Origin of the sequence: Polyangium sorediatum, from assembly GCF_029946465.1 — a bacterium.
Taxonomy (GTDB): Bacteria; Myxococcota_A; Polyangia; order Polyangiales; family Polyangiaceae; genus Polyangium; species Polyangium fumosum.
Genome location: NZ_JARZHI010000078.1, coordinates 1 through 48,726, shown reverse-complemented (window position 1 = coordinate 48,726; position 48,726 = coordinate 1). Strand labels below are relative to the sequence as shown.

General features: G+C 69.8%; 47 protein-coding genes and 2 pseudogenes. 25 read left to right on the top strand and 24 right to left on the bottom strand.

What is annotated here, in order from left to right:
• Window positions 1-268: pseudogene (locus tag QHF89_RS42965) on the bottom strand (hypothetical protein); the annotation flags it as partial.
• A gap of 88 nt (window positions 269-356) precedes the next feature.
• Window positions 357-1,367, bottom strand: a complete 1,011-nt coding sequence (locus QHF89_RS42960) for an AraC family transcriptional regulator (protein ID WP_284721679.1) — start codon at window positions 1,365-1,367, stop codon at window positions 357-359.
• 662 nt (window positions 1,368-2,029) lie between these two features.
• On the opposite strand from QHF89_RS42960, the gene QHF89_RS42955 reads away from it, so the two are divergent.
• From QHF89_RS42955 to QHF89_RS42925, 7 genes are all read left to right on the top strand, one after another.
• Window positions 2,030-3,121, top strand: coding sequence for a hypothetical protein (locus QHF89_RS42955; RefSeq protein WP_284721678.1), 1,092 nt, complete (start codon window positions 2,030-2,032; stop codon window positions 3,119-3,121).
• 12 nt (window positions 3,122-3,133) lie between these two features.
• Window positions 3,134-3,682, top strand: coding sequence for an RNA polymerase sigma factor (locus QHF89_RS42950; RefSeq protein ID WP_136929097.1), 549 nt, complete (start codon window positions 3,134-3,136; stop codon window positions 3,680-3,682).
• Window positions 3,669-4,055 carry a hypothetical protein gene (locus tag QHF89_RS42945; protein WP_136972282.1) on the top strand — a complete coding sequence of 129 codons (387 nt, stop codon included), beginning with the start codon at window positions 3,669-3,671 and terminating at the stop codon, window positions 4,053-4,055. The genes QHF89_RS42950 and QHF89_RS42945 overlap by 14 nt, the downstream gene beginning before the upstream one ends.
• On the top strand, window positions 4,052-4,477 hold the full coding sequence (locus QHF89_RS42940) for a hypothetical protein (RefSeq protein ID WP_136929095.1): 426 nt from the start codon (window positions 4,052-4,054) through the stop codon (window positions 4,475-4,477). Before QHF89_RS42945 ends, QHF89_RS42940 begins: the two co-directional genes overlap by 4 nt.
• A gap of 59 nt (window positions 4,478-4,536) precedes the next feature.
• Window positions 4,537-8,301: a serine/threonine-protein kinase gene (locus tag QHF89_RS42935; RefSeq protein WP_136972283.1), complete on the top strand. Its 3,765-nt coding sequence runs from the start codon at window positions 4,537-4,539 to the stop codon at window positions 8,299-8,301.
• A 109-nt stretch (window positions 8,302-8,410) separates the two neighbouring features.
• A complete protein-coding gene (locus QHF89_RS42930; protein ID WP_136929093.1) occupies window positions 8,411-9,520 on the top strand; it encodes an S-(hydroxymethyl)glutathione dehydrogenase/class III alcohol dehydrogenase in 1,110 nt (369 codons plus the stop codon).
• A 39-nt stretch (window positions 9,521-9,559) separates the two neighbouring features.
• A complete protein-coding gene (locus QHF89_RS42925; protein WP_136929092.1) occupies window positions 9,560-10,012 on the top strand; it encodes a hypothetical protein in 453 nt (150 codons plus the stop codon).
• Between the two features lie 12 nt (window positions 10,013-10,024).
• Here the strand turns inward: QHF89_RS42925 and QHF89_RS42920 are convergent, their stop codons facing one another.
• A complete protein-coding gene (locus tag QHF89_RS42920) occupies window positions 10,025-10,468 on the bottom strand; it encodes a hypothetical protein (RefSeq protein ID WP_136972284.1) in 444 nt (147 codons plus the stop codon).
• A gap of 64 nt (window positions 10,469-10,532) precedes the next feature.
• Between QHF89_RS42920 and QHF89_RS42915 the strand changes: the two genes are divergently transcribed.
• Genes QHF89_RS42915 through QHF89_RS42905 form a run of 3 tightly spaced genes read left to right on the top strand, consistent with a single transcriptional unit; the run spans window position 10,533 to window position 13,734 of the window.
• Window positions 10,533-11,576 (top strand): hypothetical protein, encoded by a 1,044-nt coding sequence (locus QHF89_RS42915; protein ID WP_284721677.1) that lies wholly within the window; start codon window positions 10,533-10,535, stop codon window positions 11,574-11,576.
• Between the two features lie 60 nt (window positions 11,577-11,636).
• The gene (locus tag QHF89_RS42910; RefSeq protein ID WP_284721676.1) at window positions 11,637-12,839 is read left to right on the top strand and encodes a vWA domain-containing protein; all 1,203 of its coding nucleotides are present in this window, start codon (window positions 11,637-11,639) and stop codon (window positions 12,837-12,839) included.
• Window positions 12,840-12,861: 22 nt separating this feature from the next.
• The gene (locus tag QHF89_RS42905) at window positions 12,862-13,734 is read left to right on the top strand and encodes a TrmH family RNA methyltransferase (protein WP_136972288.1); all 873 of its coding nucleotides are present in this window, start codon (window positions 12,862-12,864) and stop codon (window positions 13,732-13,734) included.
• A gap of 19 nt (window positions 13,735-13,753) precedes the next feature.
• Here QHF89_RS42905 and QHF89_RS42900 read toward each other — a convergent pair whose 3' ends face one another.
• The 3 genes from QHF89_RS42900 to QHF89_RS42890 form a co-directional block, all read right to left on the bottom strand.
• Window positions 13,754-14,956, bottom strand: coding sequence for a type II toxin-antitoxin system HipA family toxin (locus QHF89_RS42900; protein WP_136972289.1), 1,203 nt, complete (start codon window positions 14,954-14,956; stop codon window positions 13,754-13,756).
• 2 nt (window positions 14,957-14,958) lie between these two features.
• Window positions 14,959-16,593, bottom strand: coding sequence for a DUF262 domain-containing protein (locus tag QHF89_RS42895; protein ID WP_136972290.1), 1,635 nt, complete (start codon window positions 16,591-16,593; stop codon window positions 14,959-14,961).
• A gap of 93 nt (window positions 16,594-16,686) precedes the next feature.
• On the bottom strand, window positions 16,687-17,241 hold the full coding sequence (locus QHF89_RS42890) for a GNAT family N-acetyltransferase (protein ID WP_136972291.1): 555 nt from the start codon (window positions 17,239-17,241) through the stop codon (window positions 16,687-16,689).
• A 193-nt stretch (window positions 17,242-17,434) separates the two neighbouring features.
• Here QHF89_RS42890 and QHF89_RS42885 point away from each other — a divergent pair, with 193 nt between their 5' ends.
• Window positions 17,435-17,914, top strand: a complete 480-nt coding sequence (locus QHF89_RS42885; RefSeq protein WP_136972292.1) for a hypothetical protein — start codon at window positions 17,435-17,437, stop codon at window positions 17,912-17,914.
• Window position 17,915: 1 nt separating this feature from the next.
• Here QHF89_RS42885 and QHF89_RS42880 read toward each other — a convergent pair whose 3' ends face one another.
• The gene (locus tag QHF89_RS42880) at window positions 17,916-18,479 is read right to left on the bottom strand and encodes a hypothetical protein (RefSeq protein WP_211365342.1); all 564 of its coding nucleotides are present in this window, start codon (window positions 18,477-18,479) and stop codon (window positions 17,916-17,918) included.
• 45 nt (window positions 18,480-18,524) lie between these two features.
• Window positions 18,525-19,259 carry an alpha/beta hydrolase gene (locus tag QHF89_RS42875; protein WP_136972293.1) on the bottom strand — a complete coding sequence of 245 codons (735 nt, stop codon included), beginning with the start codon at window positions 19,257-19,259 and terminating at the stop codon, window positions 18,525-18,527.
• 405 nt (window positions 19,260-19,664) lie between these two features.
• Between QHF89_RS42875 and QHF89_RS42870 the strand changes: the two genes are divergently transcribed.
• From QHF89_RS42870 to QHF89_RS42860, 3 genes are all read left to right on the top strand, one after another.
• Window positions 19,665-20,000: a DUF5713 family protein gene (locus QHF89_RS42870; protein ID WP_136972294.1), complete on the top strand. Its 336-nt coding sequence runs from the start codon at window positions 19,665-19,667 to the stop codon at window positions 19,998-20,000.
• Window positions 20,001-20,151: 151 nt separating this feature from the next.
• Window positions 20,152-20,817, top strand: coding sequence for a DNA alkylation repair protein (locus QHF89_RS42865; RefSeq protein ID WP_136972328.1), 666 nt, complete (start codon window positions 20,152-20,154; stop codon window positions 20,815-20,817).
• A 113-nt stretch (window positions 20,818-20,930) separates the two neighbouring features.
• Window positions 20,931-23,309, top strand: a complete 2,379-nt coding sequence (locus QHF89_RS42860) for a hypothetical protein (protein WP_136972295.1) — start codon at window positions 20,931-20,933, stop codon at window positions 23,307-23,309.
• 3 nt (window positions 23,310-23,312) lie between these two features.
• Here QHF89_RS42860 and QHF89_RS42855 read toward each other — a convergent pair whose 3' ends face one another.
• On the bottom strand, window positions 23,313-25,277 hold the full coding sequence (locus QHF89_RS42855; protein ID WP_136972296.1) for a hypothetical protein: 1,965 nt from the start codon (window positions 25,275-25,277) through the stop codon (window positions 23,313-23,315).
• A 144-nt stretch (window positions 25,278-25,421) separates the two neighbouring features.
• Window positions 25,422-25,742, bottom strand: coding sequence for a hypothetical protein (locus tag QHF89_RS42850; RefSeq protein ID WP_232379514.1), 321 nt, complete (start codon window positions 25,740-25,742; stop codon window positions 25,422-25,424).
• Window positions 25,743-25,961: 219 nt separating this feature from the next.
• Between QHF89_RS42850 and QHF89_RS42845 the strand changes: the two genes are divergently transcribed.
• The 5 genes from QHF89_RS42845 (at window position 25,962) to QHF89_RS42825 (ending at window position 31,637) form a co-directional block, all read left to right on the top strand.
• Complete coding sequence (locus tag QHF89_RS42845) at window positions 25,962-26,390, top strand: hypothetical protein (RefSeq protein WP_136929080.1); 429 nt, start codon at window positions 25,962-25,964, stop codon at window positions 26,388-26,390.
• Window positions 26,391-26,500: 110 nt separating this feature from the next.
• Window positions 26,501-27,349: a hypothetical protein gene (locus tag QHF89_RS42840; protein ID WP_136972297.1), complete on the top strand. Its 849-nt coding sequence runs from the start codon at window positions 26,501-26,503 to the stop codon at window positions 27,347-27,349.
• Window positions 27,350-27,432: 83 nt separating this feature from the next.
• Window positions 27,433-27,957 (top strand): hypothetical protein, encoded by a 525-nt coding sequence (locus QHF89_RS42835; protein WP_284721674.1) that lies wholly within the window; start codon window positions 27,433-27,435, stop codon window positions 27,955-27,957.
• A 57-nt stretch (window positions 27,958-28,014) separates the two neighbouring features.
• Window positions 28,015-28,776: a hypothetical protein gene (locus tag QHF89_RS42830; RefSeq protein ID WP_136972299.1), complete on the top strand. Its 762-nt coding sequence runs from the start codon at window positions 28,015-28,017 to the stop codon at window positions 28,774-28,776.
• Window positions 28,777-28,850: 74 nt separating this feature from the next.
• On the top strand, window positions 28,851-31,637 hold the full coding sequence (locus QHF89_RS42825; RefSeq protein ID WP_136972300.1) for an outer membrane beta-barrel protein: 2,787 nt from the start codon (window positions 28,851-28,853) through the stop codon (window positions 31,635-31,637).
• Here the strand turns inward: QHF89_RS42825 and QHF89_RS42820 are convergent.
• The 3 genes from QHF89_RS42820 to QHF89_RS42810 are packed head-to-tail and all read right to left on the bottom strand — an operon-like array spanning window position 31,631 to window position 33,525.
• Complete coding sequence (locus QHF89_RS42820; RefSeq protein ID WP_136972301.1) at window positions 31,631-32,164, bottom strand: hypothetical protein; 534 nt, start codon at window positions 32,162-32,164, stop codon at window positions 31,631-31,633. The two genes, QHF89_RS42825 and QHF89_RS42820, sit on opposite strands and share 7 nt — an antisense overlap.
• Window positions 32,165-32,196: 32 nt before the next feature.
• Window positions 32,197-33,117 (bottom strand): RluA family pseudouridine synthase, encoded by a 921-nt coding sequence (locus QHF89_RS42815; RefSeq protein WP_136972302.1) that lies wholly within the window; start codon window positions 33,115-33,117, stop codon window positions 32,197-32,199.
• A gap of 15 nt (window positions 33,118-33,132) precedes the next feature.
• Window positions 33,133-33,525 (bottom strand): VOC family protein, encoded by a 393-nt coding sequence (locus QHF89_RS42810; RefSeq protein ID WP_136972303.1) that lies wholly within the window; start codon window positions 33,523-33,525, stop codon window positions 33,133-33,135.
• Window positions 33,526-33,632: 107 nt separating this feature from the next.
• On the opposite strand from QHF89_RS42810, the gene QHF89_RS42805 reads away from it, so the two are divergent.
• The 5 genes from QHF89_RS42805 to QHF89_RS42785 all read left to right on the top strand — a co-directional run bounded on the left by QHF89_RS42805 (window position 33,633) and on the right by QHF89_RS42785 (window position 37,391).
• Complete coding sequence (locus QHF89_RS42805) at window positions 33,633-34,016, top strand: tellurite resistance TerB family protein (protein WP_136929072.1); 384 nt, start codon at window positions 33,633-33,635, stop codon at window positions 34,014-34,016.
• 70 nt (window positions 34,017-34,086) lie between these two features.
• Complete coding sequence (locus QHF89_RS42800) at window positions 34,087-34,485, top strand: hypothetical protein (RefSeq protein WP_136972304.1); 399 nt, start codon at window positions 34,087-34,089, stop codon at window positions 34,483-34,485.
• A gap of 177 nt (window positions 34,486-34,662) precedes the next feature.
• A complete protein-coding gene (locus tag QHF89_RS42795; RefSeq protein WP_284721673.1) occupies window positions 34,663-35,481 on the top strand; it encodes a DUF4388 domain-containing protein in 819 nt (272 codons plus the stop codon).
• Window positions 35,478-36,494, top strand: a complete 1,017-nt coding sequence (locus tag QHF89_RS42790) for a PAS domain-containing protein (protein WP_136972306.1) — start codon at window positions 35,478-35,480, stop codon at window positions 36,492-36,494. The genes QHF89_RS42795 and QHF89_RS42790 overlap by 4 nt, the downstream gene beginning before the upstream one ends.
• Window positions 36,495-36,563: 69 nt before the next feature.
• On the top strand, window positions 36,564-37,391 hold the full coding sequence (locus tag QHF89_RS42785) for a hypothetical protein (protein WP_136972307.1): 828 nt from the start codon (window positions 36,564-36,566) through the stop codon (window positions 37,389-37,391).
• Window positions 37,392-37,397: 6 nt separating this feature from the next.
• Here the strand turns inward: QHF89_RS42785 and QHF89_RS42780 are convergent, their stop codons facing one another.
• The 10 genes from QHF89_RS42780 to QHF89_RS42735 all read right to left on the bottom strand — a co-directional run bounded on the left by QHF89_RS42780 (window position 37,398) and on the right by QHF89_RS42735 (window position 45,934).
• A complete protein-coding gene (locus QHF89_RS42780; protein ID WP_136972308.1) occupies window positions 37,398-37,592 on the bottom strand; it encodes a hypothetical protein in 195 nt (64 codons plus the stop codon).
• Window positions 37,593-37,662: 70 nt separating this feature from the next.
• On the bottom strand, window positions 37,663-38,586 hold the full coding sequence (locus tag QHF89_RS42775) for a hypothetical protein (protein ID WP_136972309.1): 924 nt from the start codon (window positions 38,584-38,586) through the stop codon (window positions 37,663-37,665).
• A gap of 61 nt (window positions 38,587-38,647) precedes the next feature.
• On the bottom strand, window positions 38,648-39,154 hold the full coding sequence (locus tag QHF89_RS42770; RefSeq protein WP_136972310.1) for a GNAT family N-acetyltransferase: 507 nt from the start codon (window positions 39,152-39,154) through the stop codon (window positions 38,648-38,650).
• Between the two features lie 36 nt (window positions 39,155-39,190).
• Window positions 39,191-40,087, bottom strand: a complete 897-nt coding sequence (locus tag QHF89_RS42765) for an FAD binding domain-containing protein (RefSeq protein ID WP_136972311.1) — start codon at window positions 40,085-40,087, stop codon at window positions 39,191-39,193.
• A complete protein-coding gene (locus QHF89_RS42760; protein WP_136929062.1) occupies window positions 40,084-40,563 on the bottom strand; it encodes a (2Fe-2S)-binding protein in 480 nt (159 codons plus the stop codon). Before QHF89_RS42760 ends, QHF89_RS42765 begins: the two co-directional genes overlap by 4 nt.
• Window positions 40,564-40,565: 2 nt before the next feature.
• Window positions 40,566-40,958 (bottom strand): lactoylglutathione lyase, encoded by a 393-nt coding sequence (gloA, locus tag QHF89_RS42755; RefSeq protein WP_136929061.1) that lies wholly within the window; start codon window positions 40,956-40,958, stop codon window positions 40,566-40,568.
• A gap of 38 nt (window positions 40,959-40,996) precedes the next feature.
• Window positions 40,997-43,366 carry a xanthine dehydrogenase family protein molybdopterin-binding subunit gene (locus QHF89_RS42750; protein WP_284721672.1) on the bottom strand — a complete coding sequence of 790 codons (2,370 nt, stop codon included), beginning with the start codon at window positions 43,364-43,366 and terminating at the stop codon, window positions 40,997-40,999.
• Window positions 43,317-44,366: an ADP-ribosylglycohydrolase family protein gene (locus QHF89_RS42745; RefSeq protein WP_136972312.1), complete on the bottom strand. Its 1,050-nt coding sequence runs from the start codon at window positions 44,364-44,366 to the stop codon at window positions 43,317-43,319. Before QHF89_RS42745 ends, QHF89_RS42750 begins: the two co-directional genes overlap by 50 nt.
• An 18-nt stretch (window positions 44,367-44,384) precedes the next feature.
• Window positions 44,385-45,020, bottom strand: a complete 636-nt coding sequence (locus QHF89_RS42740) for a nucleotidyltransferase family protein (protein WP_136929054.1) — start codon at window positions 45,018-45,020, stop codon at window positions 44,385-44,387.
• On the bottom strand, window positions 45,017-45,934 hold the full coding sequence (locus tag QHF89_RS42735) for an XdhC family protein (RefSeq protein ID WP_136972330.1): 918 nt from the start codon (window positions 45,932-45,934) through the stop codon (window positions 45,017-45,019). Before QHF89_RS42735 ends, QHF89_RS42740 begins: the two co-directional genes overlap by 4 nt.
• Between QHF89_RS42735 and QHF89_RS42730 the strand changes: the two genes are divergently transcribed.
• The gene (locus QHF89_RS42730) at window positions 45,918-47,810 is read left to right on the top strand and encodes a TRM11 family SAM-dependent methyltransferase (protein ID WP_284721671.1); all 1,893 of its coding nucleotides are present in this window, start codon (window positions 45,918-45,920) and stop codon (window positions 47,808-47,810) included. The two genes, QHF89_RS42735 and QHF89_RS42730, sit on opposite strands and share 17 nt — an antisense overlap.
• Here QHF89_RS42730 and QHF89_RS42725 read toward each other — a convergent pair.
• Window positions 47,811-48,726 (bottom strand): annotated as a pseudogene (locus QHF89_RS42725) (hypothetical protein); the annotation flags it as partial.

Below are 48,726 nucleotides of genomic sequence, written 5' to 3'. Positions count from 1 at the left end.
CGGCGCCGCCCATGCCGCCCTCGCCGCCCTCGCCGCCGGCGCCGCCGGGTCCCATGCCGCCCTCGCCGCCGGCGCCACCGGGACCCATGCCGCCCTCGCCGCCGGCGCCACCGGGGCCCATGCCGCCGGGCCCCATGCCGCCTTGTCCGCCCTGTCCGCCCGTTCCACTGCCGGCGCTCCCGCTCGGCGTGGACGCGTCGCCGTCACATCCGGCGCCGCCCGCGAGGCTCGCGACGGTGAAAAGGAAGATTGCAACGCGGTTCTGCATGAGGCTCCTCGTGAAAAGGGGGGACGACGGGGGGATCCTCCCATTGCCCCTGCGATTCACGCGAGAGCCGCGGACGCCAGAAATGAGATCAGGGCGCGCCAGAGCGAGCGCGCGCGCCGCGCATCTGGCTCGCCGCGACGCCGTACCAGCGCTTGAAGGCGCGCAGGAACGCGCCCGTCTCCTGGTACCCCAGCGCTTCCGCGATCTCCGCGAGCGGCATCTCCGTATCGCGGACGTACGCGCCGCCGAGCTCCCGCCGCAGCCCGTCGACGAGCTCCTGGAACGTCGTGCCCTCCTCCGTCAACCGGCGCTGCAGCGTGCGCGGGCTCATGGAGAGCTCACGCGCCACCTCCTCGAGATCGGGCGCGCCGCCGCGCAGCTTCTCGAACACGCGTTGCCGCACCTCTCCGACAAAGTCGTGCGGCCGTTCGCGCGCCACGCGGGAGCGCTCGGCGTGGCGATCGAGGACCGAGAGCAGCCGCGGATCCGACGTCACGAGCGGGAGATCGAGCGCCGCGCCGGGCAGCGCGAGCCCCGTCGCGCCCGCGTTGAACTCCAGGCGTTGTGTCCCCAGCGCGTCGGCGAGCGCTGAGGCATCCCGCGGCGCAGGGTGGCCGAACCACGCGCGCTCCGGCACGACGGAGGCGCCCGAGAGCGCGCGGGTCCGGAGCAGGACGAGGACCACGAAGCACTCGTTCGCGTGGCGCCCGAGGCACAAGGGCGCGCCGGGGATGCGCTGCTGGAGGAGCCCCACGCCGCCTCGCTCCTCGAAGGTCACCACGACGAGATCGTTGAGCAGCGCCGTGTACCGAGCGATGCGGACGAGGGCCTCGCGCACGGTCGGCGCGCTCAGGCAACTGAACTCCAGGAGGTCGTAGGTGCCGCGCTCGAGCTGCGCGGCGACGTGCACGCCGAGGAACGGATCGCTCGAGAGGCGCCCGGCCTCGTCGAGGAACGCGTAGAGCTTCGCGAGCGGCAGGACGACGTCGGGCGCGGTCTCGGCGCCGGGCGGGAGGCCAAACGCCTCGACGAGCGGGGACGGATCGACGCCGAGGCTGCGGAGATGCGCCAAGATCGGGCCGACGATCTGGGACCGCATGGGTCGTACGAGGGCACGCGCAGGCATCGCTGCGCCGACTATAGCCGGAACGAAAGCCGCCTTGCCCTCGCGGCGAGGCAGGGTGCCCTTGGCGCGAGAGGTCGTGTCCTTGGCGCGAGCCATGGTGCCTTCGTTGCGAGCCATGGTGCCTTTGTTGCGAGCCACGTTGTCCTTGCGGCGAGGCATGGTGCCCTTGGCGCGAGAGGCTGTGCCCTTGGCGCGAGAGGCTGTGCCCTTGGCGCGAGAGGCTGTGCCCTTGGCGCGAGAGGCTGTGCCCTTGGCGCGAGAGGCTGTGCCCTTGGCGCGAGAGGCTGTGCCCTTGGCGCGAGAGGTTGTGCCCCTGGCGCGAGCGACCCCGCCCTTGGCGCGAGAGGTTGTGCCCTTGGTGCGAGCGACCCCGCCGTTGCGGAACACGGCTCCGCCCTTGCGGAACACGGCTCCGCCCTTGCGGAACATGACCCCGCCCTTGTGGAACACGGCTCCGCCCTTGTGGAACACGACCCCGCCCTTGTGGAACACGCTCCCGTCCTTGCGGAACACGACGCCGCCCTCGCCACCCCAAGCGAAAAAGATCGTCCCCGCGTAGGGATCGCCCGGCTCGCCCCGTCAGTTGGATCGAGACCTCGCTGATGCAACACGAGCGAGGCCGAGGAGAGACCATCATGTTCACCCGTACCCTGAAGAGCTTCGCGCCCCTTACCTTCGCCCTTGCCCTCGCCCTGGGCGGTTGCGCGTCGGCGAGCCCGGACGAAGAGGTCGCTTCGGCCTCGGAGGCCTCGCAGGAGGCCCAGGTCGGCCCGCAGGGGCACGGCGGGAAGTTCGGTCGGCACCACGGCGGCGGCGAGCTGCTCGTCACGGCGCTCCACGAGCTCGATGACCTGACGCCCGAGCAGCGCAAGACGATCGAGGGCGCGCTTTCCACCCTCGGCGACACGCACGATGCCGACCGGAAGGCGTTCCACAAGGCGCTCGCCGACGGCGTGCGCGCCGGCAAGATCGACGAGGCCGCCGTCAAGGCGAAGCTCGGCGACGTGGACAAGATCGCGAGCGAGCGCCGCGCGGCCGTCGTGAAGGCCCTCGGCACGCTGCACGCGACGCTCACGCCGGCCCAGCGCGCGGCGCTCGTGGCGAACATCGAGGAGCGGATGACGAAGCACGGGCCGGACGGCATGAAGCACGGGCCCGATGGCATGAAGCACGCGCGGCGCGAAGGCCCCGAGGACGGCGAGCGCGGGCCGCGTGGACCCGAGGGCGCGAGGCGCGGGCCGCGTGGACCGGAGGACGGCGAGCGCGGGCCGCGTGGACCCGAGGGCGCGATGCACGGGCCGCGCGGGGAGCACGGGCCGATGGGCTTCTTCCTGCACGGGCTCGAGCTCCGCGACGAGCAACGCGCGGCGATCAAGACGGCGCTCGAGGCCTCGCGGCCCGAGAAGGCCGACAAGCCCGAGGGGATGGATCGGGAGGCGTGGGCGAAGAAGCACGAGGAGATGCGCGCCCGCATGAAGGCAGGGTTCGATTCGTTCCGCGGCGAGAAGTTCGACGCCGAGGCGCTCCTGCCCTCGAAGGACATGCGGCCGCCGATGGGTGGTGATCACCTCGTGAAGGCGCTCGGGGCCATCGTGCCGGTGCTCGACGCCGAGCAGCGCAGCACGCTCGCGCAGCGCATCGAGGAAGGCCCGCAGATGCCCCCGCATTTCCGCGGCAAGCGGGGCGGGCGCGAACACGGCGAGACGCAGGCGCCGTCCTCGCGGTAGAGTCCGGCACGCATGTCCGTCGATCTGAGGCTCGTCGCAGCGCGTGTGGCGGGTGGGGACGTGGCCGCCTTCCGGCCCATCGTCGACCACACGCGCGTGCCGCTCTACCGGCTCGCGGCGCGCCTCGTCGGCAACCTCGCCGACGCCGAGGACGCGCTGCAGGACGCTTACTCCAGCGCCTTCCGTGCCCTCTCGGAAGGTCGTTACGACGGCCGCGCCAAGATCGAGACCTGGCTCTACCGGATCGTGACGAACGCGTGCGTCGACCTCCTCCGCAAGCGGCGCGAGCGCCCCGCCGAGGAGACGGGCGAGCCCCGCTTCGACGGGCTCGTGCGCGCCGAGGCGCGCGTCGCCTTGAACGAGCTCGACGTGATGCTCAAGGCCCTCCAGCCACAAGATCGAGCGGCCCTCGTGCTCGTGACCGTGGAGGGGCTCTCGGCGAAGGAGGCCGCCGAGGCGCTCGGATGCAGCGAGGGGGCGCTCGAACAGCGCCTCGTGCGAGCGAGGGCCGCGCTACGCACGAAGACCGAGGCGGGGGAGGTGTCCGATGGTCGAGCGTGAACAAGATCCGCTTTCGCATCTCGCAGCACTCGCCCGCGCCACGGACGATCTGCGTCCGACGGACGATCTCACCGACGCCCTGCTCCTCGCGATCGTCCCGCCGGACGATCGCCTCGCGCGAATCACACGGGACACCTCGGATCTCGCGCCGAGCGACGATTTCGTCTCGTCCGTGATGAGCGCGATCGGCGCGGCGAGCGGCGCGCGTCCGGCCGAACCGCCGTGGTCGTCCGGCGTCGTCCGCTTCGGCCGGTTCGCGCTGGTCGGCGCCGCGGCGGCTGCGGTCCTCGGTCTCTGGCTGTCGCGGACGGCCGAGACAGGCTACGACTCGGCCGTCCTCGAGTCCGTGGCCTCCGTCGAGGTATACGAATGAAGTCCCGCCTGCTCCCCGCCTTCGTGCTCGCGGGTGTGTTCGTGCTCGGCGGCGTCGCCGGCGCGGGCGCGATGCGCGCCTACATGCTCCAGGACCTCCGCTCGCGCTTCGGCGGCCCGCCGGGCGAGGTCCGCACGCACCTGCGTGTCGAGTCGATGCGCCGGCACCTCGACCTCACGGCCGATCAAGTGACCAAGGTCGAGGCCATCTTCCGCGAGACCGACGGCGAGCTCGAGCGCACGATGAAGCCTTGTCGCGACGGATTCGAATCGCTGCGCAAGAGCACCGACGATCGAATCATCGAGGTCCTCGACGCCTCCCAGCGCGTGCGCTTCCAGGAGTTCAACGACAAGCGCAAGCGAAGGCCCCACGGCCCGTTCCCGCCGCCGCCGGAGCCTCCGCCGGGCCCGCCGCCCGAGTGAGCCGCGCAAAACCGACCACGTTCTTTACGGTCCCCACACCCAGGCGTTAGGCTGCGCTCGTGACCCCGGCCGAGCTCTTCGGCGGCCGTTTTGCCATCGAGCGGCTCGCAAGCGCGGGCGGCATGGCGGAGGTGTATCGCGCGCTCGATCACGCGACGGGCGCGCGGGTCGCGCTCAAGGTCTTGCACGCCGCGGGGGCTCCGTTTGCCGGCCACTTCGCGCGGGAGAGCTACGTCCTCGCCGAGCTCGATCACCCGGGGATCGTCCGGTACGTCGCGCATGGCGCCGCGCCCTCCGGGGAGCTTTTCCTGGCGATGGAGTGGCTCGAAGGGGAGGACCTCGCGCAGCGCTTGAAGCGGGGTCCCCTCTCCATCGCCGAGACCCTCACCCTCGGCGTGCGTGTCGCCGAGGCCCTCGGCGCGGCCCATGCGCGTGGCGTCGTCCACCGCGACATCAAGCCGAGCAACCTCTTCCTCCCGGATCGCGACATCGGCCGGGTGAAGATCCTCGACTTCGGCATCGCGCGCCCCCAGGCCACGCGGCCCGCGACGCGTACGGGCATCCTGCTCGGAACCCCGGGCTACATGGCCCCCGAGCAGGCCCTTGGCGCGCGCACGGTCGATCCTCGCGCCGACGTGTTTGCGCTCGGGTGTGTGCTCTACGAGTGCCTCGCGGGGCGGCCGGTCTTCGAGGCCGAGCACCTCATGGTGCTGCTCTCCAAGATGCTCGCGCCCGAGCCGCCGCGCCCTGCGGACGTTCGTCCCGACACCCCCGCCGCGCTCGACGAGGTCATCGCGCGCATGCTCTCGCACGAGCCCTCGCACCGGCCCGCCGACGGCGCGGCCGTCGCCGTCGAGATCGCCATGCTCGACGACGCCGAGACGGCCTGGGTCCAAGGCGGCGTGCCCCTCCATCGCCTCGGCGCGGCGACGCCGATCGAGGATCTCTTCGAGGTCACGGGCGTCGGGCTCCCCGACGAGGTGCCCACCGTGGACGCGGCCCGGCGGCCCGGCGACGGCGCGTCGACGTTGCCCCTCGATGCCTGGTATCGCCAGAGCGCCTCGGCCGGGGCCCCGCACACGGTGGTCTTGCCCGGCGCTTCCCTCGCGCTCGCCGGCTCCGAGGACGACCCTGTGCTCGTCCCGCACACGCTCCTCGGCCGGCCCTCGCCGTGTGTCGGTCGCGAGCGCGAGATCGACGAGGTGTTGCGCGCGTTTGGCGCGGTTGTCGGGGGTTTCGGGGCGCAGCCACGCGCAGCGGGGCGGGGCCCCCAAGCGTCGACCGCGGGCAAGGCCGCGGCGCTCGTGGTCACGGGCGAGCCGGGCGTCGGCAAGTCCCGCCTCGTCGCCGAGGTCGTCCGCGCCCTTGATCTGCGCGGCGGCCTGCTCGACGCCGAGGGCATCGTCCGCCCTGTCTCCGTTTTCACCGCCGAGGCCGCGCCGCTCGCCGAGGGCGCCGCGTTCGCCCTCGCCGCCGAGCTCGTCCGCAACGCCGCCGGCCTCGGCCACGGGGATGCGCTCTCCGTCCGGCGCGACAAACTCCTCGATCGCCTCGCGCGGCACCTCCCGCCCGCGTCGGCGGGCCGCGTCGTCGAGTTCCTCGGCGAGCTCACGGACGTGCCTTTCCCCGACGACACGAGCGTGCCGCTCCGCGCGGCGCGGCAGGACGCGCGGCTCATGGGCGATCACGTCCGCCGCGCGTTCGAGGACTGGCTCGCCGCCGAGTGCGACGCGCGGCCCGTGCTCGTCGTGCTCGAAGACCTCGCCCGCGCCGATGCGGCGAGCATCGGCCTCTTCGAAGGCGCGATGGCGAGCCTCGCGTCGCGCCCGTTCTTCCTGCTCGTCACGGACGCGCCCCCGTCCTTCGCGGCCGGCCGCGCGCGCAGCTTGCCGCTCGCGCCCCTGCTCTCCGACGCGGCGCACGCCATCGTCCGGCATGGCCTCGGCGAGGCCGCCGAGCCCGCGCTCGTCACGCGGATCGTGCAGCGGGGCCTTGGCAGTCCGCTTCGCCTGGAGCTCCTGACGCGTAGGGTGGGCGCGGGCGCGGACATCCCTTCCGGTCCGACGCCCGAGCTCGTCGGCCGCGCCATCGCCTCCCTTTCGCCCGACGCGCAGCGCCTCCTCCGCGCTGCGAGTGTCTTCGGCATGCGCTTCTGGTCCGGCGCTTTGCTCTCGGTCTTGCCCGGCGCCTCCCCGCGCACGGCCGCCGAGCCGTGGCAAGCCGAGCGCAAGGCCCTCGCCGAGCTCACCGCGGCCGAGCTCGTCGTGCGCCGCGGGGGGCGCACACCGTGGGGCGACGAGCACGCCTTCCGGCACGTGATCGTCCGGGAGGTCGCGTATGTCTCGCTCGACGACGCGGAGCGCGCGCGGCTGCACCTCGCGGTCGGCGCGTGGCTCGAACGCGCGGGGGACGCCGAGCCGGCTGTCCTCGCCGAGCATTTCAGCCGCGCGGGCGCGCTCGATCGGGCCGTGCCGTGGGCAGGCCTCGCGGCCGAGGCAGCCTTCGAGGCGAGTGATTTCGACGCGGTGCTCGCGTGGGTGTCGCGGGGCCTCGCGGCGGCCCCGGCGGGCGAGGTTCGGGGCGCGCTCCGGCTCTTTGAATCGCAGGCCCGCAAATGGAAAGGCGAGCATCGGGCTGCGCTCGAAGCTGGGCACGACGTGCTCGGCCTGCTTCCGGTCGGCAGCCCGCTCTGGTACAGCGCCGCGGGCGAGGTCGTGCTCGCGGCGGGCAACCTCGGCGACGACGCCGCGCTCGTGGATGTCTTCGAGGCGCTCTCGGCGCTCGGGGCCGAGGGCGAGTCCGGCGCCCCGCACGTCATCGCCGTCGCGCGCGCGGCGCTCCAGCTCCTCATGGCCGGCCATCACGACCACGCCGAGGCCATGTTTCAGGCGCTCCCCGAGCTTGGGGGCTCCGCTCGGGCAAGCCGAGCTACGCCCCCAAACCCCCACACCCTCGACCGGCGCGTCGTCGCTGTCGACCCCGAGGTCGCCGCCTCCGTGCACCGCGCCCGCGCGTTTCGGGCGCTCTTCGCGGGCGACGCGGGCACGAGCGTGCGCGAGTTCGAGGCCGCCGCCGTGCGCTTCGAGGAGGTCGGCGACCTGCGCAACGCCTGCGTCCAGCGGGCGAACGTCGGCTCCGCGACGAACGAGCTCGGCGATTATGCGCGGGCCGAGGCGTCCTTGCGGGACGCGCTCGCGCAGGCCGAGCGCCTCGGCCTCGGCGCGCTCGTCGCGCACGCCAAGCTGAACCTCGCGCTCGCCTTGGCGCGGCAGGGCCAGCTCGCCGCGGCCCAGGTGTTTGCGCGCGAGGCGCTCACGACGTCCACGCGCCAGGGCGACCGCCGCGTCGAGGGGTATGCGCGCCTCTACCTCGGCATGATTCGCCTCGCCGGCCGGGACCTCGCGGCGGCCGAGGCGGAGGTCCGCGCCGCGATCGATCTCCTCGCCGCGCACCCGCCGGTCCGCGCGCATGCGCTCGCCGTGCTCGGGCAGATCGCGATTTTTAGCGGCGACGCGCGCGCGGCGCTCGGCCCTGCGGACGAGGCCATGCGCCTGCTCGAATCGCTCGGCGGCATCGAGGAGGGTGAGTCGCTCGTGCGCCTCGTGCGCGCCGAGGCGCTCGCTTCGCTCGGGCTCGAGGCCGAGGCGCGTGAGGCGATCGTCTCGGCGTACGAGCGCCTCGAAGGCCGGGCCGCGAAGATTCGGGATCCGCTCTGGCGTGCGTGGTTTCTCGAAGCGGTACCGGAGAACGCGCGCACCGTGGAGCTCGCGCGTGCGTGGGGCGTGGCCGAAAGTGCTTCGCTCGATGACGACACGAGCGCGTGAGCGGGGTTATCCGCGACAATTTTTCGTGTGACGGCGAAAGTCCCCGTCGCTACGATGCGCGCGCGGGCGCCGGGAAGGCCCGCGTTGTTCGAGGCCGGAGGACGAGACCATGAAGATCAAAGCCGCGGTTGCGCACCGACCCAACGCGCCGCTGAGCATCGAGGAAGTTGATCTGGAGGGCCCCAAGGAAGGGGAGGTCCTCGTCGAGATCAAGGCGACCGGTGTTTGCCATACCGACGATTACACGCTCTCGGGCAAGGACTCCGAGGGCATCTTCCCCTCGATTCTGGGGCATGAGGGCGCGGGCGTCGTCGTCGACGTCGGCCCGGGGGTGAAGAGCGTCAAGAAGGGCGATCACGTCATTCCGCTCTACACGCCGGAATGCCGCCAGTGCAAATTCTGCCTCTCGCGCAAGACGAACCTCTGCCAGGCCATCCGCGCGACGCAGGGCAAAGGCGTCATGCCGGACGGCACGAGCCGCTTCAAGATTGGCAAAGAGCCCGTGTACCATTACATGGGGACGTCCACGTTCGCGAACTACACCGTATTGCCCGAGATCTCCGTCGCGAAGATCCGCGAGGACGCGCCGTTCGACAAGGTCTGTTACATCGGCTGCGGCGTGACCACGGGCCTGGGCGCGGTCATTTACACGGCGAAGGTCCAGCCCGGCGACAACGTGGTGGTGTTCGGCCTCGGCGGCATCGGCCTGAACGTCATTCAGGGCGCGAAGATGGCCGGCGCGAACATGATCGTCGGCGTCGACCTGAACCCGGCGCGCAAGGAGATGGGCGAGAAGTTCGGGATGACCCATTTCGTCAATCCGAGCGAGGTGCAGGGCGACCTCGTGCCGTACCTCGTGAACCTCACGGACGGCGGCGCCGATTACTCCTTCGAATGCGTCGGCAGCGTGTCGGTGATGCGCCAGGCGCTCGAATGTTGCCACAAGGGCTGGGGCGTCAGCGTCATCATCGGCGTGGCCGCCGCGGGCCAGGAGATCGCGACGCGCCCGTTCCAGCTCGTCACGGGCCGCGTCTGGAAGGGCAGCGCGTTCGGCGGCGCCCGCGGGCGCACGGATGTCCCGAAGATCGTCGACTGGTACATGGACAAGAAGATCAACATCGACGACCTGATCACGTACGTGCTCCCGATCGACAAGATCAACGAGTCGTTCGATCTCATGCACTCGGGCAAGTCGATCCGGACTGTCGTCACATTCTGATCTTTGCGTCCGCGGCCGGGGCGGGGTAGACCCTCGCGCATGAGGGGATCCATCCTCGCCCTGGCCTCGCTCCTCGCCCTCGCCGGTTGCGAGAAGGCGGCGCCGCAGCAGCCGCCGTCCCAGCGCGTGACGCTCGTCCAGAAAGGCCCGGCCCTGATCGAGCTCCTGCCGGCCGCGGGGCAGCCCCCTTATTGCCTCGTCTTCACCATCGCCGAGGGCGGGCCCATCCGCCACCTCACGATGCTCGAAGACAAGCTCTCGCCCGATTGCCCGGCCGGCGAGCCCATCGCGGGCAACGTCTTTCGAATCCCGCCCCGCGAGGGCAAGGTGAAGATCTTCGTCGTCTTCTCGGATCGCGCCCTCGAATCCGACCCCATCGGGCGCCAGATCAGCGACCTCGTCTCGCAGAAACAACCCGTCACCGCGATGGACCTGCGCGCCCCCGGGCGCGTCGTCGTCGAGACGCTGGAATTCACGCCCGCCTCGGGTTGAGGCCGGGGTTCCTCACGCAGGCGAGGGGGCGCACTCCGCCGGGGCGCGTTTCGCCTCGATATGGGCGCGGGCGGCGGCCTCGGTCGGGAAGAACGAGAGGTCCCACTGGAAAAACGTAGGCGAGATGATGCGCCCCGCCCGGTGCGTGGTGTGCACGAGCGTGCGAATGCCGAAGCTCGCGCCATACGCAAAGCCATTCCGAAAAGGATAAGACCGGTTCACGCGCGCCCAGGCCCCGCGCGCGCCTGCGCCGAGCGATTCGAGCTCGCCGAGCCCGAGGAGCAAATCGACGGGGCCGAAGCGGTCGCCGACTGCGAACAGGATCTGCTGGATTTCCAGGACGTCCTGCAGCTCGTTCGGCCCACGGAAGACGACATGGATGAGGTCCGGCCGCTCCAGCCGGACCGAGTTCGCGCCCACGTCCCAGCTCGGTGTCGGCCGATCGAAGAGATCCACGGTACGCCACGCTACCACCTGTGCAAGGCCCATACAACGCTGATAAAAGGATGGGATGGGTGGTATGTGGAACCGTCTTGGCGCAATCTTCCTCGCTGGCGTGCTTTTCGTCGGTTGTGGGGAAGCGCCGGCGATCGAGGCGACTGCGACGGCCTGGCCCGAGGCCGACGCCCTGTTCCACGCCGAGCCCCGCTGGCTCGGCGCCGACGATGCCTATTCGGTCGACCTCGGCGGCGGCCGCGTGCTCTGGCTCTTCGGCGACAGCTTCATTGCCACGAGTGATGCGCACGTCCGCAGCGAATCACGCCTCGTGCGAAACAGCGTCGCCATCCAGAATGGCTATGACCCGAGCGAGGCCTCGATCGAGTTTTTCTGGAAGGGCCCCGAGGCCGAGCCGGCCTCCTTTTTTTTCGAAAAAGACGACACCTGGTACTGGCCCGGCGACGGGGAGCGGGTGGGCGACAAACTCTATCTGTTCATGATGGCCGTCCGCGCGGCGAGCGGCGGCCTCGGCTTCGAGGTGTTCGATGCCGACGTCTTCGTCGTCGAGAACCCCGACGACGCCCCGACCGCGTGGGTGATGAAGGAGCTCGAAATGCCCTCGAACGACGCGGGCGTCATCGTCGGCTCCGCGAGCGTGCTCGCGCATGACGGGCACCTCTACGCCTTCGGCGCGCAGGAGTCCGAGGGGCACGCCATCCACTTGACGCGGTTTCCCCTGCCCGCGTCGGGCGACGTTATCGATTTCACGAAGCCCGAATCGCTCGGCCTCGCGTTCGAGGACGGGCAAACCGAGCTGACGGTGCACCACGACCGCGCGCGCGACCTATGGATCGAGGTGCAGGCCGAGGGCTTCGGCGCTTCCGATCTTGCGCTCCGCACAGCGAACGACCTCCGTGGCCCCTTTTCCGACCTCGAAACGTTCTACCATCCCCCCGAATCCGACCGCGAGGACACCATCGTCTACGCCGGAAAGGGCCATCCCGAGCTCGAAGGCGCCGATCTCGTCGTCACGTATGCCTCGAACAGCCTCGATTTTCCCACGCTCCTCGCCGACACGTCGCTCTATTTCCCGCGATTCGTGCGCGTGGCCTTGCGCGCGCCTTGATCGCGGCTTCGCGCGTGCTGCCATCTATCGTCGGGGCGACGGATCGAGTAATCTCGATCCATGCTGCAACGTTCTTCCTCTTCGACTTGGGCGGCCCTCCTGGGCGTGATGGGCCTCGTGATCGCGTCGGCGTGTGGGGACGCCGGATCCAGCGCGTCATCCGGGGGCGGCGCGGCCGGCGCCACGTCGGGTGCGGGCGGGATGGGCGGCGCGGGGGGAGGCTCCGCGGGCGCGGGCGCAGGCTCGTTCGGCTGCAATCCGGTCTGCGTCGCGCCGCAGAGGTGCAGCGCGGCAGGCACGTGTATCGATCCCGGCACGTGCGCCGTCGCCAGCGACTGCTCGGCGGGCATGAAGTGTGACGACGCGACGAAGACGTGTGTCCCCGGCGGCGACTGCGGCGCGCAGGAGGCGAAGGTCGAGACCGTCCCGCCGAACATGCTGCTCGTGCTCGATCGATCGTGCTCGATGACGGCGCTCGTCGGCAACGTGACGAAGTGGGACATCGCCGTCGCCGCCATCAACAAGATGACGACCGATTACACCGGCAAGATTCGCTTCGGCCTCACGCTTTTCCCCGACCTCGTGACGCCGAACTGCCAGCAGGCCGCGATCCCCATTCCGGTCGGCCCCGACAACGAGACGGCCATTCAAGATCTGCTCACGGCGGCGCTCGCGAAGGCGGACAAATACTTCCCGGACGGGCCCTGCGTCACGAACATCCAGACGGCCGTCACGCAATCGACGACCGAGCCCGCGTTCGACGACACCAATCGCGACAGGTATGCCGTGCTGATCACGGACGGCAAGGAGACGTGTGGCTCGGACGCGACGACCGAAATGGAGATCAAGAACCTCTTCGAGATGCGCGGCATCCCGACGTTCGTGATCGGCTTCGGGGCGGGCATCGACCCGGCGCAGATGAACAAATTCGCGATCGCCGGCGGCGCCCCGGCCGCAGGGGCGAACCAGTATTACGACGCCTCCGATCAGGCGAGCCTCGACGTGGCGCTCGCGACCATCGCCAAGAAGACCCTCTCCTGCGCGTACACGCTCGACACGGTCCCGCCGAACCCGAACGAGATCTACGTCTTCTTCGACAACACGACCGAAGTGAGCCGCGACGACACGAAGACGGACGGGTGGACCTACGATGCGGGCAAGAACCAGGTCGTCTTCCACGGCCCGGCGTGCGATAGCTTGAAGAACGGCGTGGTCAAGGACCTCGATATCGTCCTCGGGTGCCAGGAGCCCACGCCGAACTGATCCGGAAGGTTCGACCCCGTTCATGAAGCAGAAGCCCGACCCGCGAGCCCCCGGCGCCCAGGCCCCCGAGATCGTCCACGGCCTGCGCGCCGGCCTCGCCGTCTTCGCCCGCCGCCCGGACGATGTCCTCGCCGTCTCCTACGGTCGCGAGGCGCGGCGCGACCTCGAGACCCTGATCCGCTGGGCCGCGGCGCGCCGTGTTCCTTGCCACGAGCTGCGCGACGACGAGCTCGAGCGGATCGCGCACACGAAAAACCACGAGGGCCTCTGTCTCCATACACGGCCGCGGGCGTGGCTCGGCACGAACGAGCTCGCGGACATGCTGGTCCGCACGCGCGGGGCGGCTATCGCGCTCGAGCGCGTGCGCAACCCCTACAACATCGGCGCGATCGTGCGGAGCGCGGCGTTTTTTGGCCTCGACGCCGCGCTCCTCGGCGCGCCCGCGCCGCACCCGGGCCTGCCGCCCGACGCCGTCCGCGTGGCCGAGGGCGGCGCCGAGCAGCTCGACTTCTCCCGGACCACGGACCTGCCCGACACCCTCGCGCGTCTGCGCGCCCGGGGCATCAAGATCGTGGGCGGCGAGAGCGACGCCGCGGCGAACGTGTTTGGCTTCGCCTTCAAGCGCCCGGTGGTCCTGGTGCTGGGCCACGAGCGCGAGGGGCTTTCCGAGCGCGCCAAGGCGCAATGCGACGCGCTCGTGGCGATCCCGGGGGCCGGGACGGTCGGGTCGCTCAACGTGTCGATCGCGGCGAGCGTGCTCCTGGCGGAGGTTGTCCGGGAGAACCTGCTCGGGAAAAACCCGTCCCCCGCGTCGCCCGGGCCCCCGGCACCTGCGGTGCAGCCTGCACGTCCGCCGGCGGGCCCGCCGCGGGGGCGTCTGCCGCGGCGACGGTAACGGGAGCGCCCCCACGAAGTCACAGCTTCATCTTGGATAGGTGCCGGTCGAGCGTATCGAGGGTCTCCTTCATAAGGCCCAGTTCGTCGCGAAGAGCACGAAATTGATCCCGAATCGTAGCAGCGAACGACTCCACGAGCACGCGTACGTTCTCGGGATCCATGCCGCTTTTGGCGGCAAGGCGCTGGAAGTCGTTCGTCGTTACATCCGTATAATACTTCGTGCGGTTCAGATTGAGCGCGAACTTTGGGTCGGTGCCAGGGTAGGCGACGGTGCAAACGAAGTCGTAGGCTGGCGATAGCCGTGCTCGCCGCCCGTCGGGGTAAACAAGCGACCAGTTCTTTAGGTGCGCATCCGAGTTCCCGCTGAGCAGGACGAAAACGAGTCGTCGGATGAACTCGGCGGCATCCTCATCTCCACAGACGGCTCGAATGACGCGGGCGAGGTTGTTGTAGCTCCAACGTTCATACTTTTCGGCGGGTGGAACGTCGAGCACTTGCGCGAAATCCTCCTGGTGGATCCGGCCAGTCGGGGTGCGATCGTAGCGACGAATCGCCAGCGCATGAAGTTCCCGGAATGAAAGTTCGGGGGGGAGCCCTTTGATATCGGCCACGGAGGTGAGTGCGAACTCTGGCACGTCGATGCCACAGGCCTTGGCCCACGTCAGCATCGCATGCTCGTTCAGGGGCACGAACGGGAAACGGTTGTCGGGCAATTTGACAATCCAATGCCCGCCCTTCCCGGATGCAGGCAACGTGAACCTATCATCGTTGCGCAGGACCGAAAACTTGAGCTGGATGCCTGCCAGTGAGAAGCGTAGGGGGGCGCCGTCGTCGACCGCGGCGTCAACGGAATGCTCGTCTCCTGATTCGGCGCCATTCGTCTCATCGTCGCTGCGCACGACGATGGCCCCAGGCAAATCCTCTCCCAGCACGGACAGTAACTCGAGTTCGCGATGGGGCTTCACTCCCGCGCGACGTGCGATGAGAGTCCGCAGAGCGCTCCCCTCTTCGGGCAAATAGTTCTGAAAGAACGGAGGAAGTCTGCTCTGCGGATTGCTATACTCCCATTGCTCATCGAGGTGGTCCTCGAACCATCGGCCCAGGACCGGCCGGTCTGCCATGGCGAGGTACGAGGGCTCGAATCGGAATGTCGTGTTGCTGCCGCGGTACAGCGCAAGTGTTCCTACGATGGTATCGTGGAGCAGAACGTCGAGGCGCATGATCAGTCGCCCTCCAGCATCGATGCAATCGATGGGGTATCGTCGGCTCCGGGTTCGGCCTTCTGGCGGAAGAAGACATCGATGAGTTCACGGAGGCTCTGGTGCCTCCGTGACAAGAACTCCTCGGGCTTGCCGACCACGAGCGCGATGCGCGCCTTCATCGTAATGGCGTGTGTCGCGAGCAGCGCCTCGTCTTCGATGTCGCGCAGGAGGCCGCGAAGCTCGCCTGGGGAGAGGTGTGGGTGGAGAAGACGGTTGGTGAGGCCCGATATGTAGGCAGGAGCGCCTTTCCGGCGCGCGACGATCATGGGAAACGCCTTGTCGGGTGTCGAAAGGAGCGTCGATAGATCGATGGTCCCGCCCGTTCGTAGATCCCTGGGTCCGAGGGCGGCCAGCGCACAGCATTGAAGACGGCTTTTTGCGACCTGTCGGTTGAAGTCGTCGAGCCGCAGCACGTCTGGATTCGGTTCAGGGGATACCAAACCGAGCAGCCGCTGCACCGAGCCTTCCTCGTCCCCGTCGCGAATACACTCCAAGTGTTGTCGGATGCTTACCGTCGCGCCTGTGAGTTGCATGGCGAGGGAGCCTCGCCAGACCCAACGTCGGAGGAGCGTGAGGCTTCGGGTGCGTGGCTCGGGAAACGAGTGAAAGAATCTAGAAAGAATCGTCAGAGGGAGCGAATACGGCAGCAACTCGCGGTGGGGGATCGCTGCATCGTGCTGGAGGAAAGCCACGGTTCTCCGCAGCGCACGTTCCGTCGCGCGCAGCGCATCGGGGACGCGCTCGGGGTCGATGCGTCGAGTAAATTCTTCGTGGAAGGGCAGGCCCTCGATGGCGCGTAGCCCATCGAGCACGTCATCCCGGCCGAGTCGGCCGAACCCGGTGCTGTCGAGGCTTCGCGCGATGTCCTCGAGTCCCGCGGGGGGCCCCTCGACCATCGAACCAAAGAGCGCCTCGAATACCTCCGGATCGGTGAGTCTCCGCCCGGTCCGGTTGATTCGATCGAAGATCGTGATGGGGACTCGGTCGTCTTCCGTTTCGACGATGTACGCGGGGGCGTGGTATTCACGGATACGTTTCCCGATCTCGATCGCTCGGTTGCGGCGATCCCGGCTCACCCCATGCTCGATCAGCCAGTCGAGCAAGCGGGCCGAGTCGAGGGCGATCGAGATGGGCATGTACCGCGGGTCCCTGGGGTCGGTACGATTGCCTTGCTTCGAGGGGCGAAGGTATGAAAAAGGCTCGCTCTCGTTGTCGAGATCGACGTGGATCGAGCGCTCGTCGCGGTCAGGGGTTCGCAGGAGCGCCTCGGCAAGCGTCGTGACCCGTTGCTGCCCGTCCACGATCCAGAGAACGTCGCTGCGCTTGGGCGCGTTCACCGTCAAGGCGCCAAGGGGAACCGTAGCTGCTGGGCCAGGTCGCTTCCAGAGGAGCAGCGTGCCGATCGGGTACCCCCGGTAGATGCTATCGAACAGTTGAAGCCGGTCGTCATCCTCCCACCGCAACCCACGTTGGAAGCGAGGCACGCGGACCTGTCCCTCCAGCACCTTTGCCAGGAGCATGTCGAGCTGGAAGGTTGTCGCCTCCGGTCGTTTTTCCAGCCTCTTGGGCTGCTGGCCGCCGTGCCGCTCGTTCATCCGATGACAAGTCTACAGCGGTTTCTCGCTCTTGGGGCCTCGGAGAGGGAAGCGGGCTTTTCACGAGAGGTCCGACCAACCCGCCTCCTCACGTCACCCCACCTTCCGCGCCCGCGTCGTCCCCAGCGTCTTCCGCACGAGGACCCGATCTCCGGCTTCCCCCACCTGGACGAACCCTGCCTGCAGGAACGTCGCGAGCGGCCCCGCCTCCTTTTCGGGCCGCGCCTTCGGCGGGTACGCGTCCACGAACGTCACGCCTTCGGCCCTCAGCGCGTTCTCGGCCTCGGCGAGCAGCACGCGGCCGAGCCCGAGCCGCTGGTAACGGGGGGCCACGAGCAGGCAGGCCACCGTGGCCACCCGCCCCGCCGTCGCGGACGCGTTCGGCCCGAAGGCCGCGAGGGCGCCGACCAGGCAGAGCGCCGCGGGAAAACCCCCGACGTACCCGGCAAAACCTTTGAGCCGCCCGGCATACATTTCGCCTTCCAGGATGTTGATCACCTCCCATGGGTCGAGCTCCGGTGGCTGTCCTGACAGACCGGGAAAAACGGCGTCCGGCACCTCGTCGAGCTCGTGCTCCAGCAGCGCCAGGCTCTCGGCCACCGTCGTGGGTTCGTCGGGGGAGACGGGAAGGACGTACGTGTCGAGCATGGGGTTTTACGGGACCGGACGACAGAGGTCCCTCAATAAGCTCCATGTCTCGAACGACCCGTTCGTCCGAAAAAAAAGTGAGACCACGAAAAATAAATCGTGCTCCGTGGGAAAACTGTAGGGCAAGCCACGGTGGATGGGATGCACGCGACGGGGATCGCGGCGGCGGGCGGGGCGCGTTATGTTTGGCTCGATGGTCCGGAAATTCGGGCTCCCCGTCCTCACGCCGAAGCCGCCGCCGCCGACGGTCGACGCCATGCGCAAGCGCCTCGGCGGGCGCGCCTCGACCGAGCCCGGGGCCGGCGACGCGGTCACGTTCACCACGCCGGGCGGCGTTCGGCTCACGGGCGTGGTCCTGTTCGTCCGGGGAGACGAGCTCGACGTGTGGGTCGACGAGAACGTGGTCCGCCGGACCCGTCGCGCCGTGGCGGCCCCGCTCGACGCCGAGCTTCCACGCGACCTCGTGGCGATCGCCGCCGACGCGCGGGTCTTCGCCAAGCTGAGCGAGGGCCAGCGGATCCGTTACCTCGACGAGGGCCGCGTGGACGAGGGCACGCTCGTCGAGAAGTGCCGCTTCGGTGCGCTCGTCGAGCGCGGCGACGGCACGATCGTCGGCCTCGGCTTCCGCAGGCTCTGGCCCGCGGACGCCACGCCCGCGCGCGAACCCTCGTAGGTCAGAGGCAGCTACAGAGCGGATCGTCGAGCGCGCACGCGCAACCCGTCGTGACCCGCGTGTTCGGTTTGCCCGGGACCGTGGCCGTGTCGTGCTTGTGCTTGTGCGGGTTCAGGCCGGCCGGCGGCTCGGGCGGCGTCGTCTTCGGCAGCGCCTCGGCCTCGGGCGAGGCGGGCGGCGTGGGTGGCGTGGGTGGCGCTTGCGCCTCGGCGGCTTCGGGCTTCACGGGCTCGTTCGTCGCGGTCGGCGCGGGCTCGCTCTTGCCGCAGGCGGCGACGAGCAGCGAGGCGCCTACGGCGAGGCGCAGCCGGGGCAAACGCCGGGCAGGCGGGGGGCTCGGCGCTTGATGGCGGAAGAGGACGTTGCCCTCCTCATCGTGCTCCACCCGCACGCAGAGCGAATGCGGCCGGGCCGAGGTGATCAGGCGATCGGCCTCGTCGGGGGTGAGCTCGGCGAGCGCGACGACCTGTTTGTCGCACGAACCGCAATGCCGCCGCGCTTCCGACCCCGTCATCGACTCCCAGCGTTCGCTGCAAGGCTCGGCGATGTGGAAGCGTCGGAGCATGGAGACGAGTGTACGCCCGTGAGCCCGAAAAGGGGAGCCTGGGCGCTACACCCCGCCGAGCCGGGCCTGCGCGAACGTCCCGAGCCCATTCACGACGACCGGGGGGATCTCGTGCGCCCCGCCGTGCGGCACCCACGTCACCCGCGCTTTCGCGGCGGTCATCATGTCCCGGAGGATCTCGGCGCGCCCGAAAGGCAGGAGCGGATCACGCCGTCCGTGCGAGATGAACGCAGCGAGCCGCTCCCCGATCGTATCGAGCCCCGCCTGCCAGCGCTCCCCGCCGAGGCGGGTCCCGGAGAGCACGGCGAGGCCGGCGAAAGGCTCGCGGAGGTGGGTCACGAGCTCGGTCGTGACCATGGCGCCCTGGGAAAACCCGCCCACGATGAGCTGATCCCGCCGCACGCCGTATTCCTTGCCGAGGATCTCGACGGTCTCCGCGAGCGCATCCCGGGCGGGCGTGAGTCCCTCGGGCACCTCGTCGAGGCGCTTCATGGCGCCGTCGATGTCGCCGCGCATGAGAAGCGCCATCAGCCGATCCATGCCGATGTCCCACCAGGCACGTCCGCGCATGCCGGGGCCGACCTCGACTTCGAGGGGGGCTTCGGGGAAGAACCAGCGGACGCCGCGGCCGGCGTCGATGACGCGGCAGAGGCTGACGAGGTCCTCCCCGGGCGCGCCGAAGCCGTGGCAGAGGAGAATGGCGGGGCCGTCGCCGCCGCCGCGGTGGTCGTCGCCGCCACGAACGTGGACGCGGAGGGGGCCGATGGTGCGGGGTTCCATGGGGGGAGGACGGTAGCAGGATTTCGAGGGGGTGCGGTGGGTGGGCGAAGGGAGGGCGCGTGGCGCGGGACAGGAAGAGTGGCGATATCGGCGGGAGGACGCTGGGGCGGCATCCCTGGGCAAACGGTCTCCGATTCCAGGCCGAGCTTGTGCCAGCGGCGGAGGGGTGGCATGTTACGGGGAGACGCCGGGCGAGGGAAAAACGCGTGGAAAAGCGAATGTTGAAGCAGCCCGAAGCGGCGCTCGATGTGGTCAGCAGGGACCTGGCCCCTTGGAAGACTCCGCCCTCTTGCCCCAAGCGTCCCATCCGCTCAAGGACGCCATCCACGGCGTAAAAGCCATGCGCGCAGCCGAACGCGCCCCTCGTCACGTCGCTGATGGGCGCTTGTACAGGACAATCGATCGATGACCATCAAGAATGAAACTGTGAAGCAGCGAAAATTCCTGAAGTCGATGATCGACGACAGCTACTACCCGAAGCACCTCGTCGAGAAGGGCCAGCGGCTCCTCGTGGCGCTCGCGGAGCGAATCGAGACGGAGGCGCCCAAGGGGAACGCGGTCTACGCGCTCACGCACGCCACGACCGAGGCGTTCAACGATCTCCAGGAGGAGTTTTTCGAGGCGGAGAGCGAGATCGAGACGATGGCGCGCGAGGCCATCGCGGAGGACATCGGCTTCCTCCTCGGCGCCTACGGCTACGAATTCGACATCGAGGAGGCCATCGCGCCGCGGGATTGGTGACGCTCGCCATGATGGGCGTCCAGGTGCAGATCGTTCGATTTCCGCTCGGCTGTCCGTGGTAACGACCACCACAAGTTTGCAGGGGCGGCGGACCTGCTTATCAAACCGTTATCCAGCATTCTCCGACGCAAGGAGCGCCACGAGCATGGCAATGACTCTTCAGGATGCCCTCGCGCAGTTGAAATCTCTCGGTCATGAGACGGTCCGTGCGCAAAACAGAAAACGTGGCGCAGGGGACCATCAGTTCGGCGTCCGTCTTGGTGACATACGGAAGCTTGCCGCGAAGGACAAGACCAACCACCCGTTGGCCATCGCTCTCTGGGACACCGGGAACATCGATGCCCGGCTCCTGGCAATCCTTCTGCTCAAGCCCAAAAACCTGTCTCGCGACGAGATGGAGCGGATGGTGCGATCCGTCGACTTCGTGCAAGTCGCGGACTGGCTGAATTCCTATGTCGTCAAGAACCATCCCGACAAGGAGTCTCTTCGCCAAGCATGGATGCAAGAGGATGACCCCTGGGCCGCCCGCGCCGGCTGGAGCCTGACGTCGGAGCGCATCGCCAAACGTCCGGATGGGCTCGATCTGCCAGCGCTTCTGGACCGCATCGAGTCCGAAATGGGGAACGCTGTTTCGGAAGTACAATGGACGATGAACTCCTGTCTTGCAGGGATCGGCATCCACTTCCCCAAGCATCGCAAGCGCGCCATCGCCATCGGCGAAAAACTGGGAATCTATCGCGATTATCCGGTCTCCAAGGGTTGCACCTCTCCGTTCGCCCCCATCTGGATCAACGAAATGGTGCGTCGGCAAAGTTGACCCCTCCACCGCCCATTTCCAGCCCGAGCGTACCACTTTCCGTTCGGTCCCGACCCGTTTTCCGTTGATCACCCCCGCATACCGGAGGACGCTTCCCCTCGGAGCAACTCCCCATGCCCGACCCCATTCTCCTCCGCTTTCGCGCGACTCCGGGTGAAAACGTCGACGTGCCGGTCGTCCTCGCCGGCGCTGGAAAAGAGGCGGCCGAAAGCTGGGAGGACGCGCGGCGCACGCCGGGCGTGCACGTCCTTCTTGCAGGGGATCGTGATTACGTCGTGAGCGTCGCGCCTCCCGTGTCGGAGGCGACGATTCAGATGGTGGTGGCACACCGGGAGAAGAGCGCGCGGCTCGTGTTCCCCGGACGATCGCCCGTGCGGCGCAGGATCGCCGATGTCGCCGTCGTGCCGGCGGGGCAGGCCAAGCCGATCGGGCCCGATGCCACGTCCGTCGCCCTCGCGGCGGCCCTCGATTTGACGGCCGGGCGCGAAGGCGCGCCGTCGTTATGGCTCTTGCCCGACGGATCGTTCGCCGTCGAGCCAGGGCCGCCGCCACATGGCCTCGACGCGGGCCCCGCGCTCGTCCGCGCCGCGCGCTGGGTCTCGTCCCGCCGCACCACGACGTTCGAGCGCCTCTTCCCGCCGAGTGCGTTTCACCCCGACGAACCCTTGCGCCCCGAGCGGCTCACCGCAGCGCAGGCCGAAGGGCTGCTCACCCAGGCCCGAAGCGCGCTCGCCGCGGCAGGGGCGACCACCGATGATGCACGAAAAGATCCAACCGCGGCGGCGCAGATTCGATCGGCCGCGCTCACCGTGCTCTCGCACCTCGTAGCCACGGCGCTCCGGGATCCGGAGTTCCGCGCCGCGGCGGACCAGGCCGCAGCCCTGATGTTCGCGCTCGTCGCCAGCGAGACCGGGCCCGCGGCCGTGCCCGCGCTCCGGGCGCACGCGATTCAGCTCCTCTCGATGCGCGCGCCGGCGCTCACGGCGGCCGACCGGGAACTCGCGCGGAGCCTCGTCCGGAGCCTCGTGCGCGAGGCGCCGCCCTACGACACGCTCCCCGGCCCGTGGCGGTTCGCGATGTGCTCGGCCCGCGATTTCCATGAGGGCGAGGTCGACATCTTCATCGATCGCTACGACTTCCGCGAAATCCCAGCGCCCGAGGGGTCACCGGTGCCGCCCAAATACGGGACGTATCGTGTCCTCGAAGCGCCGTTCCGCACCCCGAGTGGTGATCCGGTCTGGCTCTATGCCCGCGCCGCGCGGCCCGACGACGAGAACCTCGAAATGGCCGACGCGGCGTTCGTCGGGGTCTTCATCAACCGGCACGCCCAGCTCGGCGCCTACGACATGCGCGCCGCCACGGCGACCGCACGCCAGGCCGGCTACAAGATCATGATGAACGCGCAATGTGCCGGGTTGACAACCCGTTTCGCCATCGCGCGCACGTTCCCCGACGCCGACATCTATTCGTCCTGGGACAGCACTTACTTCCGCACCGGCGGGCCCGGCGGCAAGATGAACGCGTCCGAGGGCGTCGATTGTTTCGTCGAGCTCCTCCGCGGCATGTGCGCCAAGGAGACCCACGCCCAGATCGAGGCCCGCATGCGGCGCGTGCAATGGCACCACGCGCAGGCGAGCTTCCCCGGCTTCTCGCAGTTCATCGGGCCCGGCAATCCCCTCGTCGTCGCGCGCTTCCAGGACGTCAACCGCGACGGCCGCGCCGATCTCTACGACGGCTTCCTCGACCTCACGATCGCCGAGCTCGCCGAGGACCTGCGCGCCTCGCTCACGCCCCGGGATCCAGGCGTCGCGCCTTCGCAGATCGGCGGCGAGGCGGCCACCGGGCTCGGCTGGGCCGCGGGCAGCATGAACCGCGTCACCCAATACTCGGATCTCTGGGCGGGTTTGCCCGGACAGAGCGAGCTCTTTTACGTCTTCCATGCGGGCGGCTTTTACGATCGCGGCGAGCCGCCGGCCGACGTGCCCGGCGGGTTGCCCGGCGAGCGGCTCGGGGCCTTGCCGGCCGTTTGTCGGTACGTGCGCGGCACCGAAGGACCTGCGGGCATGCAGGCGGACGTGATGATGCACGCCCACCTGAGCCACGCGGGCAAGGAGATCAAGCGCTTGCTCTGCGCGGCCGACGCGATGTGGCGCGCCTTCGACACGGGCCTGCTCGACGGCCCGCCCATGCACACGCCCGCGGGCAAGCGCGCCGCCGTCCTGCTCATGCTGGCCGGGTTGCTCGAGTTCCCCGCCGACCAGAACTTCGTCGACGGCCTCTGGTCCATGGCGCTCGAAGCCCTGCGATTCCCGTCGATCTCGAGGTCGCTCGTCCGCGGGTGCATCACGGACGCGGACCACGACGCGTCGAACTACTACGGTTCGCGCCGGGGGCTCGTGCAGCTTCTGGAGGATCTCGGGAGATCGGATCCGCTCGCGCACGCGGTGCTCGCGTCGGAGGATCCGAAGGTGGGACGGGCGAAGGAGATCTAGCCTCTACAGCTTCGTTCCAGGCCTCTTGCCCGACGGCAGCGCCTTGCCGCCGGGGCCGCCGAGCACGCTGTCGGGCGGCGTCGGGGCCATGTCCTGCAGGTCGTCGGGGTCGAGCGGGCCGTAGGCCTTGCTGCCGATCTTGAAGAAGACGCGGCGCATCTTGTCGCTGAGCTGGTCGAACGCGCGCGCGGCCATGACGTCGTAGACGCGGCCCTCGCTCGGCCCGCCGCCGATGCCGTACATCGGGTTCGTGTAGTCGACCGTGAAGTGGTCCGGCGGCTGTACGGGCAGGTCGAACTCGAGTTTGTCCGCCTCGCCCGGGATCTTCATGACGACGTGGAAGTCGACCACGATGCCGACGAACTTGCGGTCGCCCTTGTCCTCCGTGAAGAAATCACCGGCCCAGCCAACCTCGTAACGCACCTCGATCGTCGGCGCCTCGACGGTGCTCGCCTCGGGGTCCTTCCCGATCTTGCCGTCGCGCGCGTCGAGCGAGTCGAGCGCCGCGCGCATGTCGGCGATGCTCTTGCTGCTGGCGGCGTCACGCAGCCGATCGTAAGGGTCGCGATCGTCCTTCGGCTGCACCGCGAGGGGCTTGCCGTCGGGGCCGATGCGCGGGCCTTGCTTCAGCGCCATCACGTCCGCCGGGAAGACCTTCTCGAAGCCCTGCTGCAGGCTACGCACGATCTCGGCCTCGCGCTGTACGCCCACCTTCTCGCCGAAATGCGGGGCCACGGCGACGATGTTGCCGCCGCCTGCGATCTCGCCGCCGAGCTTGCTCCGGAGCAGCTCGTCGACCTTGTCGAGCTTCTCCGTCGAAGGCGCCTCGAAGCGCGCCTCGACGCGGGCCGTGTCGTTTTTCTCGAGGTACGCGAGCAGCTTCTCCATGAACGGCAGGAGCTTCGGATCGTCGATCGAAGCCTGCTCGCGGAACTCGCCGAGCGTCTTCGTGAAGAGCGCGTGGATCTCGTCGCGCGCCTCCTGTTCGACCACCGACTTCGGGTATTTCTTGAGGAACTCGCGCAGCGCCGTGACCGAGCCCTTCTTCTTGGCCCCGCGCAGCGCCGCGCGCGGCAGGTGCTCGTCGCGCGCCTCGTCGAGGTGGCGCTTGCCCTTGCGGACGTAGTGCTCCCACTCGTACTCGTCATCGAGCCGCATCGCGGTCGCGAACATCGCCTCGTCGCTCGCGACGTTGCGCAAGTGCCACGTCGGTAGGGCGAGCAAGGCCGCGATGGCCGCGGAGACGCCGAGGATCGTGCCCTTCGCGAAGAGCGCGCCGATCGATTGCGCAGCAGGCTGCTGCATGTCCTCGTCCCGCGGCGCCTGCACGGCCCAGGTGTCCTTGACGCGCACCTCGAAGAGCGGATCGAGCTTGAGAAGCGTGTCGAGGTCACGCGCCTGCGCGGCCTCGCGGATCTGGCGCTGCGAGTCGCCGAGCTGCCGGAGGACCTCCTCCGCGCGCTCCTTGCCGTGAATCGTGAACGACTCGGTGAGGCCCCCCTCGAACGTGAAGGTGAGCGTCGTGCCGTTGTAAATGCCGTTCGTGTGCTGATGGACGCCGCGGAAATCCACGAGCGTGCTCATCGGCACGATGCGCAGGACGCGGTCCTCGGCGTTGATGAAGTCCATCGGGAAGAGGAAGCGCCCGGGCTTGTACGGCAGCGCCGAGCCGAGGCGGACGCGACGAACCAGGAACAGGATCGACAGGAAGACGATCGCCGTGCCGAGGAAGTAAACGAACATGAGCGGCATGGACTGGAGCGTCCGGCCGAACTCGTAGAGCAGCGTGCCGACCACCAGAATGAAGCCGAGGAGCGCGAGGATGAACCACCCCGCGATGGCCGCGCCTTGCGAGGGCACGCTCGACAAAAGGGGGTACGGGGACGACTGGTGCTGCATGCAGCTGATGAGCCGCTCCCGCACCTCCCTCGGCAATGCATTGAAATCGACGCGCTTGGCCTCTGCCATGGCGACCTCCGAACGGAAGCCGCGAGCCGAGCGACCTCCCGAGCCGAGCACGATACGCGAGGCCCTCTCCGCATGTCTACGGGAGGCGCGTTTTCCGCGGGGGCTCGTGGGAAATCACGCGTCGACGGATTTCGCCGGTGCTCGTCAGCGCACCACGCTGCGCGCGGAGAGCATCTCGTGCTCGACCTTGACGAGCTTGTTGTAGACGCCGATCAGCAGCAGCGACGGCACCCACTGCCCGACGAAGTTCGCGAGCTCGAGGCGCTTCGAGTAACCGAAGCGACGCTGCGGGCGCGCCGAGGCCGCGAGGCTGGCCGAGATCAACATCGACCCGAACGCGAGGCCGAGGTACGCGATCGAGGGCAGGCGCGAGGTCTGGCGCTCGATGAGCTGCGTCGTCTTGCCCTCGTTCTTGTTCAAGGTGGAGGTCATGCCCTGCGTGGAGACGTCGAACGACTGATCCATGGATTCCTCCCGGGGCCCTGGTCCGACGACGACAGGCCCGCGCCGGCCGACGCTTGCGACGATCACGCCAACAGAGGAAGCGTGCAGGGGAGGAGCGGCGAGGCGGGCTCGTCGCCGTCGGCCCGCACGCCGAACAGCGCGACGAGCAGGGGCGCGGGGGCGGCTTTCAAGCGCGGGCTTGCCGGGCCTGGCGAACTCGGGTGATGATGGCCGGACGTCATGAGCCATCAGGGCCCGTACTTCATCCCCTCCGGCGCTCCCCCCGGGACGCCTCTTTTGATGGAGGAGGAGCGTCCGCCGGAGGGGGTGTATTACTTTCGTATCTATGCGGTGCTGATGATGCTCATGCTCTTCGGCATGTTCGGGACGGGGCTTTACCTGATGCTCGGGCCGCTCATGCGGGGTGTGTCCGGATCGTCCGCGACCGGGGAATGGGTGATGGGGCTCTTCATGACGGGCCTCTCCTTCCTCGTCATCATCCCGCACGCGATCGTTCTCTTCGCCGGCAGGGCGCGGTGGGCCTACACGCTGGGGATCGTCCTGATCGGGCTGAACATGCTGTGGAACACGTGCTGTTTGCCCATCACGATCCCCCTGCTCGTCGTCTGGATGAAGCCCGAGACGAAGCGCTGGTACGGCATGACCTGAGCGGACATCACCGGCGCGCTCGGCGCCGCGTACCCCCGTTCTCCCTGTCAAACGCGTTTCGCCGCTGACGTATTCGCGTGCAGCGTGCGCCCGGCGCGGGAGGTGCACGCATGCGCCCGCCACGGGGGATCGATATGAAGGCGATCATGCTGGCGATCGTGCTCGGGCTCGTGCTGCTCGGGTGCGCCGCGAATGTCCAAAAGCCGGCCCGGGAAGCGACGCTGGGCGCGATTTCGGCCCTGGAGACGCCGCCCGAGGATGCCGAGCTCGCCCGCAAGATGGGGCTCTTGCTCGATCGCTTCCTGACGAACGCGCTCGCCGCCGGGCCGCCCCCAGGCCTCGAAGCGATCTCCGCGAACGTGATGCAAGGGGCGATGCGAGGGCTCACGGCGACCGTGCCCGAGCAGCGATGGATCGTGCGCCACCTCGTCACGGAGTCCTTGCGCACGGCGGTCGACACCGTGATGGACGAGCGCGGTCCCATCAACCGGGCGGCCGCGAGGGCCGGCGAGCAGGCGGCGATGGGGCTCGTGCGAGGCATGAACAGACGGGAAAACGAGGCGACGTCGCTCGTCGGCGAGGTCTCGGGCGAGATGGGCCGGTCGCTCACGCGGGCCATGGGCGGCGAGATCGCGGGCTGGTTCGGCCCGGATGCCGAGGGGCCGCTCGCGGACGCGATGGCGGCGGCGGCCGAGCGCGCGGCCGGGGCGGCGGTGCGCGGCGCCCTCGCCGCGGCGAAGGACGAGCTCGCGCAGTGTCCGTCGAGGGCGGGTGAGCCTTGCGTGAACGACGTCGTGGCCTCGCTGAGCCGCTCGGCCGCGCGCGGAGCGAGCGAGGGGTTCCGGCGGGAGCTCGAGCCTTTGCCGATCGGAATTGCGTTCGCCGTGGGCCTCGCGGTGGCGGTGCTCGGGATCCGGCTCCTGCGCGAGTGGCGCTCGCGGAAGCGTCCGACGGCCTGAACGCCTGAAGCCGCGCGCCCGCTTCGATCTTGCCATGTGGGGCGGGATGAGGAACAAGGGCCTCGTTGGAGGAGCGGGAGACATTGCTGCGGAGCGAGGAGGGCACGATCGTGGCCGAGAGCCCGCTCGTGCTCGTCTGCGACTGCCCCGGGGGTTTTGCCGATACGCTGGTAAAGCTCTACGCGCCGTTCGCGCTCGTCGCCTCGATCCTCGTCTCGGTCATCGTCGGGCTCCGCGCGGCGCCTTTCCCCATCCTGTTCGTCGCGATCCTCTGGACGACCGCCGCCGCGATCGGCAATCGCATCGCGCGGCGGAGCGCGCGCAAGCACGGGCGTTTCCGGATCGACCTCGAGCGCGGCGAGATCGTGCAGGAGGGCCGTGGTTTTTCCCGGACGCTCGACGCGCGGGAGCTCGACCACGCGGCAACGCCCGTGGTGGCAGGGGTCGAAGGGGAATCGACCGAGCCGGGCTTCGAGCCGCGTTGGCTCGTCCTTACAATGAAAAACGGCGAAGAGCTACGGCTCGGCAAAGGTCCGGCGCACGCGCTCCGCCCCGTGGTGGTTTTCCTGCGGGAAGCGGGGGTGCCGGTGAAGGGCCCCCGAGGCTGAGCGAAACATCTCGATTGTCGGTGGATCGCACGTCCTGTAGCATGGGTGCTGTCCCACATGCTTATCCTTCTGCGCCGGATCACGCCCTTGCTTTTGCTCGCGACGACGGCGGCTTGTGAAGAGCCGCCTGCGCCGTGCCACGTCTCCTCCGCTCCTTACTTTGCGCGGTACCGGGTGCTCTCGCAGAGCGGCGCCTGTAACGCCCGCATCGGCGAGGAAGTGGGGATCGAGGTGTATCCCGCGGGAAGCCAGAAGGGGTCGGATCCGAGCCTGCCGACCATCGCCGTGCAATCGGATTTCCTGGGCCGCGCGCGGCAGGAAGCGATGGCCTCCGGGAGCGACCTCGGGGGGCAGCGGTCGTATGCGATCGGGCCCTTCATGGAGGTCGCGGACGCGGACGGGATCTGCCGCGCGGGGGACCTCGCGCCGGCGGAGATCACGTTTCCTCCGCATGTTTTTTTCGACGACCTGGGCATGCCCTTCGAGGTGCCGGGCGCGCACCTGCGCGAGACCTGGAGGGACGTCCGGATGCACGTCACCCACAGCATGCCGGGCCTGCGATTCGCCGCGGAGCTCACGATGGAGAACCTCACGGAGGGGTGCAAGGTGACGTACGAGGTCTCGGCGCTCTCGCCGTCGGTCGGCTGTGGCGGCCTCGACTTCGAGTTCCCCGCGCCGGACGACGAAGATTGCTCGCCCGCGCCGGATCCGAGCGCGGGGAACTTGATCGGCTCCGGGATCGACCCGCGCATCCCGACGCGTTGTGATTCGGGCACGCTCCATTGCGTGCTCGTGGGCTCCCCGCTGGATCCGCTTTGATCCGTTCGGCGCGACGAACGTCTGGAGAACGAAACGTGGTTTTCCCATTCCGGGTTTCCGGTCTTGTTTCCCTCGTGAGCGTTTTTCTGGCCACGCCCGCCGTCTTCGCCGAGGAGGTGTTGCCGAGCGGCCTCGGGGAGGGGAGCCCGACGCGCTTTGGCGAATCCATCGATCCGGCCGGCGTGCGTCTCCTGCCGCTCATGGCGCCGGAGCTGCGGGGCGGGCCGGCGCGCTCGTTCGAGAACCTCGCGCTCCTCTTGCCGGGGACGCGGGAGGATCTGTATGGCGTATCGTTCGTCGGGGCGAGCTCGCCGGAGAATACGTTTTTCGTGGACGGGATTCGCGTCGGCAATCCTGTGCTCGGCCTCCTTCAGATGCCCCTCTCGATGGAGTTCGTCGCGCGGGCCGACATGACGGTCGCGGGGGCGGATCCTGCGTTCGGCCGGGGCATGGGCGGGGTGTACGACGTCACGACGAAGAGCGGCGGGAACCGATGGCAGGCGTCGACGTGGGGAAGCCTCGCGCCGGGCGCGCTCGAAGGGGACAGGCCGGCGCGGGTCTTCGAGAACACGGTCATTCACACCGATTCGCGCCTCGACGGCGTGCGGGATGTCGGCGGGGCCGTGGGCGGGCCGATCGTGAAGGATCGGCTCTTCTTTTTCGCGGGAGGGAGCCTCGCCCGGCGTAGGTATCGCCTGGATCGCAGCCTGAACGCGATGTCGTGGTCGCTCGAGCCGGACGATTTCGGAGGGAGTTCGTTCGTGCCGGTCCTCGATCCGGAGACGGGCGCGCAGAAAAAGACGCGGCTCCCCGGGACGGAGAGCACGCAGTTCGCCCAGGGGGACCTCGGGCAATGGATTGGCAAGCTCACGTATCGGCCTTCGAAGGCGCAGGAGCTCTCGTTGTCCGTGTTCGGGACCTATACACGGGCCGGGGGCGGCGCGGCGTATGCGTTCGATCCGCGGAGCGAGGCGATCGGCGTGGACAACCTCGACGGGGAGCTGACGGCCCTCGGCCGGCGGGAGACGACGCTCACGAATGCGGTCGTGCTGCGCGGGACGAGCCTGTTCGGAGGCGACGCGCGGCTCGACGTGGCGCTCGGCTGGGTGCGGAACCAGAACGAGTCGGGGGCGGCGGATGGATCGGGCGTCGACGACATCGGGACGCCGGGGACGCTCGCGCACGCGCCGCGCATGTTGTGGAGGCGCAGTCCACCGGACTTGTCCCACCCGATCACCGATTTCGAGGATCTGCCGACGGAGGCGTTTCCCCTCTGCTCCCCGAACGGAAATGACGCCGATCTCGCGGTGAACTGCGCCGCGAGCCAGTATTCGATGGGGGGCCCCGGGCGCCTGTCCCGGGTCACCGCGGACCGGGTGGAGGGGCGCGCGGTCGTGTCGCTGCGGGCGCGTGGGCTCGGCGAGCACCGGATCCGCGCCGGTCTCGATTTCGAGGTCGGGGCGGTCACGCGGGTGCAAGGGTACTCCGGCGCCGTCTTCATGCGCGAGAGCCTCGCCACGGATATCGTGAAGAATGAACGGTACGGCTCTCTCCGCGGCCCCGATGCGCCGTTCACGTTCGATACGATGACGACGCAGGTGACGACGTTCACGGCGGGCGCGTTCGTCGCGGATACGTGGCGTATCCTGGAGGGGCTCGTGGTCGAAGCGAGCCTGCGGTACGACGCGCAGGTGTTTGGCGCCGGGACGCTCGCCCTGCCGTTCATGATTGCGCCGCGCGCGGGGGTCGTATGGGATCCGACGAAGAAGGGGCGGGCGCGGATCTTCGCGACGTACGGGATGCGCTACCAGGCCGTGCCGCTCAACGTCTCGTTGCGAGGGATCGCAGACGAACCCCGGCTCGCCAGTTTCCACCGGAGGGGCATCTGCAGCGTCCACGAACCGGAGAATATGTACGGCGGATGCGGGCCGGATTCGGCCGTGGTAGCCCTGGGGACGTCCCAGCCGAGCACGCTGTACGCCAAACAAGGCGGCCCGAATGCCGTCGATCCCGAGGCCTCCGCGCCTGCGTCGCACCAGGTCTCGGCGGGGGCGGAGATCGAGGCGCCGCTCGGCGTGCGGCTCGGCGCCGTGTTCGTACACGACAAGCTCATCCGCGTGATCGAGGATGTACGTTTGTCGACGGGTGGGGCGTTGATCGGCAATCCAGGCGCGGGGGCCTTGGCCTTTGGGACCGCGGCGGAGCGGGTGTACAACGGGCTCTCGCTGACCGTGATGCGGCCGTTCTCGGGCGGGTTCGTCGGAATCGCGAGTTATACGTTCTCCTCGCTCTACGGCAATTACAACGGGTTTTTCGTGCCGGAGACGGGGCAGCTCGATCCGAACGTGACGACGGATTTCGATACGCCCGCGCTCGAGCCGAACCGGACGGGGCTCCTGCCCGGGGATCACACGCATTCGATCAAGCTATACGCGGGCAAGGAGTTCGTCCTGCCGGCCGGGGTGGTCCTGGAAGCCGGCGCCGGATACACGGGGCGATCGGGGACGCCGTACAGCATGATCGGCGCGCACGCGATGTACGGGGAGGATCAGGTGTACATCCTGCCGCGCGGCGCGGCCGGGCGAACGCCGTGGGTGAACCGGATCGACGCGCGGCTCGGCGTGTCGGCGCTGCTCCGGAAGGACCTCCGGCTCGGCGTGAGCGTCGAGGTCTATAACCTCGCGGGCAGCCAGACGGAGACGGCGGTCGAGCAGAGGTACACGTCGAACAACGTGACCGCCATCCCGGACGGCACGCCGGACGATGTTCCCGAGGACATCGTCGAGAACCCTCGGTACGGAAAACCCGTGGCCTGGCAGGCGCCACGGCAGGTGCGTTTCGGGCTGCGCGTCGATTATTGAGGCCGCGCCGCCTGCACGATCTCGCCGGGCGCAGGCAGGGACTCGTTCGAGGGGACCTCGACGAGCTCGGCGTAGTCGCATTCGGCGATCATCTCGTTCGCCCTCGTCGGCGCGACCCACTTGACGGAGAGCGTGAGGATGGCCGAGACGTCGTGGTGCAAAAAATAATGTCCCCCGGGCTCGGCGGTCAGGGTCGCGTCGACGAGCGCGTCGGAGCCGAGCTTGGCGTCGATGTCGTCGCCATACCGCGTGAGGACCGTGTGAAACCCCGGCTCGGCGAGATAACAGAAATACGACGGGCCCTTGGTCATGCCGACGAGCCGGCCATTGTCGCGCACGACCGCGGGCACGAGCGAGGCGACCCCGTGCGGGCGGAGGACGCAGATCCGCGCGGCGTCCGCGGGCAGCGGGGCGAACGCGCTCGGCGGGGCGTTTTCGTGGAGGGCGAGCTCGTATTTCGTGCAGGACAGCGCGAGCAGGCCGGTGAGGGACGCGAGGGCGAGGGGGAGGGCGCGTCGGGGGAGCATCCTCCGCGTGATAGAATGGCGCGCGGGAGGCGTCAACGAGCTGGCGTGCTCTTCCGCAACGCTTCGAGCCAGGGCGCGAGGTCGTCGGGCCAGGGGCTCTCCCAGGCGAGGGATTCGCCCGTCCGCGGGTGCACGAAGCCGAGCCGGGTCGCGTGGAGCGCGAGGCGCGGCGGATCGAGGGGGCTCGTCTTTCCGTACTTGCGATCGCCGAGCACGGGGTGGCCCTCGTGGAGGGCGTGCAGGCGAATCTGGTGGGTGCGGCCGGTCGTGAGGCGGAATCGCGTCAGCGTCGCGCCGGGCGTGCCCGGCGGCGAGAGGCGTTCGAGCACCGTGGCGTGGGAGACGGCGCGTTTTCCGGCGACGGGCTCCTCGATGGTGCGCTCGTCCCAGGCGACGAGGCCGAGGAGCGCCGCGAGGTAGACACGATCGAAATCATGGGCGCGAATGCGATCGGAGAGGGCGCGGTTCGCCGCTTCGGTCCGCGCGAAGACCACGAGCCCGCTCGTGTCGAGGTCGAGCCGGTGCACGACGAAGATGGTGCCGCCGAGGGCGCGGCCGAGCAGATCCGCGAGGTTTCCGCGGTCGCTCTCGGGGGTCGGCGCGGTGACGAGGCCCGAGGGTTTGTCCACGACCACGAGGTCGTCGTCCTTGTAGACCACGCGGAAGGGCGGAAGGGTGGCCTCGTCCTTGGCGCGCGCGGCGGCGCCGACCTCCTTGGTCGCCCGGTCGAGCGCGCCGCCGAGGTGGGCGAGGATGGTTTGTCCGGGCCGAATGGCGCGGCCGGCGACCTTGACGCGGGCGCCGTCGACGAAGACGCCGCCGAGGTCGATGGCGACGCGGGCCTTGCGGCGCGAGAGGCCGGGGACGTTCGCGGCGAGGACCTGATCGAGCCTCTGCCCGGCGTCCTCCGGGCGGGCGACGAAGCGGTAGCGCTGGTGGGACAGGTCTGTCATTGCGGGGTTCGTGGGTCAGGGGGCCGGGTCGGGAAAGTGGCTGAGGCCGACGAGGTTTCCGTCGGGGTCGCGCGTGTAGAGGGTATACGGGCTCTCGCGCTCGACGGGAAAACCCGCCGCGGTGAGGGTGACGCGCCATCGCTCGCGTGCGTCCGGGCGAATGCCGAGCGCGAAGCAATGCAGGCCGGGGGTCGTGTCCTCACGGTGCGGGGCATTGGGCGAGCCGGCACGTTCGACGGCGAGGAACGCGCCGCCTCCGAGCGCGAGCCATACCGAGCGCGGCTGCCCGGCCGCGTCGTCCCAACGGCGAAGGACGGGCAGGCCGAGCACGCCCGCGTAAAAACGCTCGGCACGGTCGAGATCGGCGACGACGACGGCGACGTGGTGGACGGGGAGGGGGGGCTCCATCGCGGCGGGGAAGGTATCGCATCGCCGGGCCCGGGAGGAGCGCATTACGCCTGCCGGATCGACGAGGGGCTTGACGTCTCCCGCGGGTGACGGCAAAAGCTTCGGCCATGCGCGAAGAGGACATGGGGATCGTCAAGTCGCTTGTCAGCGTTGCCTGGGCCGACGGCCACTTCGACGAGAAGGAGCGCGAGATGGTCGAGGCGCTGATCTCCGCGTTCGAGGCGAGCGAGGAGCAGGCCGCCGAGATCCGCGCGTACGCGGCCGAGAAAAAGAGCCTCGACGACATCCCCGTGTGGGACATGTCGTTCAATGATCGCCGCGTGCTCCTGCAGCACGCCGTGCTCCTCACGTACGTCGACGGCGAGCAGCACGTGTCGGAGAAGCAGTTCGTGCAGGATCTCTGCGTGAAGCTGGAGATCGAGCCGGAAGAGGCGAAGAAAATCGTCGAGACCGCCGAGCACCGCGCGAAGAAGCACCTGAACCTGCTCTGATCCGCCCCGCTCGAACTGCCTCGGGGGGCCCTTCCAACGCCTCGTCGTCACCGCTACGATCGGAGGCGACATGCACGATCATCGTAGGGAAGGGCCGGAAGGGCAGGGCGAGCGGCAAGGCGAGGGCCACTGTGAAGGGCGGCGGCCCGAGGGGCGGAGGTCCGAGGGGCCCAAGGGCACGGAGTTCCTCGACATCGAAATCTCGAAGGTCCTCTCCAGCGAGGCCGCGGCGCTGACACGCGAGGCGGCGCGCGAGATTCTCAAGGACGCCATCAATGAGCGGCTGCGGGCGCGGCTCGGGTCGCGGCTCGAAGCGATCGCGCGGATCGCCGCGGACGAGCTCGCGGACGACATCGAGGCGAACCTCGCCATCGAGTCGATCGTGGAGGCCCGGAAGCACGCGCGGGCCGCGCGTGAGGAGGAGATCCGAAAGGCCCTCGCCCCGACGCCGGGACACACGAAGGAGTAGCCCTCCCCGTCCTCCTCGGGTCGACATTGGACGAACCTTCTACGTCCAAGCTGGCGTCGGCGAGCCCCGACGGATCTATCCATGCGGCTCCTTCTGCCTGAAGAGCCTGAAAAACCTGCTGGACACCCTTCCCCTAACATTGTACAAACCATGTACAAGCAAAGGAAGGGAGTGCTTATGTTCGACAACGCCGCCCTCGGAGAGGGGGGAGGTGCGTGGTTCGGGGGGGCGGCCACGGACGCCGGTCGGGGCGATCGGGCGGGCGTCCCTTCGGACCGCGCACGGGGTCGGCTCATCCTCCGAGGCCAACTCGACGAGGTCGGGCTCGACGACCTGCTCGGCTCCCTGGGCTCTCGGGGGCGGACGTGCGTCGTGGAGGTGCGGTCCGTCAAGCGGTGGGGCGAAATCGTCCTGGAGCGAGGGCGCGTGCTGCGCGCCCACGCCGATGGAGCGCCGCCGGACGCCGACGTCGAGGCGACGCTCGCCGCCATTCGAGGGTTTTCCCAGGCGGTGTTCCACGTGATCGCGCTCGACGAGCGTGGTTCGTCGCCGCCGCCGCCGCGCCCGGCGCTCTCCGAGACGCCGCCCGCGTCGTTGCGCCTGGTGATGCTAGAAGGCGATGCGACGGAGGTGGCGCTGGCCGCGGCCGTGATGAATGCGTGCTCGGTGTACACGCGCAAATGGCTGGGGCCGAAGCTCGCGTCGTCGATCATGCAAACGGCCTGGACCCGCACGGCCGCGTCGCATCCGGCGATGGAGGCGTTCCGGATCTCGGCGGATGGCCTGGTGACGGTGGCGGGCGTGGAGCGGGCGCGGTCGGCGATCCCGAAGGCGGTCGCCACGTGGGTGTTTTCCGTATTCGAGGCCGCCTCGATGTTCCATGAGGCGCGTTTTCAGCGGTATTACGTCCCCGAGATGCTCGGGGGCCTGATGCGATTGCTCGACAAGGGGGGATGGGGTGAGGCGTTCCGAATTCGAGACGGAGGTGTTCGTTGAGCAGTGGCTTCTACCAGGCCGTGCAGGCCGCCATGGTGTCGGAGGACGGCACGCTCGACGCTATGGAGCGTCTCGCTGGCATGTCGAAGGCGGAGGTCGACGAGCTGCCCTACGGGTTCGTGGTCCTCGACGAGGTCGGCACGATCCTGCTGTACAACCGCTATGAATCCGCCCTTTCGCGCTTGCCGCCCGAGCGGGTCGTCGGGAAAAACTGGTTCAAGGAGGTCGCGCCTTGCACGCGGGTGGAGGCGTTTTACGGGCGTTTCCGGGCGCTCGTGCAGGACGAGGCGCGCCTTTCGGAGAGTTTTCGTTTTCGGTTCTCTTTCATGCACGGCGTGCAGGATGTGGCCGTGCAGTTCGTTAAGGCGCCGCCCGTGGTGACATTGCCGCTCGCGCAGGAAGGCGCGGAGGCGCGGATCTTCATGACCGTGGTGCGACGCCCGGTCGTCGAGGTGGGCGCGAGCCACGCCGGCCACGATTTGCAGAAGAGCCTGGGGACGATGGGCGGGCTCTTGCCGGTGCTGCTCGACGCGCTGCCGGCGTTGCTCGAGCGGCTCGGACCGCGCGGCGCGATCGAGCTCGGCGAGCACGTGGGGCGCGCCATGGCCCTGGTCGTCGCGTCCGAGGCCGACGGGCAGGCGCGCGAGGGAGAGCCCGCGGCGGTGCTCGCGCCGAGCGTGCTCGACGGGGTGCTCGCGCAGGCCGGGCTCGGTCGTGTGGTCATCGAGGGGGCGACGTGGTCCGAGCAAAAGCGCGCGCGTTGCGAGCTGCGCCCGCCCTTCGAGGGGCCGACGACGGAGACGGCGCTCTTTTATGGCGCCTTGCTCGCGGCCGCGATCGGCTCGTGCCTCGGCGAGCCCTGCCAGGCGAGCTTCGCGGAACACCTCGAACCGCACGTGATGCCGTGGATCGTCGAGGTTTGTCCGGCCCCACCCGAGGATCGTCAGCGCGAGCTGGCGTCCAGCGCACGCGTGCATCTCACGGGAGCTTCGGCGTCGTCCAGCCGCGGGTGACACGCTGGACGCGCCGCCGCGTGCGCGCGATTCTGCGGCCTCGACGCGATACTTCCTCAGGAGGCTTCCATGAAACGATCCGGCACGCATCCCTTTCGCAGCTTCGGCGTCCTCCTCGGTCTTGGGCTCACGCTCGCCGTCGTGGCCTGCGGCGAGGACTCGGGCACCAGCTCCGGCACGAATAGCACCGGCAGCGGCACGGGCGGCGGCGGCGCAGGCGGCGGCGGCGCAGGCGGCGGCACAGGCGGCACCGGCGGAATCGGCGGCGGCGGTGGCGCTGGCGGCATCGGCGGCGGAGGCGGCGCTGGCGGGAGCGAAATGAAGGGGCTCAGCTTCTTCGTCTCCAGCACCGGGAGCACGACGGCCAACCTGGGCGGGCTCGCCGGGGCGGACAAGAGGTGCCAGGACCTGGCCGCCGCGGTCGGCGCCGGGGCGAAGACGTGGCGCGCTTATCTCAGCGTCGAAAATGGCCCGAACGGCCAGCCCGTGCACGCCAAGGACAGGATCGGCGCCGGCCCCTGGTACAACGCGAAGGGCGCGCTCGTGGCGGCGAACCTGACCGAGCTGCACGAGCGGTACGGCGATCACACCGTGTTCCTCGACGAAAAGGGCGAGATGGTGCCGGGTCAGTGGGCCGGTTCCCCCACGCCGAACCAGCACGATGTCCTCACCGGCACGGCGCGGGACGGCACCGTCGTCCTCGGGCAAACCTGCGCGGACTGGACCTCCGAAGACCCCGCCATGACCGCCCAGGTGGGCCATAGCGATGGGCTCGGTCCGAACATGAGTGATGCCGAGATGTACAGGCCGTGGAATTCGGTGCACGTCAACGGCAACTGCGGCGACACCGCCCCGAAGGGCGGCAATGGGCGCGTTTACTGCTTCGCCGCGGATTGAGCGAAATCACGGGGGGCGCTCCATCGAAATCACGCGGATGGGTTGCGTGTCGTCCCACGCGAGGTCCATGTCGCCGCCCTTCGGCGGCGGCACGGATTCGAGCGTGGGATCGGCCTGCGCCGGCCGCGGCGCCGGGATGTCGGCCGGGGGGGTCGGAGGGAGCGTTCGTCGTGAACCGGGGAAAGGGAAAAACGAGGGCATGGGAGACCTCCAGGGGAGCGAGGGGTTGTCCTCACCTCGCTCCATCGACCGGAGGCCCTCGGCAGTTGCGTTATTTTTTCTGCCCGGCGTCCTTCGCCCGTTTGTCCACGTCGGCGAGCAGCGCGTTCAGCGCGTCGGCGTGCCGCTTCTGCGCGGCCGCGACGCGCTCCTCCATCTTCTTTTCCATCTCCCGGGCCTGGGTCAGCGAGCCGTCGATCTGCGCCTTGCTCTCCTGGGCACGCGTGATCCGCGCCTCGCTCGCCTTCTGGTCCGCCTCCTTGCCCTTGCCCTGCGAGGCGCGCTCCCGGGCGATGTAATCGTCGAGCGTCTTCTTCACCTGCTCGGCTTCTTCGATGAGCGCGCGCAGGCGCACCTTCTCCTCGACCATCGCGATGTGCACGAGGTAACTCGCGCGGCTGAGCTGATCGGCTTGCTCTTCGAGCGTGGCCGCGTCCTCCTTGCCGAGCTCGGTCCGGTGCCGGTCGATGATGGAGTGGGCCTCGTTCCGCTCGCGGAGCCGCTTCTCGAGTTGCTTGCCGACGGAATCGGTGAGCGATTTGCTGACGACCCCCGAGAGGTCGACCTCGCAGCCCTTTTGCTTGGCCGCATACGTGGCCGAGCCGCCGACCTTCTTGACGATCTCGTCCTGCTCGGCGAGGAAAAACGCCGCCGCGCCCTGGACCTCGCGGTTGCGCTCGACGTACGCGTGGCTCCGGCCCGCGTCGTTCGCCGTGCGGTGAATGTCGCCGACGACGCTCCAGTCAGGCGCCTTGAGGCCCTTCGGGTACTCGGAAAAACCCGAGGTGAGCGTCCGTGCATCGTCGTCGTCGCGGCCGAAGTCCTTGACGATCTGCTGCACGACGGTCGGATAGTCCTGCGCGTATCCGGGCTGCGTCGCCGAGGAGGCGATTTCAGGCTCGGGCTTCGGGGCAGAGCAAGCGACGGCGCTCGTGGCGAGCAAGAAGACGAGGGAAAACGCTCGAAGACCGTTCATGGGCGCAGTAAAGCCATCCGCGCCCCCAAAAATCAAGTCAGGAGCAGCGTTGTCCCATGGATCAGGTGGTCACCGCGGGCACCAGATCGCGCATGTAGAAACGATTGCAGCCGTGGTGTCCGGTGGATCCGAGCTGCCGATCGAGGCGGCGAAAGCCGAGGCGCTCGTAGAGGCGCATCGCGGAATCCATGCCCGTGAGCGTCTCCAGGTAGACACGCGCGAAACCCCGCTCCCGCGCGACCCCGAGGACGTGCTGGAGCAGGCGTTCACCCATTCCCTGGCCGCGCGCCTCGCGCAAAAAGTACATCTTGCGCAGCTCCGCCGTGTCCGCGTCGCCGCCTTCGAGCGGCCCGATCCCCGCGCCGCCCACGACCCGGCCGTCCATTTCGACGACGAAATAGGCGGAGCGGGGTCCGGAATACGCCGCGCTCATGGCCGAGACCTCGGGGTCGTGAATGGCAAACCCAGGGCCGTCCGCGCCAAACTCGGGCATCACGGCGCGGATGATCGCGGCGATCGCAGGATCGTCCTCGGGCCGGATCGGGCGAAAGGTGAAGGGGTCAGCCATGGGAGATGGAGTGCGTTTGGCGGGCCAACCGAATTTCTACACGGGCGCGCCGAGGTCGCGGAGGAACCCTCGCACGACGGCCTTCGCGGCGTGGATGCGGTATTCGCGCGTCGAGCGGACGTCGTCGATCGGCGCGATGTCCGCGAGGACGGCGGCGTCGACGGCGTCCGCGGTGAGCGCGGAGAGGGGATTCGCGAGGACGAGGGCGCGCGTCTGGAGGAGGGTCGCGGTGACCGGCGCGACGGAGGCCATGCCAAGGCCAAGACGTACGACCCGATCCTCGGAGCGTACCGCGATGCCCGCGAGCGCGACCTTGGAGATGGCCTGCGCCCGACGCGTGCCGACCTTGCGCCAGATCCAGGGCGATCCCTCGGGCGGGAGCGCGATCTCCACGGCGATGATGACCTCGTCCGGCGCGCGTGTGCTCTGCTTGTACCCCGTTTGCAGCGCGGAGAAGGGGATCCGGCGTTCGCCGCGGACGCTCTTCACGACGATCGACGCGTCGTAGGCCGCGAGCGCCGTGACGCCGTCGGCCGCGGGCGAGCCTGTCGCGAGGTTGCCGCCGAGCGTGCCGCGGGCCTGGATCTGGATCGCGCCGAGCTCGCGGGCCATGTGCACGAGCATCGGGGCGCGCTCGATGACCACAGGATGGCGGCGGATTTCGAGGTACGTCGTGGCCGCGCCGATGCGCAGGAGGCCCCGCGTGGCCGTGATGCCGCGGAGCTCCGAAAGGCGGGAGACGTCGACGACGAGGGGAAGCGGATCGGCGTCGCGGCGCGGGGGCTTGAGCTCCTGCTCGACGACCCAATCGGTCCCGCCCGCGAGCAGGACCGTGGCTTCGCCGCGCGTATGCCGCTCCGAAAGGAGGCCGCAGAGCGCGTCGAGCGAGGCGGCCCGCTGCATGTCGTGCTGGGGAAGGTCCGCGAGGCTCACGACGCCCCTCCCGCTTCCCGACGCTCGCGCGCGGCCTCGCGGATGCTGTCGACGATGCGCTGGTAGCCCGTACAGCGGCAGAGGTTGCCTGCGATGGCCTCGCGGATCTCCTCGTCGTTCGGATCGGCCTTGCGCGCGAGGAGCGCCTCGGCCGAGATGAGCATGCCGGGTGTGCAGATGCCGCACTGCGCGCCGCCGTGATCGACGAAGCAACGCGCGAGCGGGCCGAGGTGCGTCGCGTCCGAGAGGCCCTCGACGGTGGTGACGGCGCGGCCTTCGCACTGGCCGATCGAGACGAGGCACGCGTTCACGGGCTCGCCGTCGAGCAGCACCGTGCACGAGCCACACTCGCCCTCGCCGCAGCCCTCCTTGGTCCCCGGGAGGCCGAGCGGACCGCGGAGCGCGTCGAGCAGCCGCACGAGCGGCGGCAAGTCGACCTCACGCGAAAGGCCGTTGAGGGTGAGCGTGATCTTCAAGGTCATTCCTCCACCTTGCGCTGGATGAACTCGATCTTGTAGCCGTCCGGATCCTCGACGAACGCGATCACGGTGGTGCCGTGCTTCATCGGCCCCGCCTCGCGCGTGACCTTGCCGCCACGCTTCTTGGCCTCGTCGCAGGCCTTGTACGCGTCGTCGACCTGGATCGCGATGTGGCCGTAGCCCGTGCCGATCTCGTAGCTCTTCGTGTCCCAGTTGTGCGTGAGCTCGAGGACCGCCGTCTCCGCCTCGTCGCCGTAGCCGATGAACGCGAGCGTGAACCGGCCCTCCGGATAGTCGCGTCGGCGGATGAGCTTCATGCCGAGGACGTCCGTGTAAAACGCGAGCGATCGGTCGAGGTCGCCGACGCGGAGCATGGTGTGGAGGATTCGCATGGTCGTGGTGTCTCCGTCGGTGCGCGGGGCCAAACGCCTCAGCCCTTGGGGCTGGTCTGGAGTTCGAGCAGCCTCTCCGGCAAGAGGGGAAGGTCCCGCGCGAAAATTCCCGTCGCGTGCGCGACGGCCGCAGCGATCGCCGGCGCGCCGCCGTCCATGGGCAGCTCGCCGACGCCCTTCGCGCCGCCGCCGGGGCCGTACGCGTACGGAGCTTCGACGAGGTCGACGTGCATGGGAGGCGCGTCGAGCGCGGTCGGGATGATGTAGTTCGTCATGCGCGGGTTCTGGATGAGGCCGTTCTTCCAGACGACGTCCTCCCAGAGCGCCCAGCCGATCGCCTGGAGGCTGCCGCCCTCGATCTGGCCTTTGCACATGACGGGGTGGATCGCCTTGCCGACGTCCGTCGCGGACCAGAAGCCCGTGACCGTGACCTCGAGCGTGTCGAGATCGACCTCGACCTCGGCCACGTCGCACGCATACCCGTACACGGGGTACGCGTCGCCCTTGTACGTGCTGTCGTCCCACGTGACCCAGCCGGGATGCTCGTACTGCACGAGCGCCGTGACCTCGCGTTCCTTGGTGAGCAAACGATCGGCGGCCGTGACGAAGTCGCCGCCGGAGGCCTCTTGCTCGGCGCGGACACGCGCGGCGACCTCACGCGCGGCGCGCTCGACGATGCCGCCGACGACCATGACGGTGCGCGACGCGACCGTGGGGCCGGAGTCGGGAACGTACGAGGTCGAAGGAACGGCGAAGTCGACGTCTTCGAGGCGAACGCCCGCGGCGTCGGCCACGATTTGGCGGAAGACGGTCTCGGTGCCCTGGCCGATGTCGGTGGAGGCGGTGCGGATGCGCAGGCGCCCGCCGGGCAGGAGATCCACGGCGACGCGGCCCTTGAGGTACTTCTCGCCCGAGCCGGTGAAGCCCGCGCCGTGCATGAAGACGCTCGCGCCGATGCCGCGCGCGACGCGGCCGCGGACGGCCGGAGGGCGCTTCCGTTTGTCGTGGTACCCGCTCGCCGCGAGGGCTTTGTCCACGCACTCGGCGACGCCGACGGAGCCGCGCAGGGTTTGGCCCGTCGCCGTGGTGTCGCCCTCGCGCAGCATGTTCTGCGCCTTGAGGTCCATCGGGTCGCGGCCGAGCTCCTCGGCGACGCGGTCGAGGTGCCGCTCGATCGCCCAGATGGTCTGGGGCGCGCCGAAGCCGCGGAAGGCGCCGTTCGGCGGGGTGTTCGTGGCGACGGCGATGGCGTCGATGCGCACGTCGTCCCAGCGGTAGACGCCGGCCGCGTGGAGGGCGCCGCGCGAGAGGACGACGGGCGTGAGCGTCATGTAGGCGCCGCCGTCCATGAGGATGCGGATGGAGAGCGCGCGGAGCGTGCCGTCGCGATCGCAGCCGGAGACGATCTCGCAGATGGCCGGGTGACGCTTGGTGGTCGCCTCGATGTCCTCCTTGCGGTCGTAGATCATGCGCACGGGCTTGCCGCTCTTCTGCGCGAGGAGCGCGGCGTGCAGGGCGATCACCGAAGGATACTCCTCCTTGCCCCCGAACCCGCCGCCCGTGACGGCCTGCGTGACGTGCACCTGATCGGCCGCGAGCTTGAAGCCGTGGACGAGTGCTTTGTGCACGTAATAAGGGCACTGGAGGGAACCGGTGAGGTGGACGCCCTTTTCGTCCCAGTGGGCGATCACGCCCTGCGGCTCGATGTAGAGCTGCTCCTGGTGGTGCGTGGTGTAGCGGCCGCGGACGACGACCTCGCAGCCCGCGATCGCAGCGTCGATCGCGGCGGCGCTGGCGGACGCATCGGGGAGGTCGGCGCGGCCCTTGGTGATGGAGAAGCGCTTGTGGACGTTGTCCTCGCCCCAGATGACGTCGGCCTTGGCGAGCGACTGCTCGGGGTCGAGGACGGGCGTGAGCGGCTCGAGGTCGAGCTTCACGGCGCGCATGGCCTGCGCGAGCTTGCGTTTGTCCGCGCACGCGAGGAGGACGATGGGCTCGTAGGCGTGGCGGATCTGATCGGCCGCGAGGATCGGCTGTTCGGCCGAGATACACTGGACCTCGTTCACCGCGAGATCCGAGGCGCGCACGACGGTGACGTCGCTCCAGTCGAACGCGGGATCGAGGGTGATGCCGCGGAGGCGGGCGCGCGGGACGGGGCTGCGGACGGTGGCGCCGAAGAGCTCACCGGGCTCGCGGGGGAGGTCGTCGACGTACGCGGCGCGCCCCGTCACCTTGGACGCACCATCGGTGCGCGGCACGTTGGTCCCGATGAAGGGAGGGCGGGCAGACGAAGCGTTTTGCGCAGCGGTCGTCATCGCGGGCGACACGATACCGCGGATCGTGTCGATGGAGAACGCTTCAAACGCCGTCGGCGAGCTCGACCAGGCGGCGCGGATGGTAGAGGTCACGCAGCGCGCTCGGAGGGTGGTCCGCGAGCGCACCGAGGACACGCTCGCGCCACGCCGCCGGGATCGCATCCTCGCCGAAACGTGCGCCGAAGAGCGCGCCCGTGATCGCGCCGTTCGTGTCGGCGTCGCCGCCGCGGTTGACGACGTCGATCAGCGCGGCCTCGTAGGACGGAGCATGCAGGAGCTCCCAGAGCGCGAGCCGGAACGCCACGCGGACGAACCCTTGCTGGCGATGCAAGTGAATCTCGGGGCCGTAGAGCTCGGGATCGTCCCGAACGGCGATCTCGAGATCCCAGCGCAGCTCGGCGCGCGCAGCTTCGACGTCACGGCCGTCGCTCGGGACGATGTCGATGAGCGTGGCGGCGGCCGCTTCGACCTCGGCGCGGATCACCTCGAACAGGTCCGTCGCGGAGGTTTGTCCCGCGCCGGCCGCGGCGATCGCGGCGCAGAGCGCAGCGCACGTGATGCGGCAACGCGGGTCGTAGTGGGTGATCGCGCTGTCGGCGAGCGCGGCCATGCGGCGCGCTTCGGGGGCGCTTGCGAGCGCGACGCCGATCGGCGCGATCCGCATGAGCGAGCCGTTGCCCGCGGTCTTGCGCTCGGCGTGGATCCAGGCGCGGCGCGAGGCTTCGCCGAGGGAGACGCCGCGGGCGATCATGGAGAGCGAGGCGTGCGTGAGGTTGCCGATGTCGAAGGCGTGCTCCACCCACGCGACGTAACGCGCCGCCACGTCGGCCGCGTGATACCGGCCGTGCTCCTTCAAGCTGAGCGCGAGGCACGTGGCCATCTGCGTGTCGTCGGTGACCTGCCCAGGGGCGACGCGGAACGGTCCGTCGCCCGTGACGTCGGTGTGCGGGCCCCTGGCGAGCTCGGGAAACGGGGGGGCCTCGCGCGCCTGGAACTCGAGCGTGGTGCCGAGCGCGTCGCCCACCGCGAGCCCGAGCAACGTGCCGCGCGCCCACGCGCGTCGGGAGCCTGATGCAAGCGGTGTCTCGTCCACGAGGAGCTCCTCTCCGGTCTAGGTGCCGTCGCCGAGGAACGTGGGCGGCGCGCGCAGGTACCGCATCGCCTCGGCCGGCGTGTTGATGTCCACGAGCACGTCGGCATCGTCGACGTCGACGTCACGAAGGTCGGCGCCGAGCGCGTGGACGTGATCCCGCAGCGGAGGCGGGTTCGGCTGGCGATACCGATCGAGCGCGTGGCCTTGCAGCGCGACGGGGTGCCCCGCGCGGCCGCCATGCCGCGGGCGCGTCGCGAGCGGAGGCGCGCCGTCTGCGCCGAGGGCCCCGAGCAAGGCCGCGGTCGTCGCCCCACGCGCGGGCAACGTGTCGACGGGGCAGACGAGCACACGATCGTTCGCGGCGATGCGCTGGACGGCCGTGGCGATGGAGCCCGCGGGGCCGAGCTCGTCGTCCGCGTCGGAGACGAGCAGGTCGAGGCCGGGGCGGACGAACGGGATGAGCGCCTGCACGATGGGCTTGCGCGCGACGACGACGACCCGCGACGACTCGGCCGAGAGGCGGGCCTCGGCGTGCGCGATCGCAAGCGGTCGCGGCTTTTGTCCGGGCGGCCCTGGCCAGAGGAGCAGCGCCTTCGGACCGCCGAGGCGCATGCCTTTTCCGGCCGCGAGCACGATCGACACGGTGTTCGTCATGCGTCTTCTTCCTTTTCCTTCTCGGCTTCGCCATGTCCATGGCCCCGCGCGCTGCGGCGCGCGCCGGAGAGACCTGCGCGCCACGACACGAGCTCGGCCGCGATCGCGACGCCGATCTCCGCCGGGAGGCGCGCGCCCACGTCCACGCCGAGCGGCATGCGGACGCGCGTGATGTCCGCCGCCGCGACGCCCTTGGTTTCGAGCCGCGCGCGCGTCCGCGCCGCCTTCGCGCGGCTGCCGACGCCGCCGACGAACCCGAAGCCGACGCCGAGGGCCCACTCGATCGCCGCCTGATCGAGCTGGTGATCGTGCGTCATGACGAGCGCGGCAGAGCGGCCGAGGTCCGCAGGGAGCGAGGCGCGGACCTCGGGGTCGTCGTGATCGGCCTGGAGGAGGCGCAAGCGAGGCGCGCCCGCGCCGTCGGGGCCGGCGGAAGGGCGCGGCAAACGCGCGGGGTCGGCCGCGATCTCGCGCGCATCGCAGAGCGTCACGCCAAACCCGAGCGAGGCGAGCAGCGGCGCGAGGTAGACGCCGACGTGCCCGGCGCCGACGACGAGCACCGAGAGGTCGGGGGAGAGGGGCTCGATCAGGATCTCGGCCGAGCCGCCGCAACACATGCCGAGCGAGGGCCCGAGGCGGAAGGTGTCGACGCGCGGGGCAGGCGCGGCCGCGTCGAACGACGCGGCCATCGCAACGAGGACCGCGCGCTCGACGGCGCCGCCCCCGACGGTCCCGATCGCCGCGCCGGTTTGGAAGAGCACGAGCTTTTGTCCGGGCGTACAAGGCGCGGAGCCTTGCCGGGCGATCACCGTGGCGACGACGACACGTTCGCCTCGTTCGAGCGCATCGAGCGAGGCCCGCAGCACCTCGGGGGGAGGTGCGGTGCGAGGGATGACCGTGGATACGTCGAGCACCGGATGCGCCGAGTGTAGCGGCGGAGTCGGGGTCGGGAAAGGCATCCCGCGCTCGAAGCAGTGGCGAAAGAGCCCGCGCGCCGTATCCTCGCGCCGTGGACGAACGGCGAGTCGAGGCGGCGCGCGGCGCGCGCAGGGCGAGCGAGGCCAGGACATGACGGCGCGCAGAGCCCCGGATTTCCGTCTGGAAGAGGCGATCCGCGACCCCGGCTTCTCGCCGCGCCGGAGCGACGCGGCCGCGCTGGTCGAGCTCGTCGCGGAGGAAGGCGAGCACACGGACGACGCGGAACGATCGCTCTTGCGCCTCGGCCTGGAGGCCGCGCGGGTCGCGATGGAGCGCGTGCGCACGGCCGAGACGAAACCACGCGCGCGGCTCGTCGCGTTCGTCGGGAAGATCGCGACCGAGCAGGCCGAGCCCGAGCTGTCGGCGTTCCTGATCGGTGCGCTCGGCGATGCGGATCCGCGGGCGCGTCGCTTCGCTGCGAACGCGCTCGGCAAGCTCCGCGGCCCTGAGGTGGAGAGCGCGCTCGCGGCCGCGCTGGCCGCGGAGAACGACGCTCCCGCGCGGCGCGCGATGGCCGCGGCGCTCGGCAAGACGGGCGGCGACGAAGCTGCCCGCGCGCTTCGGCAGCTCGACACGGGCGGCGACGAGCTGCTCGCGCGCGCGACGGCCAAGGCCTCGCTCATGGCGCAGCGGACGGCGGGCCGCGAGGTCCCCTCGACCTTCGAGGTCCACAAGCCCGCGGCCTCGCCTGTGCCCGTCGTGCTCCACTGCCGCGCCGGCCTCGGGCCGATCCTGCGCGACGAGATCGATGTCCGCCTCGCGCCTCGCCTCGCGCCGGACGGCCGCGAAGATCGCGTGCTCGCCACGCTCGTCGGCCCTCCCGAGCGCCTGTTCGATGCGAGGACCATGCTCTTCTTCGGCTTCCCGCTCCCGCCCGTGCCGCTCGATCCCTCGGGTGGCGTCGCCGAGGCCGTCGCGCGTTCGCTCACGTCGCCCGAGGCCCTTCGTTTGCTCGAGCATTTCACCTCCGGCCCCATCCGCTTCCGGATCGCCTGGGCCGGCGGCGGCAAGCGCCGCGCGAGCATCTGGCGCGCGGCCGAGGCGATCGCCGCGGCGAACCCGAAGCTCGTCAACGACCCGACCGAGAGCACGTGGGAGGCGCTCGTGCACGAGCTGCCCGATCGTCCGGCGATCGAGGTCGAGCTCTGCCCGCGCGTCGAGGACCCTCGTTTCACCTACCGCGAGCGCGACGTGCCCGCGGCCTCGCACCCGACGATCGCCGCCGCGCTCGTGCGGATCGCGGGCGTCCGCGCCGACGACGTCGTGTGGGATCCGTTCGTCGGTTCGGGCACCGAGCTCTGCGAGCGCGTGCTCGCCGGCCCGTACGAGCGGCTGCTCGGCACGGACATGTCCGCCGCCGCGCTCGAAGCGGCCCGCCAGAACCTCGCGGCGGTCGGCATCGAGGACGCCGTGCTCGCGCGGGGCGACGCGCTCTCGTTCGTGCCGCGCGGCGCGCCGCCGACGGTCGTCCTGACGAACCCGCCGATGGGACGGCGCGTGCTGCGCGGGATCGACCTGCACGAGTTTTTCGATCGGTTCCTCGCGCACGTCGCGGAGGTCCTCGTCCCGGGCGGCCGCATCGCGTGGATCTCGCCGCTGCCCGCGCAGAGCGCGCGCGCCGCGCGGGAGCTCGGGCTCGAACGTGCGTTCGTGCAGCGCCTCGACATGGGCGGCTTCGACGCGGAGCTTCAGCTCCTGATCAACAGGCGACGGCGAAACGAGCGCGATTTCGACCGTGGCCCGAGCGCGCCGCGCGAGCCCACGCGCGCGTCGGAGCGCCGGGGAAGGCCCCGCGCTCCGGGCCGGCGCTGATCACTTCTTCAGAAACGCCAGGTAAACGCCGACGCCCGCGAGGAGCAGCACGAGCGCGAACAGCATGCCGAGGAGCAAGCCCTTCGCGGCGCTCGGCGGCGCGGGCTGCGCCGGCTGCATTGCCATCGGCGGGGGCGGCGTGAAGCGCGGCGAAGGGGCGCTCTCTCGCGCCATGGCGAGGGGCGAAGGGGCACTTTCCCGCACGACGGCGAGAGGCGAAGGGGCGCTTTCCCGCATGACGGCGAGAGGCGAAGGGGCGCTTTCCCGCACGACGGCGAGGGGTGACGGCGCGCTCTCTCGCGCGATGGCGAGGGGCGACGGCGCGCTCTCCCGCGCCATGGCGAACGGCGCTTGTGCGTGCGGCTGCGGCGCGAGATCTGCGAGGTTCGCCGGCAGCGACGTCGACGAGCTCTCCTCCGGCAGCACCATCGTCGGCTCGGGCGCGCGCACCTCGGGCGCCGGCATGGGCACCGGCATGGGCGCAGACTCCCGCGGCGGCGGCTCTGGCAGGTCGCGCATCACCGTCGCCTCGTCGTCGATGTCGTGGTGCGCGGGCGGCGTGGGTTCGTCGCGCAGACCCGAACCCGCGGCGGCCGCGGCGACCTCGGCCGAGATCGGGTTCACGGGCGTCGCGCGATCGGCCTCCCCGCCGCCGTCGCTCGTCGTCTGCATGAGCAGCTCGAGCGGCGCCTCGCGCATCACGGTGGCTTCGTCGTCGTCGCCGTCGTCGAAGACCGCCTCGCGGGAGATGCCGCTCACCGGCGGCGCGATCGGGGTCTTGGGGGCCGCGGCCGGCGCGGCGGGCTGCACGGGGCGCACGCCGGCGGCCGGGCGCACGGCCGCACGCGCAGCGGGGCCTCCGGCCGTGCGACCCATCATGCCGAATGCCGGGCCTGGCTGCGGTACGACCGGACGC

Excerpts from the sequence above, each read along its gene's own strand:
- QHF89_RS42815 (WP_136972302.1), bottom strand. The coding sequence starts at position 33,117 with ATGACAGACCTGTCCCACCAGCGCTACCGCTTCGTCGCCCGCCCGGAG.
- QHF89_RS42740 (WP_136929054.1), bottom strand. The coding sequence starts at position 45,020 with ATGACGAACACCGTGTCGATCGTGCTCGCGGCCGGAAAAGGCATGCGC.
- QHF89_RS42810 (WP_136972303.1), bottom strand. The coding sequence starts at position 33,525 with ATGGAGCCCCCCCTCCCCGTCCACCACGTCGCCGTCGTCGTCGCCGAT.
- QHF89_RS42940 (WP_136929095.1), top strand. The coding sequence starts at position 4,052 with ATGAAGTCCCGCCTGCTCCCCGCCTTCGTGCTCGCGGGTGTGTTCGTG.
- QHF89_RS42800 (WP_136972304.1), top strand. The coding sequence starts at position 34,087 with ATGCACGATCATCGTAGGGAAGGGCCGGAAGGGCAGGGCGAGCGGCAA.
- QHF89_RS42820 (WP_136972301.1), bottom strand. The coding sequence starts at position 32,164 with ATGCTCCCCCGACGCGCCCTCCCCCTCGCCCTCGCGTCCCTCACCGGC.
- QHF89_RS42855 (WP_136972296.1), bottom strand. The coding sequence starts at position 25,277 with ATGGCAGAGGCCAAGCGCGTCGATTTCAATGCATTGCCGAGGGAGGTG.
- QHF89_RS42960 (WP_284721679.1), bottom strand. The coding sequence starts at position 1,367 with ATGCGGTCCCAGATCGTCGGCCCGATCTTGGCGCATCTCCGCAGCCTC.
- QHF89_RS42860 (WP_136972295.1), top strand. The coding sequence starts at position 20,931 with ATGCCCGACCCCATTCTCCTCCGCTTTCGCGCGACTCCGGGTGAAAAC.
- QHF89_RS42885 (WP_136972292.1), top strand. The coding sequence starts at position 17,435 with ATGGTCCGGAAATTCGGGCTCCCCGTCCTCACGCCGAAGCCGCCGCCG.
- QHF89_RS42910 (WP_284721676.1), top strand. The coding sequence starts at position 11,637 with ATGCTGCAACGTTCTTCCTCTTCGACTTGGGCGGCCCTCCTGGGCGTG.
- QHF89_RS42950 (WP_136929097.1), top strand. The coding sequence starts at position 3,134 with ATGTCCGTCGATCTGAGGCTCGTCGCAGCGCGTGTGGCGGGTGGGGAC.
- QHF89_RS42830 (WP_136972299.1), top strand. The coding sequence starts at position 28,015 with ATGCTTATCCTTCTGCGCCGGATCACGCCCTTGCTTTTGCTCGCGACG.
- QHF89_RS42870 (WP_136972294.1), top strand. The coding sequence starts at position 19,665 with ATGACCATCAAGAATGAAACTGTGAAGCAGCGAAAATTCCTGAAGTCG.
- QHF89_RS42865 (WP_136972328.1), top strand. The coding sequence starts at position 20,152 with ATGACTCTTCAGGATGCCCTCGCGCAGTTGAAATCTCTCGGTCATGAG.
- QHF89_RS42905 (WP_136972288.1), top strand. The coding sequence starts at position 12,862 with ATGAAGCAGAAGCCCGACCCGCGAGCCCCCGGCGCCCAGGCCCCCGAG.
- QHF89_RS42915 (WP_284721677.1), top strand. The coding sequence starts at position 10,533 with ATGTGGAACCGTCTTGGCGCAATCTTCCTCGCTGGCGTGCTTTTCGTC.
- gloA (WP_136929061.1), bottom strand. The coding sequence starts at position 40,958 with ATGCGAATCCTCCACACCATGCTCCGCGTCGGCGACCTCGACCGATCG.
- QHF89_RS42880 (WP_211365342.1), bottom strand. The coding sequence starts at position 18,479 with ATGCTCCGACGCTTCCACATCGCCGAGCCTTGCAGCGAACGCTGGGAG.
- QHF89_RS42805 (WP_136929072.1), top strand. The coding sequence starts at position 33,633 with ATGCGCGAAGAGGACATGGGGATCGTCAAGTCGCTTGTCAGCGTTGCC.
- QHF89_RS42850 (WP_232379514.1), bottom strand. The coding sequence starts at position 25,742 with ATGGATCAGTCGTTCGACGTCTCCACGCAGGGCATGACCTCCACCTTG.
- QHF89_RS42875 (WP_136972293.1), bottom strand. The coding sequence starts at position 19,259 with ATGGAACCCCGCACCATCGGCCCCCTCCGCGTCCACGTTCGTGGCGGC.
- QHF89_RS42945 (WP_136972282.1), top strand. The coding sequence starts at position 3,669 with ATGGTCGAGCGTGAACAAGATCCGCTTTCGCATCTCGCAGCACTCGCC.
- QHF89_RS42770 (WP_136972310.1), bottom strand. The coding sequence starts at position 39,154 with ATGGCTGACCCCTTCACCTTTCGCCCGATCCGGCCCGAGGACGATCCT.
- QHF89_RS42930 (WP_136929093.1), top strand. The coding sequence starts at position 8,411 with ATGAAGATCAAAGCCGCGGTTGCGCACCGACCCAACGCGCCGCTGAGC.
- QHF89_RS42845 (WP_136929080.1), top strand. The coding sequence starts at position 25,962 with ATGAGCCATCAGGGCCCGTACTTCATCCCCTCCGGCGCTCCCCCCGGG.
- QHF89_RS42925 (WP_136929092.1), top strand. The coding sequence starts at position 9,560 with ATGAGGGGATCCATCCTCGCCCTGGCCTCGCTCCTCGCCCTCGCCGGT.
- QHF89_RS42840 (WP_136972297.1), top strand. The coding sequence starts at position 26,501 with ATGCGCCCGCCACGGGGGATCGATATGAAGGCGATCATGCTGGCGATC.
- QHF89_RS42785 (WP_136972307.1), top strand. The coding sequence starts at position 36,564 with ATGAAACGATCCGGCACGCATCCCTTTCGCAGCTTCGGCGTCCTCCTC.
- QHF89_RS42900 (WP_136972289.1), bottom strand. The coding sequence starts at position 14,956 with ATGCGCCTCGACGTTCTGCTCCACGATACCATCGTAGGAACACTTGCG.
- QHF89_RS42775 (WP_136972309.1), bottom strand. The coding sequence starts at position 38,586 with ATGAACGGTCTTCGAGCGTTTTCCCTCGTCTTCTTGCTCGCCACGAGC.
- QHF89_RS42955 (WP_284721678.1), top strand. The coding sequence starts at position 2,030 with ATGTTCACCCGTACCCTGAAGAGCTTCGCGCCCCTTACCTTCGCCCTT.
- QHF89_RS42795 (WP_284721673.1), top strand. The coding sequence starts at position 34,663 with ATGTTCGACAACGCCGCCCTCGGAGAGGGGGGAGGTGCGTGGTTCGGG.
- QHF89_RS42895 (WP_136972290.1), bottom strand. The coding sequence starts at position 16,593 with ATGAACGAGCGGCACGGCGGCCAGCAGCCCAAGAGGCTGGAAAAACGA.
- QHF89_RS42890 (WP_136972291.1), bottom strand. The coding sequence starts at position 17,241 with ATGCTCGACACGTACGTCCTTCCCGTCTCCCCCGACGAACCCACGACG.
- QHF89_RS42780 (WP_136972308.1), bottom strand. The coding sequence starts at position 37,592 with ATGCCCTCGTTTTTCCCTTTCCCCGGTTCACGACGAACGCTCCCTCCG.